The 55978-nt window shown below is 61.7% G+C and carries 59 protein-coding genes (1 of these 59 only partly in view); 18 read left to right on the top strand and 41 right to left on the bottom strand.

The window, feature by feature from the left end; all coding sequences use genetic code 11:
• Positions 1-79: 79 nt before the first annotated feature.
• Together IV89_RS04990 and soxR are read right to left on the bottom strand one after the other, a co-directional pair.
• The gene (locus IV89_RS04990; protein WP_005849615.1) at positions 80-1729 is read right to left on the bottom strand and encodes an electron transfer flavoprotein-ubiquinone oxidoreductase; all 1650 of its coding nucleotides are present in this window, start codon (positions 1727-1729) and stop codon (positions 80-82) included.
• 152 nt (positions 1730-1881) lie between these two features.
• Complete coding sequence (soxR, locus tag IV89_RS04985) at positions 1882-2334, bottom strand: redox-sensitive transcriptional activator SoxR (protein WP_037944785.1); 453 nt, start codon at positions 2332-2334, stop codon at positions 1882-1884.
• 93 nt (positions 2335-2427) lie between these two features.
• On the opposite strand from soxR, the gene IV89_RS04980 reads away from it, so the two are divergent.
• The 3 genes from IV89_RS04980 (at position 2428) to IV89_RS04970 (ending at position 4470) form a co-directional block, all read left to right on the top strand.
• A complete protein-coding gene (locus IV89_RS04980) occupies positions 2428-2811 on the top strand; it encodes a VOC family protein (protein WP_037944787.1) in 384 nt (127 codons plus the stop codon).
• A gap of 138 nt (positions 2812-2949) precedes the next feature.
• Positions 2950-3420 carry a transcription elongation factor GreA gene (greA, locus tag IV89_RS04975; RefSeq protein ID WP_005849618.1) on the top strand — a complete coding sequence of 157 codons (471 nt, stop codon included), beginning with the start codon at positions 2950-2952 and terminating at the stop codon, positions 3418-3420.
• A 15-nt stretch (positions 3421-3435) separates the two neighbouring features.
• Positions 3436-4470, top strand: a complete 1035-nt coding sequence (locus IV89_RS04970) for a hypothetical protein (protein WP_037944790.1) — start codon at positions 3436-3438, stop codon at positions 4468-4470.
• A gap of 3 nt (positions 4471-4473) precedes the next feature.
• Here the strand turns inward: IV89_RS04970 and glp are convergent, their stop codons facing one another.
• From glp to IV89_RS04950, 4 genes are read right to left on the bottom strand one after another with little or no spacing between them, the layout of a single operon-like run.
• Positions 4474-6549: a gephyrin-like molybdotransferase Glp gene (gene glp / locus IV89_RS04965; RefSeq protein WP_037944791.1), complete on the bottom strand. Its 2076-nt coding sequence runs from the start codon at positions 6547-6549 to the stop codon at positions 4474-4476.
• Positions 6546-7037 (bottom strand): molybdopterin-guanine dinucleotide biosynthesis protein B, encoded by a 492-nt coding sequence (gene mobB / locus IV89_RS04960; RefSeq protein WP_037944792.1) that lies wholly within the window; start codon positions 7035-7037, stop codon positions 6546-6548. Before mobB ends, glp begins: the two co-directional genes overlap by 4 nt.
• Positions 7034-7636 carry a molybdenum cofactor guanylyltransferase MobA gene (gene mobA / locus IV89_RS04955; protein WP_005849625.1) on the bottom strand — a complete coding sequence of 201 codons (603 nt, stop codon included), beginning with the start codon at positions 7634-7636 and terminating at the stop codon, positions 7034-7036. Before mobA ends, mobB begins: the two co-directional genes overlap by 4 nt.
• Positions 7633-8520, bottom strand: a complete 888-nt coding sequence (locus tag IV89_RS04950) for a formate dehydrogenase accessory sulfurtransferase FdhD (RefSeq protein ID WP_037944793.1) — start codon at positions 8518-8520, stop codon at positions 7633-7635. The genes mobA and IV89_RS04950 overlap by 4 nt, the downstream gene beginning before the upstream one ends.
• A gap of 48 nt (positions 8521-8568) precedes the next feature.
• Here IV89_RS04950 and IV89_RS04945 point away from each other — a divergent pair, with 48 nt between their 5' ends.
• The gene (locus IV89_RS04945; RefSeq protein ID WP_005849629.1) at positions 8569-9303 is read left to right on the top strand and encodes an AzlC family ABC transporter permease; all 735 of its coding nucleotides are present in this window, start codon (positions 8569-8571) and stop codon (positions 9301-9303) included.
• Positions 9303-9635, top strand: coding sequence for an AzlD domain-containing protein (locus tag IV89_RS04940; RefSeq protein ID WP_009825231.1), 333 nt, complete (start codon positions 9303-9305; stop codon positions 9633-9635). The genes IV89_RS04945 and IV89_RS04940 overlap by 1 nt, the downstream gene beginning before the upstream one ends.
• Here the strand turns inward: IV89_RS04940 and IV89_RS04935 are convergent.
• From IV89_RS04935 to IV89_RS04915, 5 genes are all read right to left on the bottom strand, one after another.
• On the bottom strand, positions 9624-10226 hold the full coding sequence (locus tag IV89_RS04935; RefSeq protein WP_037944794.1) for a hypothetical protein: 603 nt from the start codon (positions 10224-10226) through the stop codon (positions 9624-9626). The two genes, IV89_RS04940 and IV89_RS04935, sit on opposite strands and share 12 nt — an antisense overlap.
• A gap of 31 nt (positions 10227-10257) precedes the next feature.
• Entirely contained in the window at positions 10258-10392 is a 135-nt protein-coding gene (locus tag IV89_RS04930; protein ID WP_005849635.1) for an aa3-type cytochrome c oxidase subunit IV, read from the bottom strand.
• An 89-nt stretch (positions 10393-10481) separates the two neighbouring features.
• Positions 10482-10967, bottom strand: a complete 486-nt coding sequence (locus tag IV89_RS04925; RefSeq protein ID WP_005849637.1) for a DUF6173 family protein — start codon at positions 10965-10967, stop codon at positions 10482-10484.
• Positions 10968-10970: 3 nt separating this feature from the next.
• A complete protein-coding gene (locus IV89_RS04920; protein WP_005849639.1) occupies positions 10971-12020 on the bottom strand; it encodes an MBL fold metallo-hydrolase in 1050 nt (349 codons plus the stop codon).
• A complete protein-coding gene (locus IV89_RS04915) occupies positions 12020-13735 on the bottom strand; it encodes an acyl-CoA dehydrogenase (RefSeq protein WP_037944795.1) in 1716 nt (571 codons plus the stop codon). The genes IV89_RS04920 and IV89_RS04915 overlap by 1 nt, the downstream gene beginning before the upstream one ends.
• A gap of 152 nt (positions 13736-13887) precedes the next feature.
• Between IV89_RS04915 and IV89_RS04910 the strand changes: the two genes are divergently transcribed.
• Positions 13888-14832, top strand: a complete 945-nt coding sequence (locus IV89_RS04910) for an L-threonylcarbamoyladenylate synthase (protein WP_037944797.1) — start codon at positions 13888-13890, stop codon at positions 14830-14832.
• Positions 14833-14859: 27 nt separating this feature from the next.
• Here the strand turns inward: IV89_RS04910 and IV89_RS04905 are convergent, their stop codons facing one another.
• Positions 14860-15420 carry a YqgE/AlgH family protein gene (locus IV89_RS04905; protein ID WP_235183807.1) on the bottom strand — a complete coding sequence of 187 codons (561 nt, stop codon included), beginning with the start codon at positions 15418-15420 and terminating at the stop codon, positions 14860-14862.
• Between the two features lie 129 nt (positions 15421-15549).
• Between IV89_RS04905 and IV89_RS04900 the strand changes: the two genes are divergently transcribed.
• Positions 15550-16347 carry a protein-disulfide reductase DsbD domain-containing protein gene (locus tag IV89_RS04900; RefSeq protein WP_235183808.1) on the top strand — a complete coding sequence of 266 codons (798 nt, stop codon included), beginning with the start codon at positions 15550-15552 and terminating at the stop codon, positions 16345-16347.
• Here IV89_RS04900 and IV89_RS04895 read toward each other — a convergent pair whose 3' ends face one another.
• The 5 genes from IV89_RS04895 to IV89_RS04875 form a co-directional block, all read right to left on the bottom strand.
• Positions 16348-19749 carry an efflux RND transporter permease subunit gene (locus IV89_RS04895; protein ID WP_037944799.1) on the bottom strand — a complete coding sequence of 1134 codons (3402 nt, stop codon included), beginning with the start codon at positions 19747-19749 and terminating at the stop codon, positions 16348-16350. It abuts the gene before it with no gap.
• Between the two features lie 4 nt (positions 19750-19753).
• Positions 19754-21214, bottom strand: coding sequence for an HlyD family efflux transporter periplasmic adaptor subunit (locus IV89_RS04890; RefSeq protein ID WP_037944801.1), 1461 nt, complete (start codon positions 21212-21214; stop codon positions 19754-19756).
• A gap of 142 nt (positions 21215-21356) precedes the next feature.
• Complete coding sequence (gene moaB / locus IV89_RS04885; protein WP_005849653.1) at positions 21357-21899, bottom strand: molybdenum cofactor biosynthesis protein B; 543 nt, start codon at positions 21897-21899, stop codon at positions 21357-21359.
• Entirely contained in the window at positions 21896-22504 is a 609-nt protein-coding gene (locus IV89_RS04880; protein WP_037944802.1) for a LysE family translocator, read from the bottom strand. The genes moaB and IV89_RS04880 overlap by 4 nt, the downstream gene beginning before the upstream one ends.
• Complete coding sequence (locus IV89_RS04875) at positions 22497-23270, bottom strand: uracil-DNA glycosylase (RefSeq protein ID WP_037944803.1); 774 nt, start codon at positions 23268-23270, stop codon at positions 22497-22499. The genes IV89_RS04880 and IV89_RS04875 overlap by 8 nt, the downstream gene beginning before the upstream one ends.
• 156 nt (positions 23271-23426) lie before the next feature.
• Between IV89_RS04875 and IV89_RS04870 the strand changes: the two genes are divergently transcribed.
• From IV89_RS04870 to IV89_RS04840, 7 genes are all read left to right on the top strand, one after another.
• Positions 23427-24374 carry an aspartate carbamoyltransferase catalytic subunit gene (locus tag IV89_RS04870; protein WP_009825243.1) on the top strand — a complete coding sequence of 316 codons (948 nt, stop codon included), beginning with the start codon at positions 23427-23429 and terminating at the stop codon, positions 24372-24374.
• Entirely contained in the window at positions 24371-24811 is a 441-nt protein-coding gene (locus tag IV89_RS04865; RefSeq protein ID WP_037944805.1) for a hypothetical protein, read from the top strand. Before IV89_RS04870 ends, IV89_RS04865 begins: the two co-directional genes overlap by 4 nt.
• A complete protein-coding gene (locus tag IV89_RS04860) occupies positions 24808-25323 on the top strand; it encodes a hypothetical protein (protein ID WP_037944806.1) in 516 nt (171 codons plus the stop codon). Before IV89_RS04865 ends, IV89_RS04860 begins: the two co-directional genes overlap by 4 nt.
• The gene (locus IV89_RS04855) at positions 25320-25856 is read left to right on the top strand and encodes a hypothetical protein (protein WP_037944808.1); all 537 of its coding nucleotides are present in this window, start codon (positions 25320-25322) and stop codon (positions 25854-25856) included. The genes IV89_RS04860 and IV89_RS04855 overlap by 4 nt, the downstream gene beginning before the upstream one ends.
• A 155-nt stretch (positions 25857-26011) precedes the next feature.
• On the top strand, positions 26012-27292 hold the full coding sequence (gene pyrC / locus IV89_RS04850) for a dihydroorotase (RefSeq protein WP_037944809.1): 1281 nt from the start codon (positions 26012-26014) through the stop codon (positions 27290-27292).
• Positions 27293-27294: 2 nt separating this feature from the next.
• Positions 27295-27906, top strand: coding sequence for a glycerol-3-phosphate 1-O-acyltransferase PlsY (gene plsY, locus IV89_RS04845; protein WP_005849669.1), 612 nt, complete (start codon positions 27295-27297; stop codon positions 27904-27906).
• Between the two features lie 4 nt (positions 27907-27910).
• A complete protein-coding gene (locus tag IV89_RS04840) occupies positions 27911-28186 on the top strand; it encodes a hypothetical protein (RefSeq protein WP_037944810.1) in 276 nt (91 codons plus the stop codon).
• On the opposite strand, the gene IV89_RS04835 is transcribed toward IV89_RS04840, so the two are convergent.
• The 3 genes from IV89_RS04835 to IV89_RS04825 form a co-directional block, all read right to left on the bottom strand.
• Entirely contained in the window at positions 28180-29550 is a 1371-nt protein-coding gene (locus IV89_RS04835) for a glutamate--cysteine ligase (protein WP_037944812.1), read from the bottom strand. The two genes, IV89_RS04840 and IV89_RS04835, sit on opposite strands and share 7 nt — an antisense overlap.
• Before the next feature lie 60 nt (positions 29551-29610).
• A complete protein-coding gene (locus tag IV89_RS04830; RefSeq protein WP_037944813.1) occupies positions 29611-30138 on the bottom strand; it encodes a hypothetical protein in 528 nt (175 codons plus the stop codon).
• A gap of 97 nt (positions 30139-30235) precedes the next feature.
• Positions 30236-30958 (bottom strand): 16S rRNA (uracil(1498)-N(3))-methyltransferase, encoded by a 723-nt coding sequence (locus tag IV89_RS04825; RefSeq protein WP_037944814.1) that lies wholly within the window; start codon positions 30956-30958, stop codon positions 30236-30238.
• Between the two features lie 12 nt (positions 30959-30970).
• On the opposite strand from IV89_RS04825, the gene ubiA reads away from it, so the two are divergent.
• The 3 genes from ubiA (at position 30971) to IV89_RS04810 (ending at position 34235) form a co-directional block, all read left to right on the top strand.
• Positions 30971-31945 (top strand): 4-hydroxybenzoate octaprenyltransferase, encoded by a 975-nt coding sequence (ubiA, locus tag IV89_RS04820; protein ID WP_037944815.1) that lies wholly within the window; start codon positions 30971-30973, stop codon positions 31943-31945.
• A gap of 63 nt (positions 31946-32008) precedes the next feature.
• Positions 32009-33907, top strand: coding sequence for an OmpA family protein (locus tag IV89_RS04815; protein WP_037944817.1), 1899 nt, complete (start codon positions 32009-32011; stop codon positions 33905-33907).
• 1 nt (position 33908) lies between these two features.
• Positions 33909-34235 (top strand): hypothetical protein, encoded by a 327-nt coding sequence (locus IV89_RS04810; protein ID WP_005849689.1) that lies wholly within the window; start codon positions 33909-33911, stop codon positions 34233-34235.
• A 16-nt stretch (positions 34236-34251) separates the two neighbouring features.
• On the opposite strand, the gene IV89_RS04805 is transcribed toward IV89_RS04810, so the two are convergent.
• The 16 genes from IV89_RS04805 to IV89_RS04730 all read right to left on the bottom strand — a co-directional run bounded on the left by IV89_RS04805 (position 34252) and on the right by IV89_RS04730 (position 48815).
• Positions 34252-34695, bottom strand: a complete 444-nt coding sequence (locus tag IV89_RS04805) for a molybdenum cofactor biosynthesis protein MoaE (protein ID WP_009825254.1) — start codon at positions 34693-34695, stop codon at positions 34252-34254.
• Between the two features lies 1 nt (position 34696).
• Entirely contained in the window at positions 34697-34942 is a 246-nt protein-coding gene (moaD, locus tag IV89_RS04800) for a molybdopterin converting factor subunit 1 (RefSeq protein ID WP_005849691.1), read from the bottom strand.
• Positions 34942-35607, bottom strand: a complete 666-nt coding sequence (pgsA, locus tag IV89_RS04795) for a CDP-diacylglycerol--glycerol-3-phosphate 3-phosphatidyltransferase (RefSeq protein ID WP_005849692.1) — start codon at positions 35605-35607, stop codon at positions 34942-34944. Before pgsA ends, moaD begins: the two co-directional genes overlap by 1 nt.
• 122 nt (positions 35608-35729) lie before the next feature.
• Positions 35730-37595: an excinuclease ABC subunit UvrC gene (gene uvrC / locus IV89_RS04790; RefSeq protein ID WP_037944819.1), complete on the bottom strand. Its 1866-nt coding sequence runs from the start codon at positions 37593-37595 to the stop codon at positions 35730-35732.
• A 284-nt stretch (positions 37596-37879) separates the two neighbouring features.
• The gene (locus tag IV89_RS04785; protein ID WP_005849695.1) at positions 37880-38659 is read right to left on the bottom strand and encodes an SDR family oxidoreductase; all 780 of its coding nucleotides are present in this window, start codon (positions 38657-38659) and stop codon (positions 37880-37882) included.
• A 12-nt stretch (positions 38660-38671) separates the two neighbouring features.
• Entirely contained in the window at positions 38672-39625 is a 954-nt protein-coding gene (locus tag IV89_RS04780) for a calcium/sodium antiporter (RefSeq protein ID WP_005849697.1), read from the bottom strand.
• A 173-nt stretch (positions 39626-39798) separates the two neighbouring features.
• Positions 39799-40596 (bottom strand): S49 family peptidase, encoded by a 798-nt coding sequence (locus tag IV89_RS04775; protein WP_037944821.1) that lies wholly within the window; start codon positions 40594-40596, stop codon positions 39799-39801.
• A gap of 52 nt (positions 40597-40648) precedes the next feature.
• Entirely contained in the window at positions 40649-41410 is a 762-nt protein-coding gene (locus tag IV89_RS04770) for an ABC transporter permease (RefSeq protein ID WP_005849702.1), read from the bottom strand.
• Positions 41407-42336, bottom strand: coding sequence for an ABC transporter ATP-binding protein (locus IV89_RS04765; protein WP_009825261.1), 930 nt, complete (start codon positions 42334-42336; stop codon positions 41407-41409). The genes IV89_RS04770 and IV89_RS04765 overlap by 4 nt, the downstream gene beginning before the upstream one ends.
• Positions 42337-42401: 65 nt before the next feature.
• Positions 42402-42926, bottom strand: coding sequence for a carbon monoxide dehydrogenase subunit G (locus IV89_RS04760; RefSeq protein ID WP_037944822.1), 525 nt, complete (start codon positions 42924-42926; stop codon positions 42402-42404).
• A gap of 139 nt (positions 42927-43065) precedes the next feature.
• Positions 43066-44028 carry an NADPH:quinone oxidoreductase family protein gene (locus IV89_RS04755; RefSeq protein WP_037944824.1) on the bottom strand — a complete coding sequence of 321 codons (963 nt, stop codon included), beginning with the start codon at positions 44026-44028 and terminating at the stop codon, positions 43066-43068.
• Positions 44029-44148: 120 nt separating this feature from the next.
• On the bottom strand, positions 44149-44259 hold the full coding sequence (locus tag IV89_RS04750; RefSeq protein ID WP_005849709.1) for a DUF2474 family protein: 111 nt from the start codon (positions 44257-44259) through the stop codon (positions 44149-44151).
• Entirely contained in the window at positions 44259-45266 is a 1008-nt protein-coding gene (cydB, locus tag IV89_RS04745) for a cytochrome d ubiquinol oxidase subunit II (RefSeq protein WP_005849712.1), read from the bottom strand. The genes IV89_RS04750 and cydB overlap by 1 nt, the downstream gene beginning before the upstream one ends.
• A 10-nt stretch (positions 45267-45276) precedes the next feature.
• Positions 45277-46692 carry a cytochrome ubiquinol oxidase subunit I gene (locus tag IV89_RS04740; RefSeq protein WP_037944825.1) on the bottom strand — a complete coding sequence of 472 codons (1416 nt, stop codon included), beginning with the start codon at positions 46690-46692 and terminating at the stop codon, positions 45277-45279.
• A 111-nt stretch (positions 46693-46803) separates the two neighbouring features.
• Positions 46804-48147, bottom strand: coding sequence for a HAMP domain-containing sensor histidine kinase (locus IV89_RS04735; protein ID WP_037944826.1), 1344 nt, complete (start codon positions 48145-48147; stop codon positions 46804-46806).
• On the bottom strand, positions 48144-48815 hold the full coding sequence (locus tag IV89_RS04730) for a response regulator transcription factor (protein ID WP_005849717.1): 672 nt from the start codon (positions 48813-48815) through the stop codon (positions 48144-48146). Before IV89_RS04730 ends, IV89_RS04735 begins: the two co-directional genes overlap by 4 nt.
• A gap of 157 nt (positions 48816-48972) precedes the next feature.
• Between IV89_RS04730 and IV89_RS04725 the strand changes: the two genes are divergently transcribed.
• Positions 48973-50091, top strand: coding sequence for a Do family serine endopeptidase (locus tag IV89_RS04725; RefSeq protein WP_037944828.1), 1119 nt, complete (start codon positions 48973-48975; stop codon positions 50089-50091).
• A 152-nt stretch (positions 50092-50243) separates the two neighbouring features.
• On the opposite strand, the gene IV89_RS04720 is transcribed toward IV89_RS04725, so the two are convergent.
• The 5 genes from IV89_RS04720 to IV89_RS04700 all read right to left on the bottom strand — a co-directional run.
• Positions 50244-51389: an iron-containing alcohol dehydrogenase gene (locus IV89_RS04720; RefSeq protein ID WP_037944829.1), complete on the bottom strand. Its 1146-nt coding sequence runs from the start codon at positions 51387-51389 to the stop codon at positions 50244-50246.
• Positions 51390-51394: 5 nt separating this feature from the next.
• On the bottom strand, positions 51395-52771 hold the full coding sequence (locus IV89_RS04715; RefSeq protein WP_037944830.1) for an aldehyde dehydrogenase family protein: 1377 nt from the start codon (positions 52769-52771) through the stop codon (positions 51395-51397).
• Positions 52772-52774: 3 nt separating this feature from the next.
• Positions 52775-54136: a glutamine synthetase family protein gene (locus tag IV89_RS04710; RefSeq protein WP_005849725.1), complete on the bottom strand. Its 1362-nt coding sequence runs from the start codon at positions 54134-54136 to the stop codon at positions 52775-52777.
• 73 nt (positions 54137-54209) lie between these two features.
• Positions 54210-55247 (bottom strand): TRAP transporter substrate-binding protein, encoded by a 1038-nt coding sequence (locus IV89_RS04705; RefSeq protein ID WP_005849726.1) that lies wholly within the window; start codon positions 55245-55247, stop codon positions 54210-54212.
• 67 nt (positions 55248-55314) lie between these two features.
• On the bottom strand, positions 55315-55978 hold the 3' portion of the coding sequence (locus tag IV89_RS04700; protein WP_005849728.1) for a TRAP transporter large permease subunit. 662 nt of this gene lie beyond the right edge of the window; 664 of the gene's 1326 nt are visible here — the last part of the coding sequence; the start codon falls outside the window, past its right edge; it ends in the stop codon at positions 55315-55317.

Here is a 55978-nt window from a genome sequence, read left to right as displayed (position 1 = left end):
AAAAAAGGCGCGCCGCAGCACGCCTTTGATCGATTTCATCCAGTAAGTGATGCTTACACGTCAGGCCCGCAAGCGACGCTTACATGTTAGGATAGTTCGGGCCATCCCCACCCTGCGGCGTGGTCCAGACGATATTCTGCGTCGGATCCTTGATGTCGCAGGTCTTGCAGTGCACGCAGTTCTGGAAGTTGATGACAAAGCGCGGGTCCTTGCCGTCTTCCTCGACGAATTCATACACGCCCGCAGGGCAATACCGCGCCGAGGGGCCAGCGTATTCCGGCAGGTTGATGTTCACCGGCACCGACGGGTCCTTCAGCGTCAAATGCGCGGGCTGGCTTTCGTCGTGGTTGGTGAATGAAAACGCCACGTTGGTCAGACGGTCAAAGCTGAGCTTGCCATCGGGCTTGGGGTAGTCGATCTTCTTGTGCTTGTCGGCCTTTTCGGTCGCTTCAGCATCGGATTTACCATGCCCCAGCGTCCCCAGCAGCGAGAAGCCGAAAGTATTGGTCCACATGTCGAACCCACCCACGGCGAGCGATGTCACAAGGCCGTACTTGCTCCACAACGGTTTGACGTTGCGCACTTTTTTCAGGTCTTTGCCGATCTCGCCGCTGCGGACATCTTCCTCGTAGGCGGTCAGCTCGTCACCGGCGCGGCCCGCCTGGATCGCGTCATAGGCCGCTTCGGCGGCAGCTTTGCCCGATAGCATCGCGTTGTGGTTGCCCTTGATGCGCGGCACGTTGACCATGCCCACCGAACAGCCCAGCAACGCCACACCGGGTGCGACCATCTTGGGCATCGACTGGTAGCCGCCTTCGGTGATGGCGCGTGCGCCGTAGGCCACGCGCTTGCCGCCTTTAAGCAGCTCGGCAACCATCGGGTGGTGCTTGAAGCGCTGGAATTCCATGTAGGGGAACACATGCGGGTTTTTGTAGCCAAGGTGGACAACGAAACCGACGTACACCTGATTGTTTTCGATGTGATAGATGAACGACCCGCCGCCCGCGTTGCTGTTCAAAGGCCAGCCCATCGTGTGGGTCACGGTGCCCTCTTTGTGCTTGGCGGGGTCGATCTCCCAGATTTCTTTCATGCCAAGGCCGTATTTCTGCGGCTCTTTTCCGGCGTCCAGATCGTATTTCGCAATCACCTGCTTGGACAGGCTGCCGCGCACGCCTTCGGACAGGAAGACGTATTTGCCGTGCAGTTCCATGCCGGGCTCATAGCCGTCACCCTTGGTGCCATCGGCGCTGATGCCGAATTCACCGGCCACAACGCCTTTGATCTCGCCATTGTCGCCATAGACAAGCTCTGAGCACGCCATACCGGGGAAAATCTCTACCCCCAACTCTTCGGCCTGTTCTGCCATCCAGCGGCAGACATTGGCCATGGAAACGATGTAGTTCCCGTGGTTGTTCATCAGCGGCGGCATGGGGAAGTTCGGCACCCGGATTTTACCGGCCTCGCCCAGCATGTAAAAGTTGTCTTCCTCGACCTTGGTCTTGATCGGCGCGCCTTTTTCTTTCCAGTCGGGCATCAGGGCGTCCAGACCGATCGGGTCCAGAACCGCACCCGACAGGATATGCGCCCCCACCTCAGAGCCCTTTTCCAGCACGACCACATTGCAGTCGGCGTCGAGTTGTTTCAGACGGATCGCGGCGGACAGACCGGCAGGGCCCGCACCGACGATAACGACGTCATATTCCATTGCTTCGCGTTCAACTTCGGCCATTTGGGGCTCCTCTTCGGGCAGAAAACGGTTTGGATTTCGCTAAACCAGCACGGTCGCTATTGCAATCGCAACACAGCGTAAATTAGCGCACCCACGACAGTTTGCATCTTAAATGTTGCAGGTGCAGCAATATTGTTTCGCATCGCAAAATGCTAGCCGCGCGGATCTCCCATTAGATAGCGCGGCCCCTGCCCTTTCTCTCCCGCACGGTCTTGGGGGTTATAAAGCGCACAGGCCTGCAGGCTCAGGCATCCGCATCCGATACACCCATCTAGGTCGTCGCGCAGGCGCGTCAACGTCGCGATCCGGTCGTCCAACGTTGTACGAAACGCCTGGCTGATACGCGCCCAGTCCTCTTTGGTGGGGGTGCGCCCATCTGGCAGGCGATCCAGCTCTTGCTTGATCTGCGGCAAGGTAAAGCCGAATTGCTGCGCGATCATCACAAAGCTCAGCCGCCTCAGATCGGCACGCTCGAACCGCCGCTGCCCGCCGCTGTTGCGCCACGGTTTGATCAACCCTTGCGCCTCGTAATAGCGGATGGCGGACACCGCCAAGCCTGTGCGCCGCGCCAAAGCGCCAATCGACAACCCATCATTCACCGCCATAGACATTCCCCAAAATAATCCTTGACCTAAAGTTAGGTTTAGAAATTACACACCATAGGGTCAACGTTAGAAACACGAAAGGAAGACCCGACAATGCCAGCACAATTGGAACATGCAAACATCACCGTAACCGACCCGCAAGCCACTGCCGCCTGGATGACGCAGATCTTTGGCTGGCGTATCCGCTGGCAAGGCGATGCGATAGCGGGCGGAAATTCTATCCACATCGGAACCGACAGCTCATACGTGGCGCTTTACACACCGAAAAAGACGCCGGCCACGGGCACCAGCAGCTATGACACCACCGGCGCGCTGAACCATATCGGGGTGACCGTCGATGATCTGGACGCCGCCGAAACCTTGGTCAAAGCGCAGGGGTTCACGCCGGTGAACCACGCCGATTACGAACCCGGGCGGCGCTTCTATTTTCGCGATCACGACGGTGTTGAATACGAGCTGGTCCAATACGATGACTAAGCGCGGATTGCCGCGGACGGGCTGACTCTGCTCTTGCAATCGCGGGGCAGTTTGGGTCAGGTAAGGATCAATTCAAATCGGTTGCACCCTCGGACGACAGTTCGGGGGCTGTGACCCTCATTGCGTGGACGCCCCCTGATGGAAAAAATCCCCATGACCCGCGCCGGTCACACGGCTTTGGAAACCGAACTCAAGCATCTGAAGTCGGTTGAACGCCCTGCCATCATCAAAGCCATCGCCGAAGCCCGCGAACACGGTGACCTGTCCGAGAACGCCGAATACCATTCCGCCAAGGAAAAGCAGTCCTTCATCGAAGGCCGCATCAAAGAGCTCGAAGGCGTGATCTCCCTTGCGGATGTGATCGATCCGGCCAAGATGTCCGGCGCGATCAAGTTCGGCGCGACCGTGACCCTCGTGGACGAGGACACCGACGAAGAGAAGACCTACCAGATTGTTGGTGAATACGAGGCCAACATCGAAAAAGGCCTGCTGAACATCAAATCCCCTATCGCCCGCGCCCTGATCGGCAAGGAAGAAGGCGACAGCGTCGAGGTGCGGACACCCGGGGGGGACAAATCCTATGAGGTTCTCAAAATCGTCTACGCATAAGCCGGGGACAAAGAGATGACCGACAAACCGCAGCTGACACCGAACGCGCCGCGCCAATCCGCGCGGTCGACCCCCTTTGGCGTCTATTCGCGCCCGAACGACGGCGGGATCTCGAACATTGAACTCATCGCCGCAGCGCTAAGCGCTGTTTGGTTGCTGGGGTCCGCGATCTTTTTCTTGATGCTGCCGTCGGATCAGCAACCTGATACGGGCGGCGCCGGCTTGCGGTTCCTGATGACGATGCTGGCGATCTTCATGCCCGTAGGCATGATCTGGGTCGCCGCAACAGCGGCCCGCGCCAGCCGTGTCATGCGCGAGGAAAGCAAACGCTTGCAGGCCGCGATCGACGCGATCCGGCAGGCGTATATCGCGCAACAGCAAGGGCAGAGCCTTGGCGCAGACGCGACCGTCGCGCGCAAGCTGGATGAAATCGCCGCCGCCGCCCGCAAGACCGAAAGCACGCTGGCCACCTTCCAAAGCCGCCGCGACGCCAGCACCCGCCTTGCGCCTCTCAAGCCTGCGGTGGTCGATGACCAGCCCGCGCTGGCGCTTGGCACCTCGGCCGCGGATATGACCCCGCCGCTGTCACATGAAGATTTCATTCGCGCGCTGAATTTCCCCGAAACGGCAGAGGATACCGAAGGCTTTTCGGCGCTGCGCAAGGCGTTGAAAGACCGCAATGCATCGCAGCTGGTGCAGGCGTCGCAGGACGTGCTGACACTGCTCAGTCAGGACGGCATCTATATGGATGACCTGCGCCCCGACCGTGCACGCCCCGAAATCTGGCGTCAATTCGCCCAAGGGGCCCGAGGCCGTCCGATCGCAGCTTTGGGCGGCATCCGTGACCGGTCCTCGCTGGCGCTGACCAGTGCCCGCATGAAGCAAGACCCGATCTTCCGCGATGCCGCGCATCACTTCCTGCGCCGTTTCGACCGCGCCTTTGCCGCCTTTGAAGCCGAGGCCTCTGACGCCGACATCTCGGCACTGACCGACACGCGCACCGTGCGGGCCTTCATGTTGCTGGGCCGCGTTGCGGGGACGTTCGACTAGCGGTCAGGTGATCCCGAAAGACCCATAGGGAATATAGCGCACCAGATCGCCCGGCTGGATGTCGGCCGCGGCGTCCGGGAGTTCCACCAATCCTTCGGCCCAAGCCAGCCCGCTGATCCGCCCCGACCCTTCAGAGGCAAAGACCTGCACCCGCCCGTCGCGCATCCGCGCGCGCAGATACTCGCGCCGCCCAGGTTTCTTGCGCTTGCTGAAATCTGCGGGCACGTCGAACCCCTGCGGTTCAGGCCAGTCCTGCCCCGCCAGCCGCGCCAACGCGGGGCGCGCGAAAATCAGGGTGCAGACCATAGCCGCCACGGGGTTGCCCGGCAGACCAAAAACCGGCGCGCCTTGCCACATGCCAAGCGCTAAGGGCCGCCCCGGTTTGACCGCAATGCGCCACAGGTCAAGCGCCCCCGCCTCGGACAAAAGGGCCGACACGTGGTCTTCATCCCCCGCCGACGCGCCACCGCTGGTCAGGATCGCATCGACACGGCCCTGCGTCTCATCCAGCCGCCTGCGCAAAGCAGCGCGATCGTCACCCACATGCCCCAGATCCACGCCCTGATGGCCGAACTGCGATACCAACCCCAGCAACATCGGGCGGTTCGCATCGAATATCTGCCCGTCGGCCGCGGTTTGACCGGCCTCGACGATCTCGTCCCCTGTCGATAGCACGCCAACGCGCAACGGCCGATGGGTCGACACAGACGCCGTGCCCGTGGCCGCGAGCAAGGCGATATCCGCCGCTGTGATCCGTCGTCCCGCACGCAGGGTTACGGCACCCGCCGTCACATCCTCCCCCGCTTTGCGGGTATTGGCACCCTGTTTCACCGGACCGTTAAACCGCAGGGTGCGCCCGTCGATGGTCACGTCTTCTTGCAGCACCACGGTATCGACGCCTTCGGGCAGCGCGGCCCCTGTCAGCACACGGAGCGCCTGCCCTTCGGCAAGCGCCCCCGGCGCGTCGCCTGCCGCAGCGCGTCCCTCGGCCAGCGGCATCGCATGGGCCCCGGCCTCGCGCCCGCCCGCAAAGCCATAGCCATCAACAGCCGTATTTGGCAGCGGCGGATTGGCGCGGCGTGCCAGCACATCCGCCGCGGCGATGCGCCCCAAGGTGGCAGCCAAAGCCACGTCTTCGACAGGGGTCACCGGATGCAGCCGTGCCCGCAGCTGCGCCAGCGCTTCGTCCACCGGCGTCCAATGCACGCCCGGCGGCAGGGCAAAACAGTCGTTGCGCAGGGGGGGCGGGGCCTTGAGCAGATGTTCGAACCCCAGACCGAAGATCCAACCCTCTTCCGCTGCCTCGACATCCAGCATCTGCGCCAGATCGGCGGCGGTGACGGCGGCCAGCTGCCGTGCAAGCTCCTGCACCTGCCACGCATCCTTGACCCTGTTGTCAGGGGCGGGCCCCACGGTAAGCGACGGCCATATCTCGGCAAAGACCACCTGCGCATCCGGCTTTTCAAACGGCCAGACCGCGACATGATCGGCAAAGCGAGCACGCAGGCGTGACAGCACAGGCAGCCCCATGACCACCTGCGACCCGACAGCCCCTGCCCCCGCCATTTGCCAGCAGGTGAAACTGCCCTTGGCACGCTGTTCCGCCGCGCGCTTGTCGGGAAACGGGTTGGCGTAGCCCGCCTTGGTGCGCGGCAGCCCTGCGATATCGCGGTTGGGCAGCCCGTTGGCCCAGAAAGGGCCGCTGCCATCGCCCAGACCCAGATTGATCTCTGCCACCAGATCGAAACGGTTGTTACGGCCTGGCGCGTCTTCGACCCGCGCCTCGAACCACTCCCACAGGGCGAAGGGATCGTCGCTACCCGTCAGGGCCTCGGCAAAACCGCTGGGGTAGGCAAAGGGGAAATCGAAGCCGATGAACAGGCGGCGATCCTGCGCCAGCTCTGCTTCGATCAACGCGGCGATCCACGCCTCTGCCTCGGACCGGTTGCGCAGATAGACAGGCGGGTCCGAGATGCCCCCGCGCGACACCCCCGCCCAAATCGCATCTTTGCGCGGGGTTGGTCCGGTGTCATTACCGCCGGACCAATCGACCACAACAAACGTGTCGAAATGGCTCACAAGCCCACCTCGGCCAGAATGAAATCGGCGATGGTGCTGGTGTCATTCAGATCGAATACGGGGCGATCCAACGTCATGGGGGTGTCGCTGGCAATCGCTTTGATCGTCGTATCCTCCGGCGCGATCAGCGCGTTGCCGGTTTCGGCCCGATGCGCTTCGACCTTGGCGTGACCGTCGCGTTTGTAGCCTTCGACCAGCACCAGATCGACGGGCGCAAGCTTGGCCAGCAGCGCGTCGAGCGTCGGTTCATCCTCGCCATGCAGCTCATGCATCAAGGCAAAGCGGTTGCGCGAGGCCAACAGCACCTCGCGCGCGCCAGCGACACGGTGGCGGTGGCTGTCCTTGCCCGGGTGATCCACGTCAAAACTGTGGTGCGCATGTTTCACGGTAGACACTGAAAACCCGCGGCCCGTGATTTCGGTCACGAGGCGTTCCATCAGCCCCGTTTTGCCTGCGTTTTTCCAGCCGACAACGCCGTAAACTCTCATAGCATCTCCTGTGCGCGGGCCAGATCTTGGGGGGTGTTGATATTAAAGAACGCGTCCTCATGGGGGAACAGTGCTTCGCGCCCCTCATGCGTTTGGGTCCACATTACGACCTTGCGCAGCCCCCCTTGCAAGGCGGCGCGCAGATCGTCACGCAGCGCCACGGGCCAGAGGCCAAAGGTCGGATGCCGCGCGGTGCCGCGTTTGGCATCCGGCGTCGCGGCAAGCACCAGCGGATGGGTCATCCCCTCGCTTGCCAGCAACAGCTGCGGCACCAGATCACCGGGGAAGAACGGCGTGTCTGCCGCCGCCGTGACGATGGTATCCGCGCCTTGTTCAGCGGCCCAATCCAGCCCGGCCAGCACGCCCGCAAGGGGGCCGGCGAACCCGTCGATACTATCGGGCAACACCGGCAGCTTCAGCCCCGCAAACCGCGCGGCATCACCATTGGCATTCAACGCGACGCGATCCACCTGCGGGGTCAGCCGTTCAATCACATGACCCAGCACGCTTTGACCGCCAAGCTGCAACAGCCCCTTGTCGCCGCCGCCCATCCGCGTCGCCTGCCCACCGGCAAGGATCACCCCAAGTGGCTGTTTCATGCGCTGCCCTTTCGCCCAGATCGTTTCGGTTCATCCGCGATTCCGTCGGGGTCCGCGTCACGGATCAACCGATCCTCGCCCGCCAGACACATAAAGCGTTTGCCCTTCATCCGGCCGATCAGCGTCAGCCCGACCTGCTGCGCGATCTCTACCCCCCAGGCGGTAAAGCCGGAGCGCGACACCAGCGCGGGGATGCCCATCATCGCGGTCTTGATCACCATCTCGGACGTTAGCCGCCCCGTGGTATAGAGGATCTTATCCTCGGCCGAGACTTTTTCAGAAAGCATCCAGCCCGCGATCTTGTCGACCGCGTTGTGGCGACCCACGTCTTCCATATAAACCAGCGGGCGATTGCCCTGACACAGCACCGTGCCGTGAATCGCCCCGGCCTCTAGGTACAGGCTCGGCGTGCGGTTGATCTGCGCGCTAAGGTCATACAGCCACGAGGTCCGCAGCGGGGTCGTGGGCAGAGACACATCCTCTAGCCCCTCCATCATATCGCCGAAAACCGTACCGACCGCACAGCCGGAGGTCCGGGTCTTCTTGCGCATCTTGTCTTCGTAATCGGTTTTGCGGGCGGTGCGGACCACGACGACCTCAAGCTCTTCGTCATAGTCGACGCTCGTGATATCCTCACCGTCGCGCAGCATGCCCTGATTGCGCAAGAACCCAAGCGCGAGGTATTCGGGGTAATCGCCGATCGTCATCGCGGTGACGATTTCCTGCGCGTTCAGATAGATCGTCAGCGGGCGTTCCTCGACCACATTGATCGTTGTTTCTGCCCCTGTTTGGTCGCGCCCGGTCACAGCACGGGTCAGCCGCGCCAACCCCGGTTGCGGTGCGATCAAATAAGCATCGGTGTCTGTCTTGACGGACAATTGCATCCCCCCAAAGCGGCAGTTAAGCATGTCCCGGCAATCTAGGGGGAACGCATGGCCATCACCACCACGAAATCGGCCTTTCGAAAAGGTCTTGCCGACGCCGCACCCTTTGTTCTGGTGATCATTCCCTTTGCGTCGCTGTTTGGCATCCTCGCCACCGAGGCGGGATTGAACGTATTCGAAACGCTCGCCTTTTCGGTTGTGGTCATTGCGGGGGCAGCACAGTTCACGGCGTTGCAACTGATGCAGGAACATGCCCCGACGGCGATCGTGCTGGCCTCTGCGCTGGCGGTGAACCTGCGGATGGCGATGTATTCCGCGTCGCTGACCCCTTACATCGGCTCCGCCCCGCTGTGGCAGCGCGCGCTGGCGGCCTATCTGACGGTCGATCAATCCTATGTCTGCGCAATGGCGCAGTACGAGAAACAGCCCGATATGACGATCCCGCAGCGGATGGCGTATTTCTTTGGCTGCGTGACCCCGATTGTGCCGCTGTGGTATTTGTTCACGCTGGTGGGGGCGATGGTGGGCGCGCAGATCCCCGAAAGCTGGGCGCTGGACTTTGCGCTGCCAATCACTTTTCTGGCCATGATCGCGCCGATGTTCCGCACGCCGGCCCATGTGGTCGCGGCGCTGGTCGCCTCTGTCGCGGGGCTGCTGACGGCGGGAGTGCCCTATTCGCTGGGGCTGATCATCGCGGGGCTTGCGGGGATGATGGCCGGTGCGCAGACAGAGCTTTGGCTGGAACGGCGCCAGCCCCAACACCCTGAACAGGACGCGGTATAATGGATCATATCAACACCGGCACACTTTGGTTCGTGATCATCGCCCTTGGCATCGGCAGTTTCGGGCTGCGCTTTGTCTTTACCGGATTGGTGGGCGACCGCGAGATGCCCGCATGGCTGCTGCGACACCTGCGCTACACGGCGGTGGCGATCCTGCCCGCGCTGGTGGCTCCGCAGGTGATCTGGCCCGCAGCCACGGACGGGCAGCTTGATCTGCCGCGCATGGCGGCAGCGGCTGCGGCCCTGACAATCGGGGTGATCACCAAAAACGTGCTGCTCGCCATCATCAGCGGTGCAGCAACGCTTTACAGTCTGCTTTGGTTACTGGGCTAGAAGCGACGCCTGCACCGCGTCGATCACATCGCCTTCGTCATTCTCGTAGTATTTTGTCGTCGTGACACCGGGCAAGCTGGCGAACTGTTCGCTGAGCTTGGCCGGATAGAAGGTCTTGGAGATGCTTTCGAACCCTTGGACCTGCGACAGAATGCCCGAGGTCGCATTGGCGCAGAACGCCCCTGCTACCGTGCCGTTCGACATCACAAGCTGCAAGATCTGTTCCGCCTGCGCGTCCGTCACCTGAAGTTCCTGGCTGACAACATGGTAGGTGCTGCGTGCGTGCGAGGATTTGTAGCCCTGAATCCACTCGGGCGTCATACCGTAAAGCACGTCGCCGCGTTCGATCACGCGCGGATCGCGGAAGGAACCGGCGGGGTCAAAGATCACCTGCTGCGAGCCATTGACCAACAGCGCCGTATGGCCGCCGCTGCCGGTGCGGTTGTTGATCATTGTCATCAACGTGATGGATCGCGGCCCCGGTGCCACATAGGCGGCCGCCGCGACTTCTGCCGGTGTGTTATCAATCCCGGTATCATTCGCACAGGCCGCAAGCAGCCCGACGCAGGCCAAAGCCATCCAAACACGCATAGAAATATCCCGTCGGTTAGGTTTGCCCGCCTTAGCGCGCGAAGATCGCCATAAAGACCAGAATGGCAATAATCACGATGCACGACCATTTGACGAAGTTCATGAAGCTGTCAAAAGTCTTCTCGTGCGTGCTGGTGTCCATCGAGCCGTGTTCATGTTTGGCCATTTGCGCGATCCTTGTCTTAACGTGCGTATGATTTGAACTGGGGAATACTGTATTCATCTGCCTATGTCACGGCATCAAAATGCGCGGGATCAGGTGTTTTCGCCTGTCTGTGCCGGCTCTTGCGTCTCAAGGTCTTGCGCCAAGCGGAAACCGATACGATTCGCGGGGGCTTCCTGCACCGCTTTGGGCAGCGCACGCAGGGCGACATTCAACTGGGTGACATGCTGCACCAGCTGCATCCGTGCCCCGGCGTTGTCCTTGCCGTAAAAGGTCACGATGTCCGGGTCGAAATAGCCCATACCCTCGATCCGCAGCACACCGGCGTCACCGCCAGCGAACCCCATCGCAACCTCGTGATCGCCATCCAGCTGCTCTTCGAAATTTCTAAGGTAAAGCACGACCCGCTCGTAGGCCCATTGCGCTGGTGATTTCTGCGCGGCGGGCTTTTGGGTCATCCCCTTTGGCACCGGCTGGTCAGAGGCATTGCGTCTGTCGGGGTCCGAATGCACCTCGTAGAGGCGCGGCAGCGCGTCGGCCTCGATCGCCTCGGCCGCTGTCTTGATCTCGTTATCCATCGGTCAGCCCTTTGATTGATACACCCAAGCCCCGTCCAGCGCCCGCAAGCTGCGTGTGGCACGGCCCGTTTGGTAAAGATGGCTGAGATGGGCGACCGCTTCAACCAGCGCCAGACCGTATTCGCCTTCGCCGATGTTGCGCTTGAACAGGGTCGAGAAACATTCAGACGCCGATTTCGGCTCTGCAATCGCCTTTTCCAGACGGCGCAGGGCGCTGTGGTGATTCTCTATCAACTGGCGCATGCGGGTGGGCAGACCAGTGAAGGGCAGCTTGTGCCCGCCAAGCACCAGATGATCCTCCCGCGCGAGCAATGACAGACGGTCACAGGCCTCGATCCATTCGCCAATAGGGTCGGCCATGGGTTCGGTGGCATAGACCCCGACGTTAGGGCTGATGGACGACAGGATCTGATCCCCTGCAATCACCAAATTGTCATCACGGCTCCAGAAGGTGGCGTGTTCGGGGGCGTGCCCATTGCCCATATGCACGTCAAACACGCGCCCCCCGATGGTGATCTCGTCGCCCTGTTTGATCCGCGTAAAGCCAAGCGGCAGAGGCGAGACGATGTCGGCAAAGTTGAATGGCCGCTCGGAGGCGCGTTTCTCGTACAGCGCGGCATCCATCCCCGAAAGTTTGTAGAAAGCCAGCGTCTCGGCTGGCGGTGCTTCTTGCGGGTCCAGGGTCAGCATCCGCGCGGTCAACCACGCGGTGCGCGTCGTCACCAGCTCTGCCCCGTGTTCGGTCTGGAACCAGCCCGCCAACCCGATGTGATCGGGGTGGTGGTGGGTCACGATCACCCGCGACACCGGCTTGCCGCCCAAGGGCCCCGCGATCAGGTCCGTCCACAGCGCCTTGGACTTTTTCGACGCGAACCCCGTGTCGATGATCGTCCAGCTGTCGCCTTCGTCAAAGGCATAGACGTTGACGTGATCCAGCTTCATCGGCAGCGGCAGACGCAGCCATAGCACGCCGGGGGCGACCTCTATCGCCGCATCATGGGCGGGCGGCGTCTCCCAGGGGAAACGCAAACCGGTGGGTGCGGTATCAGGCATCAGGCGGCCAGTTCGTCAGCGGAAAGCGCGAAAAGATCAGCCTCGCCCGCTTGGGCATGGGCCAGCAGGCCAGCGTGTTCCGGCAACAGACGCAGGATGTAGAACCGCGCCAGCTTTTCGCGCGGCCCGCCCTTATCGGCCAGCGCCGCCTTGAGGTGCATATGCGCGCCAAGCACCCGTGCAAAGGCCCGCAGGTATGGCACCGCTCCGGCAAAGCGCGTGTCCATGTTCGATTGCTCGGTCAGCCAGTCGGTCGCCTCGCGCAGGGTTTCCGATGCTTGCCACAGGGCATCGGTCATATTCGGAAAAACGTCGCGGGCGGCTTCGGCGTCTGCCTCGATCTCGTCCAGCAAACGGTTCGCGGCCTCGCCCCCGTCCATCATCTTGCGCGCGACCAGATCCATCGCCTGAATGCCATTAGTGCCTTCGTAAATGGCGGTCACCCGCACGTCGCGGCTGTACTGCGCGGCACCGGTTTCTTCGATAAAGCCCATGCCACCGTGGACCTGAACGCCCATTTCAGCGACGGCCATGCCGGTGTCGGTGCCAAACGCCTTGGCAATCGGGGTCAGGAAGGCCGCGCGGGCTTTCCATTCGGCCTGACCGGTGGCGTTCGTCATGTCGATGGCCTTGGCACAGCACAGCGCGATGGCGCGGGCGGCAAAGGTTTCGGCCTTCATCGTCATCAGCATGCGGCGCACATCGGCGTGGTCCACGATTGTGCCGGTGCCGTCAGGGCGCGATGTCTTGCCCTGTTTACGGTCCAGCGCATAGGCCAGCGCGTGCTGATAGGCCGCTTCGGCGATGCCGATGCCCTGCCCGCCGACGCCAAGCCGCGCGTTGTTCATCATCGTGAACATCGCCGCCATGCCGCCTTGCTCGGGCCCCACCAGCCAGCCGGTCGCCTTGTCGTATTGCATCACGCATGTCGGAGACCCGTGAATTCCCAGCTTGTGCTCAAGGCTCACCACCTTGAGGCTATTGGCATTGCCGAGGCTGCCGTCGCCATTGGGCAGGTATTTCGGCACAAGGAACAGGCTGATGCCTTTGGTGCCCGCAGGCGCACCGGGCAGACGCGCCAGGACAAGGTGGCAGATGTTGCCGCCAAAGTCGTTGTCGCCCCAGGTGATATAGACCTTCTGACCCGAGATCGCATAGGTGCCGTCGCCATTGTCTTCGGCCTTGGTCGCCAGTGCCCCCACGTCCGACCCCGCTTGCGGTTCGGTCAGGTTCATCGTGCCGGTCCATTCGCCGCTGATCAGCTTGGGCAGGTACAGCTCCTTGATCGCGTCGCTGGCGTGATGCTCAAGCGCTTCGATCTGGCCCTGGCTCATCAAGGGGGCAAGTTGCAGGGACAGGCAGGCGCCGCTCATCATTTCGTTAACGGCGGTCGTCAGGGTCATGGGCAGGCCCATGCCGCCGAATTCGGGGTCGGCGGACATGCCGATCCAGCCGCCTTCGGCCACGGCCTTGAACCCGTCGGCGAAACCGGGCGAGGTGCGCACGACGCCGTTTTCAAGCTTGGCGGGGGTCTGGTCGCCGGCGCGTTGCAGCGGGGCCAGAACGTCATTGGTCATCTTGCCCGCCTCTTCGAGGATCGCGCGGGTGACGTCTTCGCTGGCGTCCTCGAAGCGGTCGGTCTGACGCACAGCGTCCAGCCCTACGACATGATCAAACAGAAAGGCAAAATCTTCGACAGGGGCGCGATAGGGCATAGTTTTCCTCCATTAACGCGTTCGTCTGCTTGGCAAACCGAACAGCGACCTGATAAGCCCAAGGCGATACTCCGGGCTGTTGCGGCGAGAATGTCGCTCAAGCCTGCACACCGCAACCCAAAACGCGGCGTCATCCCCCGTGAGAGAAGCCAATGACCGAGATTCTTCCAGCCGACCCTTCCGGCATTTCCCGTGCCGCCACCCTGCTGCAGCAAGGCGCATTGGTCGCGCTACCGACTGAAACGGTCTATGGTCTGGGGGCGGATGCGCGAAACGGGACGGCAGTGGCGGGCATCTACGAGGCCAAGGGCCGGCCCAGCTTCAACCCGCTGATCATCCATGTCGCCGATGTGGACCAAGCACGGCGCTACGGGCGCTGGTCCGACACCGCCGAGATTTTGGCAAGCGCCTTCTGGCCCGGTCCGATGACACTCGTGCTGCCTCTGGCCGACGGGCACGGGCTCTCTTCGCTGGTGACGGCGGGGCTGGACAGCGTCGGCATCCGCGTGCCCGCGCACCCCACGGCCCGCGCCATTCTGCGTGCGCTTGGCGGTCCTGTGGCGGCCCCCTCGGCCAACCCCTCGGGCAAGATCAGCGCCACGACGGCGCAACATGTTCTGTCGGGGCTTGGGGGGCGGATCGCCGCTGTGGTTGATGACGGCCCCTGCACCGTGGGTCTGGAAAGCACCATCATCGGCGTGAACCAGCCCCGCCCCACGTTGCTGCGCGCAGGCGGGCTGCCGTCCGAGGCGATAGAGGCCGCTCTTGGCGGACCGCTGGATGTGGCCGACGGGGCAGAGATTATCGCCCCCGGTCAGCTCGCCTCTCACTACGCGCCCCATGCCAGCGTGCGTCTGAACGCCCAAGCGGCGACGGATGGAGAGGTTTACCTTGGCTTTGGCGCGGCAAGCGGGAGCGGGCCGGATGACCTGACCCTATCGGCCAGTGGCGATCTGGTGGAAGCGGCAGCGCATCTGTTTGACCGACTGCACGCGCTTGACCGGCTGCGCAAACCGATTGCGGTGGCCCCGATCCCTGAAACCGGTCTGGGCCGTGCCATCAATGACCGCTTGCGCCGTGCGGCGGCACCGCGTTAGGGCTTTTGCCCCGCCGATCCTCGCAATTCAGGCCCGCCCTGCTGTCGCGCTTAGCCCCAAAGGGTCCACCCCGATAGAGGTCAGCGCCGCTCCCCATTTGCGCGCATCGGGCAGGTCGAACAGGATTGCGCTATCGCCTTGGCAGGTCAGCCAGCCGTTCTGGGCAATCTCAGCCTCTAGCTGGCCCGCGGCCCAACCGGCATAGCCCAGCATCAACATCGCCCGACGCGGCCCCTTGCCGCGGGCGATGTCTTCGAGGATGTCCAGCGTCGCGGTCATCGCCACCCCATCCGCGATATCCGTCGTCTGCATCACGGACCGGTATTCGGCGCTGTGCAGGACAAAGCCGCGCTCTGTCTCGACGGGGCCACCCACATGCACCCCCAGACCGGAAACATCGTCCATGTCCACATCGCTAAGCCGGTCAAGCACATCGCCAAGCTTCAGATCAGCGGCGGGTTTATTGACGATCAACCCCATCGCGCCTTCGTCATCATGCGAGCAGATAAAGATCACCGAATGATCGAACCGAGGATCCCCCATACCGGGCATCGCTACCAAAAGCTGGCCGGTCAGATCCATTTTCATGCTGTCGTCCTTATGCGTCATTCCAATAGCATGACCTGCGCCCCTGCGGCTTTCAACCCCCGCGACTGCAACACATCATAATGCAAACGTGACTTGGCAAACCGGGGGCAGATGGCCCATGAAAGCGCCATGACCAGAAAAATTCTTGGCCTGATGGCCGCTGCCCTTATCGCCCCGCTGCCCGCTTCTGCGATGGACGTGATCCACGGGGAAATCCTGCAAGGCTGGGTACTGCCCGATGGCAACCGTATGGCCGCGATCCGTATGACGGTGGAACCGGGCTGGAAGACCTACTGGCGCGCGCCCGGTGACATGGGTATCCCGCCCAGCTTCGACTGGTCCGGCTCGCGCAACCTGTCGGCGGTGGCCGTGGAATGGCCTGCGCCCACAGTGTTCCGCGAACCCAATCTGACCACCATCGGATACAAGGATCAGGTCGTGTTGCCGCTGCGGATCAGCGTACCCGACAAAGGGGCCCCCGTCACGGTCCAGACCACCATTGATCTGGGCGTGTGCAGCGACATCTGCGTGCCCGCCTCGCTTGAGCTGAGCGGCGTGATCGACACCACCACAACCCGCGCCGATCCAGCGATTGCCGCCTCGTTGGCGCAGCGCCCGTTTTCGGCGAAAGAGGCCCGCGTGAAAGACGTGACCTGCACCATCGGTATGGCAGGCGCGGACCTGACACTGGACGCCGCGATCACCCTTCCCCCCGCGGGCGGGCAAGAGCTGGTGGTGATCGAAACCGGCAACCCAGATCTCTGGGTCAGCGAGGCAGATACCACCCGCAAGGGCAACGTCCTGCATGCGCGGGTGGACGTGGGTCACGTCAGTGGCGGCCCCGTGGCACTGAACCGGTCGCACATCCGCATGACGGTATTGGGCAGCAAGCAGGCCGTCGATATTGTGGGATGCAATGCGGGCTGATCACATGGCCCGTTTGCGACGCGACAGCAGCAACGCCACCGCGCCGACGATATAGCCCACTAGCGCGATCAAAGCCGCCCCGGCCAGGAACAGCAGCAGCGCCGCGCTGCGCGGGGCCATCGCCCCCAGCTTAGGCAGCAGCTCGACCAGTGCGGGATGCAAGCCGCCTGTCACCGCAACCCACCCCAGCGTGGCCCCACCCCACAGCACCACCAGCACCCAAAGCGCCAGAATGCCAAGGCGCAGCCCCCCTGCCCGTGCCCGCATGGCCCGACGTATCGCCCGGATCTGGCGACCGATATCATGCTGCGCCGCGACCAGCGCAGGCACGACCAGCAACACCAGAAACATGCCAAAACCCAGACCATAGACCAGCGTGATCACCGTGGGCTTCAGGAACTGCGCCTGCTGGCTTTGCTCATAGAGCAGCGGGGCCATGCCAAGGACCGTTGTCAGCGTGGTCAGCATCACCGGCCGTAACCGGTCCGCCGCGCCATCGATGATCGATGGGATCACTCCACGGGTGGCTCCGTATTCGTCAATGGTGCCGACCAGAACGATGGAATCGTTGATGATGATCCCTGTCATCCCCAACAGGCCCACGACTGTGAACATGCTCAGCGGCACCTCCCACAGGGCGTGCCCGTAGATTGTGCCGACCAGACCAAAGGGGATCACCGCCATCACCACCATGGGCCGCGTCCAACTGCCAAAAACCCAAGCGAGAACAAGGTAGATGCCCGTCAGCACAAGGATCAGGCCGGTCAGCGCATCCGACAGAAACGTATCTTCCTGCTCGCTCAACCCGCCGATGCGGAAATCCACCTGCCGTTCAGAGGCGATGCGCGGCAGGATATCCTCGCGCAGGGCCGTCGTGATCTCACTTGCGCGGGCGGGGTCATCCTCTGATATGTCGCCCGTGACCGAAATCAGACGGATGCCATTCTCGCGCCGGACCGTGCTGAAGCCGGTGCGTCGGTCCACGCTGACGATATCGGCCAGCGGCACATATTGCCCGTCCGGCGTGCGCATCTGCGTCCGTTCAAGGAAATCCGCGGTGAGCTCTCCCTCGGGCAGTTCAACCCGGATTGTCGCCGATCGTGGGCCGTCGGGATAGGTCGCCGCCTCGATCCCGCCCAGACGGTGGCGCAGCACCCGCCCCAAGGTATCAATCGTGAACCCAAGCGCCTGGCCCTGCGGCGTCAGATCAAGGATCAACTCTTCCTTGTCATAGGCCAGATTATCCTGCACCGCGCTGACTTCGGGATATTGCCGGAGGGCATCTTGCAGATCCTGCGATGCGGCTTTCAACACCTGCGTGTCAGCGCCGTAGAACTGCACATCCAGCGCGTCCCCCCCGGGACCCGAGCGCCAGCCGCGAAAGCTGACGGTTTCGGCAAGGGGATGATTGACCACCGCGTCTTGCAGTTCGGCGACAAAGGCGAAGCTGGAATAGGGGCGCAGGTCGGCGTCGATCAGCTCGATCGAGATGCCGCCCAGCAGATCGGCGTCCTTGCTGTCGGCCCCGTCCAGACCACGCCCCGCATTGCCCCCGACCTGCGCGATCACATAGTCGATGGGGTTGGTGCCGTATTCCTCGGCGTATTGCGCGCCCAGCGCTTCTGTCGCGCGTTGCATTTCGCGCATCATCGCCAGCGTATCGTCGCGGGTGGCCCCTTCGGCCATGGCAAAATTACCCGTCACCGACCCGCGTTCAGGCGCATTGAAGAACCGCCATTGCACGTCACCCCGGATGAACAGCGCCACCTGCGAGGCCAGCACAGCGACCACACCGGCAAGCACCACATAGCGCGCGCGGATCACCCCCGCCATGAAGGGGCGGAACAGCCGTTCGCGCACCCAGAGAAACCCGCGATTGACCACTCGGCTGGGCAGGTCATACCACCGTTGCTTGGCCCCTGCTGCCATCGCATGGGCCATATGGTTCGGTAGGATCAGAAAACATTCAACCAGTGACGCGGCCAGCACGGCAATCACTGTGAGGGGGATATCCCCGATCAGACTGCCAAAGCGCCCGCCCACGGCAAGCAGACCGAAAAAAGCAATGATCGTTGTCATCGTTGCGGCAAAGACCGGCATCGCCATCCGCCGCGCCGCATTCTCTGCCGCTTGCATGGGAGGCTCGCCCAGCTCTTTGTGGCGATAGTCCGCGTGTTCGCCCACAACGATCGCATCATCAACCACGATGCCAAGCGTGATGATCAACCCGAACAAAGAGATCATATTGATCGTGATCCCCCCCGCATACATCAGCGCAATCGCCGCGGCCATCGACGCAGGTATGCCCGCGGCCACCCAGAAGGCCGTGCGCGCATTAAGAAAGAGGAACAGCAACCCCACCACCAGTGCGAGCCCCATCAGCCCGTTATCAATCAGCAGGTCCAACCGCCCGGTGATCGCCTCCGCCCGCGTGCGGATCAGCTCTATCGTCACGCCCTTGGGCAGCATCACAGCCATATCCGCCGCGACGCTTTCGACGCTATGCTGGATACCGATGGCATCCCCCCCGTCAGAGCGGTCAATACGCACAGAGATCGCGGGATCATCCCCCACGAAATATCCTACCTCTCGGTCGGAGCCCTGCTCGATCACCCGTGCCACGTCCCCGACCAGCAATGACGACCCGTCCGCATTGCTGCGCAACACGACGCGAGATAGGGCATCCGCGCTACGCTTCGCGGTGCCGGTGCGCACGCGCGCATTGGCACCTGTCACATCACCGGCGGGGTTGGCGTCCACCTCGGCCGCGATCACGGCGGCGATTTCGGCCATGGTGATGTCGTGACGGATCAGTCTGGTCGACGGCACCTCGATCAGGGTTTGCGGCGCCGCGACCCCCTGAATGGTGCTGCGCGTTACACCCGCCGCGAACAGCCGCGTGACGAATTCATCCGCGAAACGCCCCAGCTGTTCCGCGCTGATCGGGCCCGTGATCACCACATCGGTCACACGGTCGCGCCAGATACCACGCCGGACCACCGGATCTTCGGCATCTTCTGGCAGTGTAGTAACCGAATCTACCGCCGTTTGCACATCCGTCGCGGCGCGGGCCATGTCCCAATTGGGCTCGAACTCTAGCGAGACGGTCCCGCTGCCCTCGCGCGAGGCAGCGGTGGAGCTTTCGACCCCTTCGACCGCCAGCAAGACCGGTTCAAGCACCTGAACGATGGCACTGTCCACATCGTCGGCCCCCGCCCCCTCCCAAACGGTAGTGACCGACACACTGTCGATGATCACATCAGGAAAGAACTGCGCCCGCATATTCGGCGCAGCGGCCGCCCCGCAGACCAGCAGCACCACAAGCAGCAGGTTGGCTGCCGTCCGGTGACGGGTGAAATACGACAGGATTCCCCCTGCACGACCGGACATGCTGCGCGCCATCTCCCTAGCCTCCCATCCGGCTTTCAAGGCGTTCGATCATGCGCGCCGGCACCTGCGGCTCGGCCAGCTGCGCCAGCACGCGCGCCTTCGCCTCTTGGGGCATGCGGCTGTTCCCCTCGATAAAGGCCACAAGCTTTGCGCGACGCTCCTCTGTCAGGGCGATCATGCTGGGGACATCTCCCTGCGCGGTCTCGTCCGCCCCCGGACGCAACGGCTTTACCGCAATACCGGCCCCCAGCAGGGGCGACCGCGCCTCGACCACGTCGCGACCTTCGACCGGACCACGGACCAACACGTCGTCGCCCACGCGGCGCAGAACAGAGACCTGAATGCTTTCCAATCGGTTCTCCGCATCCAGCACCAAGACCGCTCCCGTGGCATCAAGGGCAGAGCTTGGCAGGCGGATCACATCGTCCAGCGCAGGTTCACGCACATGTACCGTCGCGAAATCCCCCGGTTTGAACCCCGGTGCCTGCGTCAACGAGGCAAAGATCAGACGCCCGCTGGCCCCCTCGCCCGCAGCGGCCCCCGCGCGGGTGATCTGGCCGCGGGCCTCAAGGTCCACGCCCGCGACATCAAGGCGCGCCGTTACCTCTGCCTTGATCAACCGGCCCTGTGCATCCAGCAGGCGCGCGTATTGCGCGGTCGAGATGCGAAAGGAAATCTCCAGATCATCCGGCGCGATCAGCTCTGCCAGCCTCTCGTTCGCGGAGACCAAGCGCCCCTCGACGACCGAGGTTTCGCTCAGCGCCCCATCGAACGGCGCGGTGATCGTGGTTTCCTTTAACGCACGCTGCGCATCCTCCAACGCGATTTGAGCGTTGGACAACAAGCGCACCGCGTTATCCACGCGCGCTTCTGTCTGGGTCACCACCTGTCGACGCGCAAGAACGGCCTGTCGCGCGCTTGAGGCAGCGAGCTCCGCCGTTTCCGTCGCCGTCGCGGTGCCGACACCGCGTTCGCCCAGATCACGCTGGCGGTCAAACGCGCGGTTGCGCAGCGCGGCCTGCTCTTCGGCGGCGGCAAGCTCGTCCAGTCCCAATGCCAAAGCGCGGTCCGCATCGCGCCCCTCAGCCTCTGCATCGCGTACGGCACTTTGCGCCCGTGCTACCTCGGCCAAAGCGTCCGAACGGTCAAGGCGCACCAGAACCTGACCCGCTGTGACCTGCCCGCCCTCTTCGAATTCCGGTGCCAGCTCGACCACGCGCCCGCCCACGGCCGCACGCAACTCTAGCGTGCGGCGGCTTTGCACCGCGCCAAAACTTTGCAGCACCGGCACATCGGTCCCAGACTGCGCACGCACCACATTGACCGAGAACACCCGCTCACGCGGGGCGCGCTCGGGCGGCGTGTCGGTCAAACGCTGCTGAACCGCCCCGCCAATGAGGTCCGCCGCAAGCACCAGAAACCCCAATGTCGCCGCTGCCAGAAACAACCCGATCATGCTTTGCCGTAGAAAACGCATCTTGCCCCGATCCTATTTCGTCCGTGCCAGCTTACCCCGCAGGCCTGCAGAACAAAATCACAGTTGTGACAGCCACGCACGGCTTATCACGCCCATCGCAAAGCAGCGCGGGAAAATTGGGTTAAATTCATCGCCCCAGCTGCTATTTCCGGCGTTGGTGTTCATCCAGACGCGGCATGATCTCAACGAAGTTGCAGGGCTTGTGCCGATAGTCGAGCTGTTTGATCAAAATCTCGTCCCACGCATCCTTGCACGCCCCCGGAGACCCGGGCAGCGCGAAGAGATACGTCCCCTGGGCGACGCCAGCGGTGGCCCGGCTTTGCACCGCCGAGGTGCCGATCTTCTGCATGGATACGATCGTGAACACGGTGCCGAATGCATCGATCTCTTTCTCGTAGACATCGCGATGTGCCTCGACCGTAACATCGCGCCCCGTCAGCCCTGTGCCCCCCGTGCTGATCACCACGTCAATCTCAGGGTCGGCACACCAGTCGCGCAACTGGTCGGCAATCTCGCCGCGCTCATCGCGGATGATGCTGCGTGCCGCGAGGAAATGCCCCGCTTCAGCGATGCGCGCGACCAAGACATCGCCTGACCTGTCTTCGGCCAAACCCCGGGTATCGGATACCGTCAGCACCGCGATACGCACGGGGATAAAGTCAATCGTCTCGTCAATCCGGCTCATGTCCGCTCCAATACTGCAAGGCGTGCGGCGAGGGCCACGAAAATACCGCTGCTGATCCAGCGCAGCGCCTGCCCGCCCCCCACCATCCGGCGGCCGAGGCCACTGGCAAACACACCGACCAAGGCGTTGATGATCAACCCGCCAAGCGACAGTACGGACCCCAGCATCAGAAACTGCAGCAAAACCGGCCCCGCTTCTGGCACAACGAACTGCGGGACAAAGGCCAGCACGAAAAGGATCACCTTGGGGTTCGTCAGGTTCACGATCAAACCGCTGCGAAACGCGGATTTCGGCGCAGGCACGGGATTTGCGGCCGCCCCGCTGCTACGCCAGGTCTGCACGGCCAGCCACAAAAGATAGCCAACCCCGATCCAGCGGATCACATCAAAGGCCCACGGCAGGGCCGCCACCACCGCACCAAGGCCAAGCCCCGCCAAGGTCACATGCACCATACCGCCGAGGGCGACCCCCGCACTGGCCGCAACCGAGGCGCGCGGACCAAAGCGCATGCCCTGCCCCAGACAAAACAACATATCCGCGCCCGGTGTCAGGTTCAGCGCCAGGGCGGCGGGCACAAAGGCCAGCAATGTGAGGGGATCAACCATGCGTCAATTTCGCTTTCAGTGAGAGTAAATCGGCCCAGGCCTCGCGTTTGAACTCGGGGCTGCGCAGCAGATAGGCGGGGTGGAACATGGGCAATGCGGGTAACCCCTCGGCTTGCGTCCACTGACCGCGCAAGCGGGTGATGCCACGTTTGCCCAGCAACGCCTGCGCGGACCAATTGCCAACGATGACCAATACCTCGGGCTTGGCCAAAGCGATATGCCGCGCCAGAAACGGCTTCATCATCGCGATTTCATCCGGCTTCGGATCGCGGTTCTGCGGCGGCCGCCAGGGCAAGACATTGGTGATATAGACAGGCGACGTCTGGTGATGACGCCCCATGTCGATGGCCGCGAGCATCTTGTCCAGCAACACGCCGGCACGCCCGACAAAGGGGCGGCCCTCGCGGTCTTCGTCTCGTCCCGGAGCCTCGCCCACGATCATCACCCGTGCCCCCGGCGTTCCGTCCGAGAAAACCATTTTGCGCGCGCCGCGTTTCAGCTCGCAATGCTCGAAGGCGGCCATGGCGGCACGCAATTCATCCAGCGTCGCAGCCCCTGCCGCGGCCTGTGTCGCCTCTGCCACCACGTCCGGCCCTTGGGCGGCCAAAGGCACCGGTCCGCTCTTGCCCTTTTGCGCCGTCGGCTTCTCGACCGCGGCGGGCACCTCGTAGCGGTTCACCGGCGCATCGCAAATCGCCTCGGTCGCGCCAAGTTCGATCTGCCAATGCAAAAGCGCAAGCGCCTGATGATAATCCACTGATTCCATGCGCCCAACTTACGCGCTGGTGTCGGCAATAAAAATGCCAACTTCCAAATGGTCTTAAATCCAACGCGGCCCCCATGGCCGGATGCCCCCGCCCGACGACTTGCCCCGCCCTGCGCCGCCGCCTATAACGCCAAAAATAACGTGGGGTCCGCCGTCATGAGTTTCGCACACCGCCATCTTCTGGGCATTGAACACCTGTCCCAGGACGACATCACAACCCTGCTTGATCTGGCCGACAGCTATGCCGATCTGAACCGCCAGCCCCATAAACACAGCGACGCGCTGAGCGGGCTGACACAGATCAATATGTTCTTCGAAAACTCCACCCGGACGCAGGCGAGCTTCGAGATCGCGGGCAAGCGGTTGGGGGCGGATGTGATGAATATGGCGATGCAGGCGTCCTCGATCAAAAAAGGCGAAACCCTGATTGATACGGCAATGACGCTGAACGCCATGCACCCCGATCTGCTGGTGGTCCGCCATCCACAATCCGGTGCCGTCGATCTGCTGGCGCAGAAGGTGAACTGCGCGGTGCTCAATGCGGGCGACGGGCGGCATGAACACCCTACGCAAGCACTGCTGGACGCGCTGACGATCCGTCGCGCCAAGGGTCGCTTGCATCGCCTGTCCATCGCCATCTGCGGCGACATTGCCCATAGTCGCGTGGCACGGTCCAACATCATGCTGCTTGGCAAGATGGAGAACCGCATCCGCCTTATCGCGCCGCCGACGCTGATGCCCGCGCAAATCGGTGAATTCGGCGTCGAAGTCTTCGATGATATGGAAGAAGGGCTGAAAGACGTTGATGTTGTGATGATGCTCCGCTTGCAAAAAGAACGCATGGATGGCGGCTTTATCCCCAGCGAACGCGAGTATTATCACAGATATGGGCTGGACGCCGAAAAACTGGCCCATGCCAAGCCCGATGCCATCGTGATGCACCCCGGCCCGATGAACCGCGGGGTAGAGATCGACGGAACGCTTGCCGATGACATCAACCGCAGCGTCATTCAGGATCAGGTAGAGATGGGCGTCGCCGTGCGCATGGCCGCGATGGACCTGCTGGCGCGCAACCTTGTCGACAGCCGCAAGGCCACCGCATGACCGCAGCCCCGCCCGAAGAACAGGACCTGCTGCACTGGCGTATCTCGCCGCGGGCGTTCTTTTGGCGGTGCGTGGCGCTGGCGGTGCTGACCATGTTGTTTACGCTGCCCTTGCTCATCTGGCTGGACCCGATCACCTGGCTGCTGGCCTCGGTCCTGATTGCGGTCTTCTACATGTGGGTGTTTGAGGAATTCCAGATCTGGTACAGCAACCGCAATACCGTCTGGCGGCTGACCAACCGTGCGCTCTACATCAACTCCCCCGATACGGCAGAGCCGCTGGTCCTGCCGTTGACCGACATCCGGTCGATCGGGAAACTGTCCTTGTGGTCGATCAGTCTTGGCCTGCCTGACGGCCAGCGGATCACCTTGCCGCTGGTGCCGAACCGGGCAGAGACCAAGGCCCGCCTTGCCCAAGCGATAGAGGCGGCATCATGAGCGATCGTTTTTGGCAAGACCTGCTTGAACCCGAGGAAGAGCTGCTCTGGACGGGGCGCCCCCGCCCCAAGCTGTCGCTGCGCAATTTTCAGCTCTTCGGCCCCTTTGTCGGGGCCATTGGCACCGTGGTCGCGGGGGCATTTGTGCTGCGGGGCAACACCCTGCCCGTGTCGCAATCGGTCGTGGTGGCGGTGATCGTCGCGCTGGTGGCGCTGTCGTTGCTGCGCGGGATGAAACGTCTGACCGACCTGCGCCGCACCCGCTATGCGCTGACCAACCACCGCGCCCTGTTTTTCAAACTGACCCGCGACGGCACCCGTGCCAAAGCTTTTCCCCGCAGCGCCGAGACGAAACCCGATCTGCGCCCGACCAGCCCGCCGTCGGTTTTCTTTATCCGGCATGAACAGCTGGGCAATCCGGCACGCGCCGCGCATCTAGGATTTGAATATGTCGAAGACAGCGACAGATTAAGTGCATTGATGGTAACCCCGTACAAAGGTGCAACACGATGACACAACTCGAAATCCCCAAGGGCGAGATCGGCCAGATCCGCCTGTTTGCCGTGAACCGCCCGATTGACGAATTGGCCCGCGACCTGCGCAACGACAGTAAAGAGGCGCTGATTGCTGATCTGCTGGGCCGCCCTATGCCCGAAGGCGCGGCCGAGCTGTTCCCCGTGTCTGATCTGACCGGCGTAGGTCTCGCCTCCTATCTGGGTGATGGCTATGCGGTGCCGCGAGAACAGATCAGCCGCGACCGCGCGCGATTAGATGCGCTGGACGGCTATGTATTGCTGCTGTTCTCCTCGGCCTTTGACGGGCAGGAAGCGACGCTGGACCTTGGCCCCGAACTGACGATGATCGGCACCTATGGCGAGGCGCAGCCCGATATGTCCGTCACCCCGCTTGAGGCTGACTCCGCGCAGCCCTACACCGGTGCCGCGGATATGACCCCGAAATCCCCGCCCAAGGGCGGCGCCGGCGGTATGATCGTGCTTTTGGCGGTGATCGTGCTGATCGGTCTTATTCTATGGTGGCTGCTGTGAAAGAACCCAAACCCGATCCCAAGATGTCCGGCCGTATCGCCATGATTGCCCTGCTTGTCGCCTTTGGCGTGGCGGGCATGATGGTGTGGATCGGGTCCTGACCTTTCTGACCGCCCCCGCGGCACCCCTGTTTTCCTAACGACGAAGGCCCCTCCATGACCCTGCATTTTATCAACGCGCAGCTGATCGACCCCGAAGCAGGCACCGTCACCCGCGGCACGATTCGGGTCGAGGATGGCAAGATCGCGGCGGTACTCGACGATACCGCACCGATCCCCGGGGATGCGCAGGTCGTGGATTGCCGTGGGAAATACCTGGCCCCCGGTATCGTCGATCTGGGCGTCAAGGTCTGTGAACCCGGGGAGCGGCACAAGGAAAGCTTCCGCTCTGCGGGGCTGGCAGCGGCTGCGGGTGGGGTCACGACAATGGTCACCCGCCCCGACACCGACCCCACCATCGACAGCCCCGAAGTGCTTGAATTCGTCACCCGCCGTGCGAACGAGGCCGCGCCGGTCAACGTCGTGCCCATGGCTGCGCTGACCAAGGGCCGCGAAGGCCGCGAGATGACAGAGATCGGGTTTCTCATGGATGCCGGTGCCGTGGGCTTTACCGATTGTGATCGCGTGGTGACGGATACCAAAGTATTCTCCCGCGCGCTGACCTATGCCCGTAGCCTTGGCGCGCTTGTCATCGCTCACCCACAGGAACCCATCTTGAGCACGGGGGCGGCGGTGACCTCTGGTAAATTCGCGTCGCTGCGCGGGCTGCCTGCCGTCTCGCCCATGGCGGAACGCATGGGGCTGGACCGCGACATCGCCCTGATCGAAATGACGGGCGCCCGCTATCACGCCGACCAGATCACCACCGCCCGCGCCCTGCCCGCGCTGGAGCGTGCAAAGAAGAACGGTCTGGATATCACCGCCGGGGTCGGCATCCACCACCTGACGCTGAACGCGCTGGATGTGGCCGACTATCGCACCTTCTTCAAGCTCAAGCCCCCCCTGCGCGACGAAGAGGATCGCATCGCCGTGGTAGAGGCCGTGGCCTCTGGCCTGATCGATATCATCTGTTCCATGCACACCCCGCAGGACGAGGAATCCAAACGGCTCCCGTTCGAGGAAGCCGCATCTGGGGCCGTCGCATTGGAAACCCTGCTGCCCGCAGCCTTGCGACTGGTCCATTCCGAGATGATCGATATCGCCACATTGTGGCGTGCGCTGTCGTTCAACCCTGCGAAACGTCTGGGGCTGCCCGGGGGGCGGATGTCCGTCGGTGCCCCCGCCGATCTGGTACTGTTTGATGATGGCGCGCCTTTCGTGATGAACCGCGAGGTTTTGCGGTCGAAATCGCGCAACACCCCCTTTGACGGGATGCGCATGCAAGGTAAGGTCTTGGAAACTTACGTTTCCGGCACCTGCATCTATAAGGCCTCCTGAATATGCCCCTGATCGACTCTTCCCTATTCGTGCTCCTGTTCTGGGCCGTTGCGGCCTATCTGATCGGGTCGGTCCCCTTTGGCATGGTGCTGACCCGCGCGATGAATCTGGGCGATCTGCGCAGCATCGGGTCGGGCAATATCGGTGCAACCAATGTGCTGCGCACAGGTTCCAAAAAAGCGGCGGCGCTGACGCTGATCCTGGATGGGGGCAAAGGGGCCGTTGCAGTGCTGCTGGCACGGCTCTTCGCGGGCGAGGACGCGGCCCAAATTGCCGCATTGGCCGCGATGCTGGGCCATTGCTATCCGGTCTGGCTGGGGTTCAAGGGCGGCAAGGGTGTCGCGACATTCCTTGGTGTGTTGCTGGCCCTTGCATGGCCCGTCGGCCTCGCCTGCTGTCTGGCGTGGCTGATCGCCATGGCCGTCACCCGCACCTCGTCCATCGGGGGGCTGGCATCCGCCGCGGCATCGACCTTTTTTATGATCTTCCTGGGCTACGGCAGCGCCCTGTTTCTGGGCATCCTGCTGACCCTGCTGGTGTTCTGGCGCCACCGCGAGAACATCAAACGCATCCGCGCGGGCACCGAACCCAAGATCGGTGCCAAGAAAGACTGACCCTGTGACGGCTACCGTAGACGCGCGCTTTTTGGACGCGTTCCACGCGCTGCCCGACGGCACGCACACCGGCAGATATCAAACCCGCCGCTATGTTTGGTCAAAAAGCACCTTTAATTCAGGTAAAAGCTGGAAACTGGTTGCCGAGGAATTAGGCGGTCCGGACTATATCAGCCTGAACCTCTATGCGCTGGCCAGCGGCGCACGTCTTTATCCCTGCGAAATGCCCGCGGCCAAGGTCATCGCCTTTGTCCGCGGGCTGATCATCGAGGATCAGTAAGAATAATCGGCGTAGATCCGGCTGAGGTCGCCCTTCCACTTGCCGTCATAATCCTCCAGCAGTTCGTCCGCGGGGACCTTGCCGGTCTCGATGCTCTCCTTCAGCGCGTTCAGGAAATGCGTCTCGTCCGGGACCATACCGCCCGCACCGCTGCGCGCCCGTGCTTTCAGACCTTGTTCGGACAGGGCCACGGCCTCGCGCGCGATGTCGTGCATGCGCACGCCGCCCACCTTGGCCTGCAACCCGTCGACAGAGGCCGCGACCCGCAGCGCCTCGCGCGTTTCGGCATCCCAGCCTTTAACCAGATCCCAAGCGCCATCCAGCGCCTGTTGGTCATAAGTCAGCCCGACCCAAAACGCGGGCAAGGCACATAGACGACGCCACGGCCCGCCATCAGCACCGCGCATTTCGATGAATTTCTTGATCCGCGCCTCGGGGAAGGCGGTGGTCAGGTGGTCCGCCCAATCGCTCAGCGTCGGCATTTCGCCGGGCAGCGCAGGCAGCTTGCCTTTCAGAAAGTCGCGGAAAGATTGCCCCAGGGCATCGATATATTTTCCATCGCGGTAGACAAAATACATCGGCACATCGAGCGCATATTCCACCCAACGTTCAAAACCCATGCCGTCTTCAAACACCCAGGGCAACATGCCCGTACGCGCCGCATCCAGATCACGCCACACGCGGCTGCGCCATGATTTATGGCCGTTGGGCTTACCTTCGAAAAACGGCGAATTCGCAAACAGCGCCGTCGCGACAGGTTGCAAGGCCAGTGCCACGCGCAGCTTTTGCACCATGTCCGCTTCGGACCCGAAATCAAGGTTCACCTGCACCGTGCAGGTCCGGCGCATCATGACCCGGCCCATCGTGCCGACCTTGGTCATATATTCGTTCATCAGCTTGTACCGGCCCTTGGGCATCAGATCCATCTGGTCGTGGGACCATTCCGGTGCCGCGCCCAAGCCAATGAACCCCGCGCCGATCCGGTCCGCCACATCGCGCACTTCGCGCAGATGGGTATTCACCTCGTCGCAGGTCTCGTGGATGGTTTCGACAGGCGCGCCCGACAGCTCCAACTGACCGCCCGGCTCGAGCGAGATATTGGCCCCGTCCTTGACCAACCCGATCAGCTTGCCGCCCTCTTCCACAGGATCCCAGCCGTGGCCGTCGCGCAACCCTTCCAACATGGCGCGGATCGAACAATCGCCCTCATAGGGCAAAGGCAGCAGCGTCTCTTTGTTGTAGCCGAATTTCTCGTGCTCGGTGCCAATGCGCCAATCTTCCTTGGGCTTGCACCCGTCCGCGAGGTAGTTGACCAGCTGGTCGTAACTTTCGATCGGGCCGCCGCCGGATTGAGGGATAGACATGTGGGGTGGCTCCGAGTTCAATTTCTGTGGTCTAAGGGATGGTGCGATTTGGACGGGGTGTCAATGCAACAGGGTCGAGGCCGGCCGCATCGAACGCCGCTCCCAAATCACGACGGACAGGGTCTTATCATCGGCCAATTCGGCCAACATTCTTTCGGTACGCAGCCCCGGAAGTGCGGCAAAAGCGTCAAAAAGCGCGTCCGCCCCCGCGGCATCCACGGGGATCATCACGGGATTTTGTCCAGGCTGTTCCAGTTTCCAATGCGCCGGATAGGCCCCGCGCTCAAGGCTCAGACGCTCCATCTCGCGTAGGGCGATGACGCCGCCGGTCAGGGGACCGAAATAGGCGATCTGCCCCTCATCCACCTGCACCGCTCCGGCCCCGAGGCCGGTCTTGCGAAACCGAACACGCTGCCCGCCGATCCAGACAAAGATCACCCCCGCAAGGATCAGCGCATAGCCCGGTATCGCCAACAGCAACCCCGGCCCCGCCACCAGCCAAAGCCCGATCAAAGCGGCCGCGATTCCGCCCAGAACCTCGCGCCAACGCCACAGTTCAGCCTTCGCCTCAGGTCGCAGAAAACTCATCGTGCTCTCCTAGTGCAGGCTTCATTTTGCCAGATAAACTCCACGGGGGCGTGGGGGTGTGAAACCCCCACTTCGACGCGCGTGCCGGAAACCGCACTCACGCCCAATCTCCCAATGTTTTTTGCCACAGGGTCATGGCCGCCACCGCTGCCGTATCCGCCCGCAAGATGCGCGGCCCCAAGGCGACGGGGCGCGACCAGTCCAACCCGCGCAAACGCACGCGTTCACTGTCGGAAAATCCGCCCTCTGGTCCAATCAGGATAGCCCAAGGACCAGGCCGCGCGGATGCGAGCCCCTCTTCCTCGCCCGCCAGCGCCTCGTCGCAGAACATCAAGGACCGCTCGGGCTCCCAACGATCGATCAGACGGTCCAGCCGGACCATATCGGCCACCTCTGGAACGAAAGTCCCGCCGCATTGCTCCGCTGCCTCGACCGCGTGGGCTTGCAGACGATCGCGCTGCACGCGGCCGGCGTTGGTAAATTCACTTTGCACCGGCACAATGCGCCGCGCCCCCATTTCGGCAGCTTTCTCGACAATGAAATCCGTGCGCGCCTTTTTGATCGGCGCAAAGATCAGCCACAGGTCGGGCGGCATTTGCAGCGCTTTCGTCTGCTCGGCACAGACCAGCACACCGCCGCGTTTACCCGCCTCGGCGACCTCGGCGCGCCATTCGCCATCGATGCCATTAAACAAAAGAACCGACGCGCCCACCGATTGGCGCATCACGCCAAAGAGATAATGCGCCTGCGCCTTATCCAAAGGAACGGATTGCCCCTGCCCCAACGGATGATCTACATAAAGTCTGATTTTCGCGTTCATGGGCACAGATATATGTACGACACCTCGCCGACACCAGATGGCAATGATGCGACACGCGTGGTCGATGCCCCTGCGGACAATTGGGTCGACCGTTTTGCGCCGCGTTTCACCCGCCCCTACCTGCGGCTCAGCCGCGCCGACCGCCCTATTGGCACGTGGCTGTTGCTGCTGCCCTGCTGGTGGGGGCTGACGCTGGCGATGCTGTTTGACCAGCAACCGCGCTGGTTTGACCTGTGGATCTTCATCGGCTGCGGTGCCGGTGCCTGGCTGATGCGCGGCGCGGGGTGCACGTGGAACGACATCACCGACCGGCATATCGATGGCAAGGTTGCCCGCACGCGGTCACGACCCATCCCCTCGGGTCAGGTCAGCGTCAAAGGCGCGCTGGCATGGATGATCGCACAGATGCTGATCGCGCTTGGCATTTTGCTGACCTTCAACGGGGCTGCCATCGCCCTTGGTGTGCTGGCCCTGCTGCCCGTCGCCGTTTACCCTTTTGCCAAACGTTTCACGTGGTGGCCGCAGGTTTTCCTTGGCATCGCATTTAACTGGGGCGCACTGCTGGCCTGGGCCGCCCATACCGGCAGCCTCGGCGCGCCTGCGGTGGTGCTCTATGCCGCGGGCATCGCGTGGACGCTTTTTTATGACACGATCTATGCCCATCAGGACAAGGAAGATGACGCCCTGATCGGGGTCAAATCCACAGCCCGCCTGTTCGGAGACAATACCGGCCATTGGCTGCGGCGCTTCCTGATCGCCACCGTGGGCCTGATGGGGCTGGCGGTGATCTTTGCCCTGCGCGATTCCGCATCCTTTCTGGCGATGGTCATCGCCCTTGGCGGTCCTTGGGCAATGGGGTGGCATATGGCGTGGCAGTTGCGTGGCATTGACATCAACGACAACGACAAGCTTCTGCGCCTGTTTCGTGTGAACCGCGATACCGGCATGATCCCGCTGGTGTTTTTTGCCGCAGCCCTGCTGGCGTGATTGCACCCCTGTCCCCTCGGGCGTATCAAAGGCTCCAACGTTAACGGTTTCAGAAACGAGCTTATGCGCCTATCTGCACTCCTGATCATCGCGATGACCTTTACCGCCGCTGCGACCGTGTCATTGGTGGCCGCGAATTTTTCGGTAACCCTGATCGAGGAAAACTCCGAGATCGGCGTGCGTGATGCGCTTGATGCAAAAGAGATGACATGGGCCGAAGTTCAGGCAGACGGGTTGCAGGTCACCCTGTCGGGCACCGCGCCGGACGAAGTCGCGCGGTTCAATGCGCTAAGCACCGCAGGCACCATCGTCGATGCTGCCCGCGTGATAGACCAGATGGATGTGACCGCGCAGGCCGCAATCGCCGCGCCGAAATTCTCGGTCGAGATTTTGCGCAATGATTCCGGCGTTTCGATCATCGGGCTGATTCCCACGACCACGGACCGCGATGCGGCGATCGACCGTTTCCAATCCATCGCCGGTCAAGATCATGTCGCCGACCTACTGGAATCAGCGAATTACCCTGCCCCCGACGGATGGGAGGACGCCTTTGGTTTCGCCATTTCCGCGATGGAGAAACTGCCCCGCGCCAAAGTCTCTGCCGAAGCGGGGCGTGTGGCGATCACGGCCATTTCCGACAGCGCAGAAGCCAAGGCACGGCTGGAAAACCAGCTGAAACGTGCGGCCCCTCCCGGGCTGGTGGTGACACTGGAGATCGCCGCGCCGCGCCCGGTGATCACGCCCTTCACCCTGCGCTTCCAGATCGAGGAAGACAGCACCGGCTTTGACGCCTGCAGCGCGGATACCGAACAGGCCAGCGCCCGGATCCTCAAGGCGGCCGTTGCGGCTGGCGCACCGGGGTCGGCACGCTGCACGGTGGGTCTTGGCGTGCCAAGCCCGCGGTGGTCGGAAGCAGTGGAAAAAGCCATCGGCGCGCTGTCCAAGATCGGTGGCGGCTCCGTCAGCTTTGCCGATGCCGATATCAGCCTGATCGCCGCCGAAGGCACCGAACGCGCCGTCTTTGACCGCGTCGTCGGAGAGCTGGAAAACGCCCTGCCTGACGTCTTTGCGTTGAATGCCCGCCTGCCCCAAACTGTCGACCCTGACGCCGGCCCGCCCGAATTTGTCGCCACGCTCTCGCCCGAAGGTCAGGTGCAACTGCGTGGCCGTCTGACAGACGACGCGCTGCGCGAATTGGCCGACAGCTACGCCAAGGCGAGCTTTGGCTCGGACAAGGTCTATACCGCCGCGCGGATTGTCGATGATCTGCCCGCCGATTGGCCCACGCGCGTGTTGTCGGCGCTCGACGCGCTGTCCAAGCTCGCCAATGGCACGGTCATCGTAACCCCCGATAGCGTCAGCGTCGCGGGCAACACCGGTAACCCCGATGCCAGCACGCAGATCGCAACCTTGTTGGCGGGCAAACTGGGCGAAGGCAAAGACTATGAGGTCAAAGTCGCCTATCAAGAAAAGCTCGACCCCGTTCTGGGCCTGCCCACCCCGCAGGAATGCGAAGCCGAGATCGGCAAAGTTGTGGCCAAGGGCAAGATCAACTTCGAACCCGGCAGCGCCACCATTGACGCCTCGGCGCTTGGTACGATGGATCAAATTGCCGAAATCCTGCAAGACTGCCGCGACATAGCACTTGAGGTACAGGGATATACCGACAGCCAGGGCCGCGAGGAAATGAACCTCGCGCTCAGCCAGTCGCGGGCCCAATCGGTGCTGAACGAACTGCGCGCCCGCCGCGTAATCACCGGCTCCTTCGTGGCCAAGGGCTATGGCGAAGAATCGCCCGTTGCCTCCAACGACACCGAAGAAGGCCGCGAGGCGAACCGCCGGATCGAATTTAAGCTGATCAATGAAGGCCCGTCGGAAGATTCTGACGAAACAGCGCTGGAAAATGGCGCGGATACAGGCGATACAGACACACCATCCGACCAGACCCAAGAAGGCAACTAACATGAGCAGAACCGAATTTGTCATCGCGACAGCGATTATCCTATTCGTCGCCTTCTGCCTTGGATGGTTTGCCAATTGGCTGCTGCACCGCTTTACCCGCGTGGCGGCCGACGATGTCGCCCAGCTTGACCGGATGAGCCAGGAATTGCACGAAGCCGAAGAAACCCGCGATCAGGCGATCACCTATCTGCAACAGCGCGAGGCAGAGCTGACGAACCAGCTCAACCAGACCGAGGCAGAGCTGCGCGCGGCGATGGACGGGTTGCGCGATGCGCGCCACGAAGCGGAAGAAATGCGCGCCTATATCGATCGTCAACAGGCCAGCTGAAAGACCGCGGTGCCGCTTACCACCGGGCCAGCGCGTCTTCGTCTTCTGCCTTTGATGCAACCCAATCCGCCCCTTTGGCAGTGATCTCACGCTTCCAGAAGGGTGCGCGCGACTTTAGGTAATCCATCAGGAATTCAGCCGCTTCAAACGCATCCTTGCGGTGGCGCGCAGCGGTGGCGACCATCATGATCATCTCGCCCGGCAGCAGTCGGCCAAAGCGGTGAATGACCAGCGCATCCCCCAGCGAAAACCGCGCCATCGCGGTTTCAGCCATCTCGGTCAGGGCAGATTCGGTCATGCCGGGGTAGTGTTCAATCTCCATCGCCTGCAACGGATCATCGGGCAGATCGCGCACGATGCCGGTAAAGGTCACAATGGCACCCATATCCCGATGGCCGGCAGCAAAATCCTGGCTTTCCTGCCCCAGATCAAAACCCGCTTCCTGAACCGAGATCTTCATCTCAACCCCCTGTCATCGGCGGGAAAAACGCCACTTCGCGCACGCCTTCCAACGAGGCATCGAAATCGGCAAGTTCCTGATCCACGGCGACACGCAGGCCGGACAGATCGGAAAAGGCGACCGCATAGCGCTCTTCGCGCGCGCGCAGTTCCTCTACAAGGTCCAGAACAGTGCGCGCCGACGTCTCGACCTTCTCACGAGGAAGCCCGATGCGTTCGCGAACCCATGCAAAATACAAGATATTCATCAGCGTGGCTCCACCAGATGGGGCATGGATTTGCGCAGATAATCATAGCCGGTGATCGCGGTCAGCGCCGCCGCAATCCAAAGCAGCACCAACCCGATCCGGCCGGCCCAGATCATCCCGTGGAACTTCCAGGTGAGCCCTAGAACGTCCTCTTCCTCACCCGAGAGTATGGCACCGACCAGGGCGTTATCCATGCCGAAAATCGACATGCCAAAGTAGTGTTCAAACAGCCCCTGCCCGAACAGCACAGCAATCGCGACCATCTGCGCGGTTGTCTTCCACTTGGCCAGCGCCGTGACCTTCAAAGTGCCAGACACATCCCCCAGAAACTCCCGCAGGCCCGAAACAAAGACTTCGCGAAACAGGATCACGGTGGCAGGGAGCACCAGCCACGGCGACCAGCTTGAAAACGCGACGATCACCATCAGCGCAATCACCACCATGGCCTTGTCAGCAATCGGGTCCAGCATGGTCCCCAGCTTGGTTTCCTGCCCCCATGCGCGCGCAAGATAGCCGTCAAACCAATCGGTGACCGCAGCGGCGATGAACAGGAACATCGCCAAAGCGTCCGCATAGGGACGCGTAAAATACAAGAACATCACAGCCACACCCGGGGCCGCGACAAGACGCAAGAGCGTCAGGATATTGGGGATATTCCACTTCATAGCGTCACCCTACAGTGGCAAGACGACAGGGGAAAGTGCCAAGACATCGCCTTCATTTTGCAAAATAAACTCCCCGCGGAGCGTCCTGCCCCCACCACGTGCCCGAAGGCTGAAATTTTGGGCTATCCGCGTTCATGGAAAAACGCATAAATCCGTTCGGCCAAAGCAACCGACACCCCGTCGACCGCCTTCAAGTCGCTCAAGTTCGCGCGACCAACGGCCTTGGCTGACCCGAAATGGGCCAGCAGCGCGCGTTTGCGGGCGGCACCGACGCCGGGCACATCATCAAGGGGCGTCGCCCCCACGGCCTTGGCACGTTTGGCACGGTGGGTGCCGATGGCGAAACGGTGGGCTTCGTCGCGCAAACGCTGGATGAAATACAAAACCGGATCATTATGCCGCAAGGCCATCGGGCGCTTGCCAACGCGGTAAAATTCCTCTTTGCCCGCATCACGATCCACACCTTTGGCCACGCCGACCATCGGAATATCCTCGACCCCGTATTCGCGCATGATGGATGCCACAGCACTCACCTGCCCTGCACCACCGTCGATCAACAGCAGGTCGGGCCACATGCCAAGCTTGCGGTCCGGGTCTTCCTTGAGCAATCGTTTGAAACGACGGGTCAGCACCTCTTTCATCATGCCAAAGTCATCCCCCGGCGTCAGGTCATCGCCGCGAATGTTGAACTTGCGGTACTGGTTTTTCATCATCCCGTCGGGGCCGGCGACAATCATACCTCCAACCGCGTTCGTCCCCTGGATGTGGGAGTTATCGTAGACCTCGATCCGTTGCGGCGGTGCAGGCAGATCAAAGGCGTCAGCGATACCTTTAAGAAGGTTCGTCTGGGTTGCTGTCTCTGCCAGTTTCCGCGCCAGAGATTCGCGCGCATTGCGCAGCGCCCCATCGACCAGCTCTGCTTTTTCGCCACGTTTGGGGACCACGATATCAACTTTACGCCCCAGCTTCCCCGACAGCGCCTCGACCATCAGATCGGGGCTTTCGATGTCGTTCGACAGGATCAGCTGACGCGGTGGTTCGCGGGTGTCATAGAACTGACCGATAAAGGCCTCCAGCACCTCGGCGGCATCCACATCCGGGCCCACACGGGGGTAGTAGTCGCGGTTCCCCCAGTTCTGGTTAGCGCGGATAAAGAAGACCTGCACGCAAGCCTGCCCCTGATCCAGGTGCAGCGCGATAATATCCGCTTCCGCAACGCCTTGCGGGTTGATCCCCTGTGCCGTTTGCACCTGCGTCAGCGCCTTGATCCGGTCGCGCAGGGCGGCGGCGCGTTCAAACTCCATCGCCTCTGACGCCTCGGCCATCTCGGTCGCCAGCCTGCCCTGAATATCGGTGGACTTACCGTTGAGGAATTTCTCCGCGTCCTGCACCGTCTTGCGATATTCCTCCGGCGAGATCTTACCCACACAGGGGGCAGAGCAGCGCTTGATCTGATGCTGCAAACAGGGGCGCGAGCGGCTTTCGAACATCGCGTCAGAGCAATCGCGCAGCAGGAACACCCGTTGCAGCTGGTTCAGCGTACGGTTCACCGCACCGGCGCTGGCGAAGGGCCCATAGTAATTGCCCTTTTCTTTTTTGGCCCCACGGTGCTTTTTGATCTGCGGATAATCATGCGTGGCCGTGACCAGAATATTGGGAAAGCTCTTGTCATCGCGCAGCAGCACGTTGAATTTCGGCTTGAGCTGTTTGATCAGGTTCTGTTCAAGCAGCAACGCCTCGGTCTCTGTCTTCGTGGTCAGAAACATCATCGACGCGGTGTTTGATATCATCCGCGCGATCCGGCCCGAATGACCCGACGGCCGCGCGTAGTTGCTCACCCGCGCGCGCAGATTTCGCGCCTTGCCCACGTAAAGGACACGGCTTTCCGAATCGAGCATCCGGTACACACCAGGAGAGCCATCAATCGTTTTCAGGTACGATTGAATCACCTCATGGCCGGTTTTCGGTTTTTCGTTAGCGTCTGACATTGATTCGAGCGTTCGGACCTTTTGGCTGCAACAGTGTTAGCGGTAGGACAAGATTAAACATACCCACGACTCTTGTGGATAACCTTGCAGATAACTTTCAAACAGCGCGGATTTTCCCATGTATTAATGGGGCTTCCGGTGTTTGCCTAATTTTTAGGCATATGTGCAAGCCATTGATTTTAGACGTTATTTTTATTAACACTTTCCAACCCACTGAAAACACGCCCCTTTTTGTAACGGTTTTGTTACCGATGTGACCGCGGTGCACAACTTGCGTGGAAAGCCTATTCTAGGCCTTGCGCGTCGGGGGTTTTCCAGCCTAGGTGCTGCCCCCCGTCAGTGCAGATCAACTGCCCCGTAACCGACGGCGCATCAAGGAAATAGCCCAATGCAGCGGTAATATCGCGGGGATTCGCCCCCCGTTCGAGAATCACCTTGGACCGCTGTCGCGCAAAGTGTTCGTCGGTCTGCTTGGCCCCCTTCAGGGTCGGCCCAGGACCGATTGCATTGACCCTTATCGCCGGCGCCAGTGCTTGGGAAGATGTCTGGGTCAGCGCCCACAACCCCATTTTTCCGATGGTATATGTCATGAACTCCGGCGTGAGCTTGCGCACACGCTGGTCCAGCATATTGATGATCAGCCCCACGGCGACGGGCTCGTCCTGTGCGTCAGTCTCCGGAGCCAAGCCTTGCGCGGCCATCGCCTGCGTCAGAATGAAAGGTGCCCGCAGGTTGCTACCGATATGGCGGTTCCAGCTTTCCTCTGTCGCGGTAGAAATGTTGTCGTATTCAAAAATCGACGCGTTGTTTACAAGGCAGGTGATCGGCCCGCCAAGCGCCACTGCCGCGCGTGGCAGCAGATCATGCGTCGCGGTCTCGTCCAGCAGATCGGCTTGTAGGGCGACAGCCTGCCGCCCCTTTGCCTTCAACTCGGACACAACCTCGTCGGCACCGTCGGACGAGCTGTTGTAATGCACCGCAACGTCATACCCGCGATCCCCGAGATATAGCGCCATCGCACGCCCCAAGCGGGCTCCGGCTCCGGTTACCAACGCGTGTTTCATACCGCACCTCTTTTAGATCAGAACAGCCGCCATATAGCCCGCATAGACGGCACATAGAACGATGCCCCAGATGCGGTTGATGTCACGCCCCAGATACACAAAGGGGATCAGCAGCAGCGACGCCCCCAGCATGACCCACAGATCGAACCGCAGGAATTCCGGATCAACATGGATCGGCCCTACAAGGCTCGCGATACCGATAATGCCCAGCAGGTTGAACAGGTTGGACCCGATCACGTTACCCAAGGCGACATCAGCCTGACGGCGCAGCGCTGCCATAACGGTTGTGGCGAGTTCGGGCATCGAGGTTCCGATCGCCACCAGCGTCAGCCCGATGACCGTGTCGCTTACCCCGTAGGCGCGCGCGATCATGGACGCATTATCCACCAGCAGCCCCGCCCCGAGGGGCAAACCCACCAACCCGAGCACAAGGAATACCGCAATGCGCCAGCCCGGCATATCGGGATCGGCCCCTTCGGGCTCTTCCAGGTCCGCGGCGGCAGCGTTTTTACATTCGCGGCGATGCTCTTTGCCGTCGCGGTACATGTCGTACAGCACATAGGCCAAGGCCCCCAGCAACACGAAACCCGCCCAGAAATCGAAAACGCCACGATATGCCAGCCCGATGAACAACACCGAAGCGGCAATCATCATGTTGAACGTCTTGCGCGTGCTACACTCTGACGTGTGCATCGTCGCCAGCAAGGCGGGCACCCCGAGGACCAGCAGGATGTTCGCGGTGTTCGACCCCACGACATTGCCCAATGCGATCCCAGGTGAATCGTCCAACACCGCCTTGATCGACACCAGCAATTCCGGCGCAGACGTCCCGAACGCCACAATCGTCAGGCTGACGATCAAAGCGGGCACGCCGAGGCGCAGGGACAGGTTAACCGCCCCCTTAACCAACGCATCCCCGGCCAGCAACAAAATCACCAGCCCCAAAACACTTAGAACCCAAGGCATAATCATCCGCGTTTACCCCCGCATCCGCAGGGAGATTTCCCAATGCGATAGCGTCCACAATTATTACATTTCTTCTGGCTCAGGCGCTTACCGCCCAACCAGTGCATCTTTCCAAACCATGCGAGCGTGCCCATGGCGACCAGAAACAATAAGACAATCTTAAAGACCATGCGTCATAGCCCGAACCGCGCATAGGCCGCGCGCTCTTCAATACTGTCGACCGCGTCGCCGATGATCTGCGCACCAAATCGGGACAGCAGCCCCTTTTTGGTGCCGTAGCGGTTGAACTTCACCTTGTCGCCAAAACGTTGCTTGATCATCGGGCGCAGGTGGCCGATGCCGTCGATCAGCCCCAGCTCGGTGGCGCGTTTCGCCAGCCAGACCTCTCCGGTGAACAGGTCAGTGTCAGAGGAAAGCTTGCTCCCGCGGCGTGATGTGACGTGATCGATGAAGTTCCCGTGGATATCCTCCAGCAGTTGCTTCAACCGCGCGACATCTTCGGGCTTTTCAGGGCGGAACGGGTCGAGCATGGATTTGGACTGGCCTGCGGTATAAACCCGCCGCTCTACCCCGTGGCGTTGGATAAATTCATCCGCACCAAAAGACGCCGAAATCACACCGATGGACCCCAGAACGGAACTGGGATCGGCATAGATTTCATCCGCAGCCGCGGCCAGCCAATAGCCGCCAGAGGCCGCGACATCTTCGACAAAGGCGATGACGGGGATGTTCTTTTCCTCAGCCAGACGCCGGATGCGCGCGCCGATCAACGACGATTGCACCGGGCTACCGCCGGGACTGCTGATTTCCAAAACCACAGCCGCGGGTTTGCCGCGGTTGAATGCCTTGTCGATGGCGGGGCCAATGCCGCTGTCGTTCAGGCCACCACGGGTGCGGCCCCCGATCACGCCGGACAGTCGCACCACGGAAACCGTCGGACGGGAGGCCAAAAAGGGAAGGTATTTTCTCATACCTTCCCATGTAGAGTGCACCATACCTGCAAACAAGGAGGGCACCCGATACTTACTGCCTAATCCGCCAGCCGGTACGGAAAATCCAACCGATCACCGCAAGACACAGCGCCGTAAAGCCCGCGATGGCCAAAAGGCTCGTCACAATCGGCACATCCGCCGATCCGAAGAAGGCCCAGCGGAAGCCCGAGATCAGATACACCACCGGGTTAAAGTGAGAGATCACCTGCCATACCGGCGGCAGCATAGAGATCGAATAGAACGATCCCCCAAGGAAGACCAAGGGCGTCACAATCAACAGCGGCACAAGCTGCAACTGTTCAAAGTTGCCCGCCCAGATCCCGATGATGAAGCCCATCAGCGAAAAGCTGATGCAGGTCAGCACCAGAAAAGCCACCATCCAGATCGGATGCTGAATGGTGATGTCCACAAAGAAGAACGCCGTGAGCAGGATGATCACCCCGATAAACAGTGCCTTGGTCGCCGCAGCCCCGACATAGCCACAGACAATTTCGATAAAGTTAACTGGCGCGGATAAAAGTTCGAACACGGTGCCGATGAACTTGGGGAAATAGATGCCAAAGGACGCGTTCGAGATCGATTGCGTGATCACGCTCAGCATGATCAGCCCCGGTACGATGAACGCGCCATAGCTGATGCCTTCTACCTCTTGGATGCGGCTGCCGATCGCCGCGCCGAACACTACGAAATACAGCGATGTCGACAACACCGGAGAGATCAGACTCTGCGTGATGGTGCGAAAGAAGCGCGCCATTTCAAACGTGTAGATGGATTTGACAGCGATCCAGTTCATGCCGCGTCCTCCTTGACCAGATCGACAAAAATATCCTCAAGACTGCTTTGCGACGTCTCAAGATCAGACAGCACAAGCCCCGCGGCCGCGACATCGGACAAGAGCTTGGTGATGCCCGTCCGCTCTGCCCGCGTGTCATAGGAATAGATCAACGCGTGCCCGTCGTCGGACAGGGTCAGCGCATCAGAGACAAGACTGTCAGGAATCGCGTCAATCGGTTGGGTCAGCTGCACCACCAACTGCTTTTTCCCCATGCGTGACATCAACGTGTCTTTATCCTCGACCAGCAGCAGCTCGCCGTGGGCGATCACACCGATCCGGTCGGCAATCGCCTCGGCTTCCTCGATATAGTGGGTGGTGAGGATGATGGTCACGCCGCTGGCTTTCAGGTCCGCGACGATGTTCCACATATCGCGGCGCAGTTCTACATCGACGCCGGCGGTGGGTTCGTCCAAGAACAGGACGCGGGGCTCATGCGCCAATGCCTTGGCAATCAAGACACGACGTTTCATCCCGCCCGACAAGGCGCGGATCTGGCTGTCTTTCTTGTCCCAAAGCGATAGCTGCCGCAGGATCTTTTCAACTGCCGCATCATCCTTGGGTTTCCCAAACAACCCGCGCGAGAAACGCACAGTGCTGATGACTTTTTCAAAGGGTTCTAGGTTGATCTCTTGCGGTACCAGCCCGATCATCGACCGCGCACCACGGTAGTCGTTTACCGTGTCGAAACCGCCCACAGTGACGCTACCGCCTGTGCCGGTCGTGATCCCGCAAATGGTTGAAATAAGTGTTGTTTTCCCTGCGCCATTAGGGCCAAGCAGGGCAAGGATTTCGCCCTCTCGGATGTTCAGCGACACGCCTTTCAGCGCCTCGAACCCATCCGCATAGGCCTTGCGCAGGTCGGTGATCTTTACGATGTCAGGCATGGGCGTCTCCGGTGTTGTTGGCCGGAAACTAGACTGATTATTCCAAAGTGAACAGGCCCTACCCGTCAGCTTTTGCTGCGGCCGAACCAGCCCTTTTTCTCGGCTGGTGCATCCGCTGCCTCTGCCGCTTCCGCCGGCGCATCCTCGGCTGGGCCCTCAAGCGTTTCTTGCAGGTTGTTAAAGAACTGGTCCGCCATCTTTTTGGCAAACCCGTCGATGATCCGGCTGCCAAGCTGCGCAAGCTTGCCGCCGACCTTGGCCTCGACGTCATAGGAAAGCTCGGTCCCGCCATCGACAGCAGCCAGCGTCACGTCCGCCTCGCCCTTGGCAAAGCCCGCAGCACCGCCTTTGCCTTCGCCGCTGATCTTGATCGACTGGTCAGGCACCATATCGGTCATGGTGACCTGCCCCTTGAACGTGGCTTTGACGGGGCCGACCTTCTGTACCACGATCGCCTCGAACCCTTCTTCCGGCGAACCGGTCACCTCGGTCGCGCCGGGGACGCATTTGATCAGCATGTCAGGGTCCAGCAGCGCGGCATATACCTCTGCCGGGCTGGCTGCGATCTGGCGGGTCTCTGACATTTTCATGGGGGCTCTCCGTTGATGGCTTTGCGACAACCTAGCGCACATCAATTGGCAACGCCAAGGTCAAACGCGCGGGTCCGACTATTGCGATAGGGCCGCAAAAGATATCAACAGTCGCCACATCGCCAATAAAACGCAGACCCTAGCTGACCCGTACGATGACCTTGCCCGTCGCCTTGCGCGTGCGCAGCAGATCCAGCGCTTCGTTCGCTTGATCCAGCGGCAACACGTGGCTCACATGGGGTTTCAGCTTGCCCGCGCTATACCAGTCAATCAGCACCTTGAAGCTGTCTGTCAGCACCTGCGGTTTGAAATTCTTGTACCCGCCCCAGAAAAAACCCAGCACGTCGATGTTTTTGACCAGCAGGATATTGGCAGGGATCTGCGGCACCTCGCCCGAGGCAAACCCAAGCGGCAGGATGCGGGCCTCGGGGTTGCAGGCCCGCAGCGCCGCCTTGAACTGGTCGCCGCCGATCGGGTCATAGACCACATCTGCCCCGCCCAAGGATTTCACCACCTCGCGGATGTCATCGGTTTCTGAATCGATCAGATGGTCGGCCCCGGCAGCGCGGCAAATCTCCAGCTTGGCCGCACCACGGGCGCAGGCGATGACCTCTGCCCCCATGAGCTTGCCCAGCTCCACCGCGGTCAGCCCGACCCCGCCCGAGGCCCCCAGCACCAGCAGACGTTCCCCCGGTTGCAGCCGCGCCTTGTAGTCCAGCGCCACATGACTGGTGCCATAGGCCACAAGAAAGGCCGCGGCATCCTCGGCCGGCATATCGTCGGGGATCGGCACGCAGACATTGGCGGGAATGGCGGCATATTCGGCCAGCCCCAGCAGGCCGCTATAGGCTGCGATCCTTTGACCAACGGCCAGATCGGTCACGCCCTCCCCCACGGCGACGACGCTGCCCGAAAGCTCCATCCCCAGCGTGAAGGGCAGATCCGGCTTTTGCTGATAGGTGCCCTTGATCATCAGCAGGTCACCAAAGTTCAACCCGCAGGCATCGACCTTGATCAACACTTCGCCAGCGGCGGGGACGGGCATTTCCAGCTCTTGCTCGGACAGGGGCTGGTCATAGGCGGTGACTTGCATGGCGCGCATCGGGGGATCCTTTTGCTATTTCACGCAAAAGGGCCAGAGCATTGGCGGCTTTGCAACCCCCTTGCCCCGGCCCTTGTGAAATTACCCAACGGCAGATGCCTGGCCCCGCCATGCTCCCCCTCAGGGCATGATCATCAGCCGGATCCCATAGGCCACCAACCCAAGCGCTGCGACGCTCAGCACCCAGATCAGGACAAACCACCCGGTGCGTGTCATCCAGTTGCGTCGCATCAGTGGTAACCCTCTTCGGGGTCGATCTTCCCGCGGAACACCCAGTAGGTATAGATCGTGTAAGACAGGATCATCGGCAGCAGGACCAAGGTGCCGACCAAGGCAAACTTGAGGCTGCTGTCAGGTGCCGCGGCCTCGACGATGGTCAGCGAGGAAGGCACGATATAGGGGTAGAAGCTGATCCCGATCCCGATAAAGCCCAGCACGAACAGCGCCAGCGCGCAGAGGAACGGCGTCACATCCCAATGACGTTGCAGCCCGTGGAACAGCCCATAGACGGCCGCGGCCACCAAAGCAGGCACCAGAAAGCTGAAGATCGCGGTCGGAAAGGCGAACCAGCGGCCAAAGAAAGCGTCGTTCAGGAAGGGCGTCCAAAGGCTGACGAGCCCCATGAACACCAGTGTCGCAATGGCAAAGGGCCAGGCCAGCCGCCGCATATGCGCCTGAATACGCCCCTCAAGCTTCATGTTCAGCCAGGTCGCGCCCAACATCGCATAGCCGACGGTCACCGCGAAACCGGTCAGGACAGAGAAGGGCGTCAGCCAGTCCCACCAGCCGCCGGCATAGGCGCGGTTCTCGATCTCGATCCCCTGCACCAGCGCGCCAAGCGCGATCCCCTGACACATGGAGGCCACCAGCGAGCCCCCGAAAAACGAGATATCCCACAGATGTTTGCCCCGCACCGTGCGCCAGCGGTATTCGAAAGCGACGCCGCGAAAGACCAGCCCCAGCAGCATCAGGATGATCGGCATATAAAGCGCGGGCATCACCGTGGCATAGGCCAGCGGGAAAACGGCGAACAAACCCCCGCCGCCCAGAACCAGCCATGTCTCGTTGCCGTCCCAGATCGGCGCGACGGAGTTCATCATCACGTCACGTTCGCCCTCGTCCTTGGACAGCGGGAACAGCAGCCCGACCCCAAGGTCGAACCCGTCGAGGATGACATAGATCAGCACCGCAAGCGCGATGATGCCGGCCCAGATAAACGAAAGCTCTAATCCAAACATCTGCTGTCTCCTACTCTGACGCTGCTATGTCTTGGGTCTTGTCCTGCGCCACCGGAGTCGTCCCCGCCGCCCGCACCGGCCCGTCGGTGAGCTCTTCCTGCGCGCCCACATGGGGGCGTTTGCGCATCAGCCCGAGGATATAGAACACCCCCGCCCCGAAGACGAAGAAATAGACCACGATGAAAGAGATCAACGATGCACCAACCGCAGGCGCGCTGACTGGCGCAAGGCTGTCACTGGTGCGCAGCAGCCCGTAGACGGTAAAGGGCTGGCGCCCGACTTCGGTCGTGATCCAACCGGCCAGCACCGCGACAAAGCCCATCGGCCCCATGACGATCGCCGCCCGATGCAACCAGCGCGAGCTGTGCAGCGTCCCGCGCCAGCGCGCGATCCCGCCCCAAAGGCCAAAGCCCAGCATGGCAAAACCAAGCCCCACCATCACACGGAACGAGAAAAAGACGATGGCAACCGGCGGCTCGTCCTCGTCAGGGATCGTGTCCAGCCCGTCCAGCGGCGCGTTCAGGTCATGTTTGAGGATCAGCGACGACAGTTTCGGCACCTCGATAGCGTAATCGACCCGTTTTTCTGCCTGATTGGGGATGCCGAACAGGATCAGCGGCGCGCCGTCGGGGTGGCTGTCGAAATGCCCTTCCATCGCCATGACCTTGGCGGGCTGATGCTCTAGCGTATTGATGCCGTGGAAATCCCCTGCCGCGATCTGCAAGGGGGTGACCAGCAGCAGCATCCACATCGCCATAGAGAACATGCGGCGCGATGCAGGCCCCTGATTGTCCTTCAGCAAATGCCACGCACCCACAGCGCCCACAACCAGCGCCGTCGTCAGATAAGCCGCCAGCACCATATGAAGCAAACGGTAGGGGAACGACGGGTTGAAGACGATCTTCCACCAATCCAGCGGAATGAACTGCCCCACATCGTTAAAGCCATAGCCCGCAGGGGTCTGCATCCAGCTGTTCACCGACAGGATCCAAGTGGCCGAAAGCAACGTGCCAAAGGCCACCATCGCCGTTGCGAACATATGCAGCCCCGGCCCGACCCGTTTCAGACCAAACAGCATGATGCCCAGAAAGCCGGCCTCTAGGAAGAAGGCCGACAGCACCTCATAGGCCATCAGCGGCCCGACCACCGGCCCCGCCTTGTCAGAGAAGACCGACCAGTTGGTGCCGAATTGATAGGACATCACAATGCCCGACACGACGCCCATGCCAAAGGCCACGGCAAAGATCTTTTTCCAGTAGTCGAAAAGCACCCTGTAGGTTTCGTCCTTGGTCCATAGCCAAAGCGCATTCACCACCGCCAGAAAGCTGGCCAACCCGATCGAGAACGCCGGAAAAATAATGTGAAACGAAACGGTAAAGGCGAATTGGACCCGTGCCAGAACCTCGGCGGAAAACCCATCAAGCATGTCGTACCTCGTAGTGAATGGCCAAAAACAACGGGTTTCGGCCCTTACACCCTAGATAGCGCTGCACCCCCCATAAGTCACATGCTCAAATCGCCGCAGAAGACGGGCGTGCTATAGGGTGATGCGCACAAGAAGCCCCGGCGCGTTGTCCAGCAGCGCGATCTGCCCGCCGTGCAGCTTTACCACCCCCTCCACAAGGCTGAGCCCCAGCCCGTTGCCCGGCGTGTGGCGGCTGGCATCCAATCGATACAAGCGGCGCAGCACTTTGTCGCGCGCGTCTTCGGGGATGCCGGGGCCATTGTCGGCCACCTCGATCACAGGCCGCCCCTGCGTGCGGGAAAGCGTCAGGGTGATCTCGCTGCCCTCGGGCGTGTGGCGCATGGCGTTTTCCAGCAGGTTCGACATCATCTGCCCCAACAGGTTCTTGTCGCCCGAGACGGTGATTTGCGCGTCGGGCACGACACTGTGCAACCGCTGCTGCTTGGCCGCGGCGGCGGGCTCGTACACTTCGGTGAGGGTCTCGCAAAGCTGGTTCAGATCAACAGATGTGAAATGCGTCTTGGGTGATCCTGCCTCGACCGAAGCGATCTGTAGCAGCGATTGAAAGACCGAAGCGATGCCCGCGACCTCCTCCTGCGCCTTGGCCAGCAAGGTGCCTTCGTCCGTGTCTTCGGGCAGGCTGCGCGCCAGATCGTCCAGATGCACCGCGACGCGCTGGATCGGTGTCTTGAGGTCATGCGCAATGTCCGACGATACCTGCCGCAGCATCTGGGTCTGCGCCTCTTGTGCGCCTGCCATCTGGTTCACCTTACTGCCGATACGTTGCAGATCATCCGCCCACCCCGGCGACACGGTCACCCGCGCGGCAAGATCGCCGGTTGTCAGGTCATCCAGCGTGCGCCCGATAACATCCACATGCCGCTTGCTGCGCCGCGCCAGATAAAGCCCGCCCGACAAGGCGACCAGCACCGTGGGCAGCAGGCTGATCAGCAGGATATTGAGAAACACCGTGCGCAGCCCTTCGATCTGCGCGCGGCTGCGGGCGACGGTCAACTGCCCGCCATACAGCGGCGTTGTCAGCGACAGGTAGACCCCGTCATATTCGGCCCGTCCTTCGGCCAGCGACACGATATGATAGCCTTCGTCATCCCGCGCGATGGCCCCGTTGCCATAGATACGCCCCGACGGGGTGATATAGCTAAGCACAACGCGGCTGGGATCGGCGTCGCGCGATTCAGCGTCCACCAGCAGGGCCACGGCGCGGGCATTGGGGGCCGCGCGAAAGCCCGCGATATCCTGTTCCAAATCCGCACGGATCGCGGTTTCAAATGAATTCTGCGTCACCGCATAGCTGGCCGCCAACCCCATCAGACTGACGGTCGAGAACAGCAAGACCAGCAGCAGCGCCAACCGCACCGGCATGGACCGCCAAAGCTGCGCCAGCCGCGCGGTCATCCGTCGATCCGGTAGCCGGCACCGCGCACGGTCTGGATCAGCTCGCGGTCAAAGGGTTTGTCCACCTTGGCCCGCAAACGGCTGATGTGGGTTTCGACAACGTTGGTCATCGGGTCAAAGCTGATGTCCCAGACCGCCTCGAGCAACATGGTCCGGGTCTGCACCCTGCCCTTTCGGCGCAGGAGATGCTCAAGCAGTGCAAATTCACGGGGCAGCAGGTCGATCTCCTGTCCGGCGCGGGTCACCTTGCGGGTGATCAGTTGCATTTCAAGATCGCCTGCACGCAGCACGGTTTCCTGCTCCATCGCTTGGGGGCGCCGTGCGAGGGCGGTGACACGCGCCGAAAGCTCGCCAAAGGCGAAAGGTTTGACAAGATAGTCGTCGCCGCCTGCGTTCAACCCGCTGATACGGTCATCGACGCTGCCCATGGCGGTCAGAAACAGCACCGGCGTCAGGTTGCCCGCGCCGCGCAAGGTCTTGACCAGGGTCAGCCCGTCGATCTCTGGCAGCATCCGGTCGACGATCAGCACGTCGTAAGCCCCCGAGGTCGCCTGTATCAGCCCCTCGCGCCCTTCAGCGACAAGATCAACGGTATGCCCTTCTTCGCGCAACCCCCGCGCAATATAGGTTCCGGTGGTGGCATCATCTTCGACGACAAGCAGTTTCATATACAATGGTCCATTGAGGCTTTGATCCTTCGATACCTGATATAGGGCGTGCTGCCACCTGCGAGAGACAAGTTTACACATTTGTATAGCCCGCAAAAACCCGCTGTTAGAATGGGCTGCCATTTGGGTGTCATCCCTGAAGACGAAGGAACCACGCATGACATCTCTTTTCTCCTCCCCCCGCCGCGCCGCACCTTTTGTGCTCGCAGCGGCCCTTGCCTCTACCTCGGCCATGACGCTTGCCCCGTCGGCGGCTCTGGCGGTGCCCGCCGGCGGCTATGCCGATCTGGTAGAACAAATCTCACCCGCTGTTGTCTTCATCGAGGTGACCGGCACGGCAGAGCAGGCCAGCGCGCAGGTGCAACTCCCCGAAGGCATGCCAGAGGAACTGCGCAAACGTTTTGAACAACTGATGCCGCAAGGACCGGCTGGCGCACAGCCGATGCACGGGCTTGGATCGGGCTTTATCGTGTCCAAGGACGGAATGATCGTCACGAACAACCACGTTGTAGCCGGTGCCGACACGGTCAAGGTCAAGCTGGCCGATGGCCGCAGCTTTGACGCCAAGGTGGTCGGCAGCGATGTGCTGACAGATATTGCCGTGCTCAAGGTCGAAGCGGATGTAGACCTTCCAGCGGTGAAATTCGGGTCTTCCGATGACATGCGCGTCGGCGACGAGGTGGTCGCCATGGGCAACCCCTTTGGTCTGGGTGGCACGGTCACCACCGGCATCATCTCGGCCAAGTCGCGCAATATCAACGCAGGCCCCTATGATGACTTTATCCAGACCGATGCAGCGATCAACCGTGGCAACTCCGGCGGGCCGCTGTTCAATAACGCGGGCGAAGTGATTGGCGTGAACACCGCGATCCTGTCGCCTGATGGCGGCTCTGTCGGGATCGGCTTTTCCGTGCCATCCGACCTGGTGCAGGACATCGTGGCCGACCTGTCCGACGACGGGGAAATCACCCGCGGCTGGCTTGGCGTTCAAATCCGCCCGATGACGGCAGAGGTCGCGCAAGTGCTGGGGCTGGACGCGCCGAAAGGGGCGGTGATCGAAGCCATCGGCGATGACAGCCCGGCCAAGAAAGCGGGTCTTGAGAAAGGTGATATCATCCTGTCGTTCAACGACACAGAGATCAAGGAACTGCGCGACCTGACCCGCGCTGTGGCCGAAACCGATCCGGAAGCCGAAGCCGAGGTCATGGTCCTGCACAAGGGCAAAGAGGTCACGCGGACGGTCACCATCGGCACATTGGCCGACCAAAAAGCGTAAGCGTCTTCCAGCGGGCTTACCTCGTTCCCTGCTGGATTTGCCCGACCGCGTTCCCCAACGCGGCGGGCCCCACCGCCCGTCCCCCCGGTGCGGCAGACCACCTCCGACGCAGACCGTCGGGGGTGGTTTTCTTTTGGGCCCTCTACGGGTGCCTAGATCGTCGCCTCGAACAGCTTGCGCAGGTTTTCCGTGGTCAATGTCACAGGGTTGCCACCGCAAGACGGATCTTCAAGCGCCATCGCGACCAGATCGTCGATCCGGTCTGCGCTCACGCCCATTTCCGACAGTTTGCGCGGGATACCGAAGCTGTCGTTGAACTCCTGCACGAAGGCGCGGAAGCCGTCATAGCCGCCGTCGATCCCAAGATACCCTGCCGCGCGGTCAAAGCGTTCGCGGATTTCAGGCTCGTTCAGGTCCAGCACCGCGGGCATGCAGACCGCATTGGTGGTGCCGTGGTGCGTGTTAAACACCGCGCCGATCGGGTGGCTCATGGCGTGGATCGCGCCCAGACCCTTCTGGAACGCCGTCGCCCCCATCGCCGCCGCCGACATAAGCTGCGCGCGCGCTTCGATGTCGTTGCCGTCTGCATAGGCGCGCGGCAGATAGTCGATGACCAGCCGCATGCCCTCCAGCGCGATACCCTGCGACATGGGGTGGTAATGCGGGCTGCTAAACGCCTCGACGCAGTGGGCAAAGGCATCAAGGCCGGTGCCTGCGGTGATATGTTTGGGCATCCCCACCGTCAGCTCGGGGTCGCAGATCACGATGCTGGGCAGCACCTTGGGGTGGAAAATGATCTTTTTTACATGGGTTTCAGAGTTGGTCAGCACCGACGCGCGCCCCACTTCGGACCCGGTACCCGCCGTGGTCGGCACGGCGATGATCGGCGCGATGGCATCGGCATCGGCGCGGGTCCACCAATCGCCCACATCCTCGTAATCCCACACAGGCCGCGACTGCCCCGCCATGAAGGCGACCATCTTGCCCAGATCAAGACCAGAGCCACCGCCAAAGGCGATCACACCGTCATGCCCGCCCTCGCGGTAGACCTTCAGCCCCGCCTCGAGGTTCAGCTCGGTCGGGTTCGCGTCCACTTCCGAGAACATCGCGCGGCCAAAGCCTGCGCCGTCCAGCAGGTCCAGCGTGCGGGTCGTGATCTCCATCGAGGCAAGGCCCTTGTCCGTCACCAGCAAGGGGTTTTTCATCCCCGTGGCCACGCAGGCCTCTCCGATTTCAGAAATACGGCCCGCGCCAAAGCGGATGGCGGTGGGGTAGGACCAGTTGTTTTGCAGTGCCATAAGGATCAAGCCTTTTTCAGGTGGTAAGATTTGGGGCGCGTCAGCGCCTGATAGCCAAGCTCGGACAGGCCTGCGCCCTGCCCTGTGTCCTTGCAGCCGGTCCAGCACAGGGCCGGATCAAGGTAATCGCAGCGGTTCATGAACACGGTGCCGGTTTCCAACTGCGCGCCGATGGCATCGGCGGCATCCGCATCCTTGGTAAAGATCGCGGCGGTCAGGCCGAACTGGCAGTCGTTCATCAGCGCAATCGCTTCGGCGTCGTCTTTGACAGGCATGATGCCCACGACAGGGCCAAAGCTTTCGTCGCGCATCACGCGCATGTCGTGGGTGACGTTGGTCAGGATCTGTGGTGTGAGATACGCGCCGCCGTCATCCGCCTCAAAGGTATCGATCAGCGCGGTCGCACCGGCGGCGACGGCCTCGGATATCTGGGCGCGGACCTCGGCGGCGAAACGGACGTTTGCCATGGGGCCGATATCGGTATCCGCCTCAAGCGGGTTGCCAAGCTTGAGCGCATTGACCCAAGCCACGGCCTTTTCGACAAAGGCATCATACAGGCTTTCGTGCACATAAATCCGTTCGATCCCGCAGCAGCACTGCCCCGCGTTGAACATCGCCCCATCCATCAGCCCGTCAACAGCGGCGTCGACATCCGCGTCGGCGCGCACATAGCCGGGGTCTTTGCCCCCCAGTTCCGTCGCAACCGGGGTGAAGGTGCCTGCGGCTGCAATCTCCATCGCCTTGCCGCCCCCGACCGAGCCGGTGAAGTTCACGAAACCGAACTGCCGTTCGGCGATCAGCGCCGAGGTGGTGTCGTGATCAAGAAAGACGTTCTGGAAGACATCGTCGGGGATGCCGGCGGCGTGGAAAGCTTCGGCCAGACGTTCACCCACTTGCAGGGTTTGGGTGGCGTGTTTCAGCACAACGGTATTGCCCGCGATCAGCGCTGGCGCGACCGTGTTGATCGCCGTCATATAGGGGTAGTTCCACGGGGCCACGACCAGCACAACGCCGCGCGCCTCGCGGGTGATCTTGCGGGTAGCCTTGTCGCTGTCTTCGACAATCGTCGGGGCCAGCGCCTTTTCGGCGATATCTGCCATATAGTTGCCGCGCTCGGCAAAGCCGCCGAACTCGCCGCCATAGCGCACGGGACGGCCCATCTGATGCGCCAGTTCCTGCGCCATACGATCGGTGGTTTTGCCCACCTCGGCAATGGCATCGCGCACCAGTTGGACACGTTCGGACAAGGGGCGCGCGGCCCATGCGCCTTGTGCTGCCTTGGCGCGGGCGCAGACATCGCGTGCCGCATCCAGCGACAGGACAGGGCGTTCAAGGTAAACCGATCCGTCAATCGGTGAGATACATTTCAAAGTGTTTGTCATGGCTTATGCTCGCTCAAATCCGCGGTTGATTTCCCAGTCGGTCACGACCTTGTCGTATTCCTCCTGCTCCCATTCGGCTGCGCGGGTGTAGTGGTCAACCACGTCGTCGCCAAGGGCCTCGCGCAGCATGGCAGAGTTGCGCAGCGTTTGGGTCGCGGCACGCAGGGTGCGGGGGATTTCGGTGACGTTGGCGTCTTCGTAGACATCGCCCATCGTCGGCTCTTGCAGGGGCAGCTTTTCCTCGATCCCCTTGAGACCCGCCGCCAGCAACACAGCCTGCGCCAGATAGGGGTTCAGGTCAGACCCGCCGATGCGACATTCAACGCGAATCCCCTTGGTGCCATCGCCACACAGCCGGAAGCCCGCGGTGCGGTTATCGACAGACCAGACGGTTTTCGTAGGCGCAAAGGTGCCTTTGGCAAAGCGTTTGTAGCTGTTGATATAGGGCGCGAAGAAATACGTGATATCAGGGGCATAGGCGATCAGGCCGGCCATGAAATGCTGCATCATCTGCGACATCCCCAGCTTGGCGTCCTTGTCATAGAATGCAGGCGTGCCGTCTTTCCACAGCGACATATGCACGTGGCTGGACGACCCCACCTTATCCGCCGACCACTTGGGCAGGAAGGAGGCCGAGAACCCCTGCTGATAGGCGATCTCTTTCACCGCTTGTTTCGAAATCGTGTGATGATCGGCACAGGCCAGCGCATCGGCATAGCGGATGTTAAGCTCTTGCTGGCCGACCTCGGCCTCGCCCTTGGTGCATTCGACCGGAATCCCCGCACCCACCAGATGGTTGCGCAGCGGTTGCAGGAAGCTTTCCTCTTTCGTGGTCTGGAACAGGCAGTAGTCTTCGTTGTGGCCGTTCAGGGGCACGAGGTTGGCGTATTTCTCTTTCTGCAAGGTGCGGTAGTCGCCCTCGAACAGAAAGAACTCAAGCTCGGTCGCCATCATCGCGTCAAAGCCAAGCGCGTCCAGTCGGGCGATCTGCTTTTTCAGCATGGCGCGCGGCGAATGGGAGACAGGTTCGTGGGTGTGGTGATCGAGCACGTCGCCAAGCACGAGCACGGTTTTGTCCAGCCACGGCACATGGCGCATGGTCGACAGATCGGGGCGCAGCACATAGTCGCCATAGCCGGTTTCCCAGCTGGTCGAGGCAAAGCCCTCGGGCGTGGACATCACCAGATCGGTTGCCAGCAGATAGTTGCAGCAATGCGTCTCCGCATGGGAATGGTCGATGAAATTCGTGACGTGAAAACGCTTGCCCATCAGGCGGCCCTGCATGTCCACCAGTGCCACCAGCACCGTGTCCACCTCGCCTTTGGCGGCCAGGTCCTTGAGCGTGTCGAAAGTAAGGTTGCCCATCTGCAAACGTCCCTTTTGATGTGAGGGGGCGGCACAGATGCGCCGCCCCGATGGTCATGATGTCAAAGACGGATCAGCCGAAAGTATAGGGCGGGCCCGCTTTCGAGATGACGTTGTTATAGTCGCGGAAAATCTGCACGATCTTGGCGGCCGTTTCGCCTTCTTCCGCCATCTCGTCCCAGAATTTCACTGCCGCTTCCTCGACCACTTTCCATTCATCCTGCGGTACGGATGTCAGCTCCAGCTTCTCGCCCGATGCACGCAGACGCGCCTCGCCGCCCCAGTACCATTGGTTGCGGTAGGTGTGGCTTGCCTCGATCGCGGAGTTCACGATCTGCTTGAGGTGGTCCGGCAGCTCTGCCCATTTCTCTGCGTTGACGAAGAACGACCCGATCCACGCCCCCGAGATGTTGTTGGTGCAGAAGTAGTTGGTCACATCGGCCCAGCCGACGGTGTAGTCTTCGGTGATGCCCGACCACGCCATACCGTCCAGCTCGCCGGTCTGCACCGCGACTTCGGCGTCCTCGTAGGGGATGTTGACCGGCACGACGCCGAATTGCGACAGGAAGCGACCCGCCGTCGGGAAGGTATACAGCTTCAGCCCGTCCATGTCGGCCAGCGATTTGATCGGCTTGACGGTGTTGAAGTTACACGGGTCTTGCCCCGCCGCAGACAGCCAATGCACGCCAACCTTGGCGTATTCCTCGCGCCAGATGTCGGCCAGACCATATTGGTTGAACAGCACCGGCACGTCGAGCGCGTGTTTCGTCGCCAGCGGGAAATATCCGCCGAAGGACCGGACAGGCGTAGGCGACGCCATGGAGTCATCATCCGAGTGCACGCCGTCGATGGTGCCACGTTGAAGTGCTTGGAAAAGCTCGCCCGTGGGGACGATCTGGTCGGCATAGAAAAGCTCGATTTCCAGCTCACCTTGGGCAGCGGCGTTGATTGCGTCGATGGCCGGTTTCGTCACCTCTTCGCCTAGTGCAGACCCCGCATAGGTCTGGAAACGCCAGCGGATCGGCTCTTGGGCGTGCAGGATCGATGGTGCGGCAAGGGTTGCCGGACCGGCAACGGCGGCACCTTTCAGGAACTTACGTCTTGTTGTCATGTCTCATACTCCTTGTTGGGGTTGGGATGAAAAGGGCCAGTTGCTCTGACCGCTTGGTTGTTAATGCTTATTTTCCATAGACATAGTCCGGCAGCCAAAGCGCGATCTGCGGGAAGATCATGACCACCGCGAGCGCCAGCACCATGACCCCGACAAAGGGGATGATCGACCGGTAGATATCGCGGATCGTGATCTCTGGCGGGGCCATGGCGCGCATCAGGAACAGGTTATAACCAAAGGGCGGCGTCATATAGGCGATCTGGCAGGTGATCGTATAAAGCACACCATACCACACCAGATCGAACCCGAGCGCACCTACCAGCGGCACGTAAAGCGGGGCCACGATGACCAGCATCGCCGTGTCGTCCAGAAACGTCCCCATGACCAGAAACGACAGCTGCATGAGGATCAGGATCACCCAAGGGTTCAGGCCCCATTGTTCGGTAAACAGGTTTTCAATCGCCTTGACCGCCCCAAGCCCGTCGAACACCGCACCAAAGGCCAGCGCGGCGAGGATGATCCACATGAACATGCAAGTGATCGCAAGGGTCTGGCGCACCGACGTCTCGAACACCGCCCGCGTCATCCGCCCCTTGAGCACCGCAGCCAGAAAGGCCGCAATCGCACCAATGGCAGAGCTTTCGACAAGCGATGTCCAGCCGTTCACAAAGGGCACCATCATCACGGCAAAGATCACCACAGGCAGCAGGCCCGCGCGCAGCAAGCGCAGC

Origin of the sequence: Sulfitobacter sp. CB2047 (genome assembly GCF_000735125.2) — a bacterium.
Classification (GTDB): domain Bacteria; phylum Pseudomonadota; class Alphaproteobacteria; order Rhodobacterales; family Rhodobacteraceae; genus Sulfitobacter; species Sulfitobacter pontiacus.
Note: the sequence above shows the minus strand (reverse complement) of the source record. Positions and strands in the feature narration are given on the sequence as shown.

Coding starts and splice junctions, on each gene's coding strand:
- IV89_RS04990 (WP_005849615.1), bottom strand. CDS start 1,729: ATGGCCGAAGTTGAACGCGAAGCAATGGAATATGACGTCGTTATCGTC.
- soxR (WP_037944785.1), bottom strand. CDS start 2,334: ATGGCGGTGAATGATGGGTTGTCGATTGGCGCTTTGGCGCGGCGCACA.
- IV89_RS04980 (WP_037944787.1), top strand. CDS start 2,428: ATGCCAGCACAATTGGAACATGCAAACATCACCGTAACCGACCCGCAA.
- greA (WP_005849618.1), top strand. CDS start 2,950: ATGGAAAAAATCCCCATGACCCGCGCCGGTCACACGGCTTTGGAAACC.
- IV89_RS04970 (WP_037944790.1), top strand. CDS start 3,436: ATGACCGACAAACCGCAGCTGACACCGAACGCGCCGCGCCAATCCGCG.
- mobB (WP_037944792.1), bottom strand. CDS start 7,037: ATGAGAGTTTACGGCGTTGTCGGCTGGAAAAACGCAGGCAAAACGGGG.
- mobA (WP_005849625.1), bottom strand. CDS start 7,636: ATGAAACAGCCACTTGGGGTGATCCTTGCCGGTGGGCAGGCGACGCGG.
- IV89_RS04950 (WP_037944793.1), bottom strand. CDS start 8,520: ATGCAATTGTCCGTCAAGACAGACACCGATGCTTATTTGATCGCACCG.
- IV89_RS04945 (WP_005849629.1), top strand. CDS start 8,569: ATGGCCATCACCACCACGAAATCGGCCTTTCGAAAAGGTCTTGCCGAC.
- IV89_RS04940 (WP_009825231.1), top strand. CDS start 9,303: ATGGATCATATCAACACCGGCACACTTTGGTTCGTGATCATCGCCCTT.
- IV89_RS04935 (WP_037944794.1), bottom strand. CDS start 10,226: ATGCGTGTTTGGATGGCTTTGGCCTGCGTCGGGCTGCTTGCGGCCTGT.
- IV89_RS04930 (WP_005849635.1), bottom strand. CDS start 10,392: ATGGCCAAACATGAACACGGCTCGATGGACACCAGCACGCACGAGAAG.
- IV89_RS04925 (WP_005849637.1), bottom strand. CDS start 10,967: ATGGATAACGAGATCAAGACAGCGGCCGAGGCGATCGAGGCCGACGCG.
- IV89_RS04920 (WP_005849639.1), bottom strand. CDS start 12,020: ATGCCTGATACCGCACCCACCGGTTTGCGTTTCCCCTGGGAGACGCCG.
- IV89_RS04915 (WP_037944795.1), bottom strand. CDS start 13,735: ATGCCCTATCGCGCCCCTGTCGAAGATTTTGCCTTTCTGTTTGATCAT.
- IV89_RS04910 (WP_037944797.1), top strand. CDS start 13,888: ATGACCGAGATTCTTCCAGCCGACCCTTCCGGCATTTCCCGTGCCGCC.
- IV89_RS04905 (WP_235183807.1), bottom strand. CDS start 15,420: ATGAAAATGGATCTGACCGGCCAGCTTTTGGTAGCGATGCCCGGTATG.
- IV89_RS04900 (WP_235183808.1), top strand. CDS start 15,550: ATGACCAGAAAAATTCTTGGCCTGATGGCCGCTGCCCTTATCGCCCCG.
- IV89_RS04895 (WP_037944799.1), bottom strand. CDS start 19,749: ATGGCGCGCAGCATGTCCGGTCGTGCAGGGGGAATCCTGTCGTATTTC.
- IV89_RS04890 (WP_037944801.1), bottom strand. CDS start 21,214: ATGCGTTTTCTACGGCAAAGCATGATCGGGTTGTTTCTGGCAGCGGCG.
- moaB (WP_005849653.1), bottom strand. CDS start 21,899: ATGAGCCGGATTGACGAGACGATTGACTTTATCCCCGTGCGTATCGCG.
- IV89_RS04880 (WP_037944802.1), bottom strand. CDS start 22,504: ATGGTTGATCCCCTCACATTGCTGGCCTTTGTGCCCGCCGCCCTGGCG.
- IV89_RS04875 (WP_037944803.1), bottom strand. CDS start 23,270: ATGGAATCAGTGGATTATCATCAGGCGCTTGCGCTTTTGCATTGGCAG.
- IV89_RS04870 (WP_009825243.1), top strand. CDS start 23,427: ATGAGTTTCGCACACCGCCATCTTCTGGGCATTGAACACCTGTCCCAG.
- IV89_RS04865 (WP_037944805.1), top strand. CDS start 24,371: ATGACCGCAGCCCCGCCCGAAGAACAGGACCTGCTGCACTGGCGTATC.
- IV89_RS04860 (WP_037944806.1), top strand. CDS start 24,808: ATGAGCGATCGTTTTTGGCAAGACCTGCTTGAACCCGAGGAAGAGCTG.
- IV89_RS04855 (WP_037944808.1), top strand. CDS start 25,320: ATGACACAACTCGAAATCCCCAAGGGCGAGATCGGCCAGATCCGCCTG.
- pyrC (WP_037944809.1), top strand. CDS start 26,012: ATGACCCTGCATTTTATCAACGCGCAGCTGATCGACCCCGAAGCAGGC.
- plsY (WP_005849669.1), top strand. CDS start 27,295: ATGCCCCTGATCGACTCTTCCCTATTCGTGCTCCTGTTCTGGGCCGTT.
- IV89_RS04835 (WP_037944812.1), bottom strand. CDS start 29,550: ATGTCTATCCCTCAATCCGGCGGCGGCCCGATCGAAAGTTACGACCAG.
- IV89_RS04830 (WP_037944813.1), bottom strand. CDS start 30,138: ATGAGTTTTCTGCGACCTGAGGCGAAGGCTGAACTGTGGCGTTGGCGC.
- IV89_RS04825 (WP_037944814.1), bottom strand. CDS start 30,958: ATGAACGCGAAAATCAGACTTTATGTAGATCATCCGTTGGGGCAGGGG.
- ubiA (WP_037944815.1), top strand. CDS start 30,971: ATGTACGACACCTCGCCGACACCAGATGGCAATGATGCGACACGCGTG.
- IV89_RS04815 (WP_037944817.1), top strand. CDS start 32,009: ATGCGCCTATCTGCACTCCTGATCATCGCGATGACCTTTACCGCCGCT.
- IV89_RS04810 (WP_005849689.1), top strand. CDS start 33,909: ATGAGCAGAACCGAATTTGTCATCGCGACAGCGATTATCCTATTCGTC.
- IV89_RS04805 (WP_009825254.1), bottom strand. CDS start 34,695: ATGAAGATCTCGGTTCAGGAAGCGGGTTTTGATCTGGGGCAGGAAAGC.
- moaD (WP_005849691.1), bottom strand. CDS start 34,942: ATGAATATCTTGTATTTTGCATGGGTTCGCGAACGCATCGGGCTTCCT.
- pgsA (WP_005849692.1), bottom strand. CDS start 35,607: ATGAAGTGGAATATCCCCAATATCCTGACGCTCTTGCGTCTTGTCGCG.
- uvrC (WP_037944819.1), bottom strand. CDS start 37,595: ATGTCAGACGCTAACGAAAAACCGAAAACCGGCCATGAGGTGATTCAA.
- IV89_RS04785 (WP_005849695.1), bottom strand. CDS start 38,659: ATGAAACACGCGTTGGTAACCGGAGCCGGAGCCCGCTTGGGGCGTGCG.
- IV89_RS04780 (WP_005849697.1), bottom strand. CDS start 39,625: ATGCCTTGGGTTCTAAGTGTTTTGGGGCTGGTGATTTTGTTGCTGGCC.
- IV89_RS04775 (WP_037944821.1), bottom strand. CDS start 40,596: ATGAGAAAATACCTTCCCTTTTTGGCCTCCCGTCCGACGGTTTCCGTG.
- IV89_RS04770 (WP_005849702.1), bottom strand. CDS start 41,410: ATGAACTGGATCGCTGTCAAATCCATCTACACGTTTGAAATGGCGCGC.
- IV89_RS04765 (WP_009825261.1), bottom strand. CDS start 42,336: ATGCCTGACATCGTAAAGATCACCGACCTGCGCAAGGCCTATGCGGAT.
- IV89_RS04760 (WP_037944822.1), bottom strand. CDS start 42,926: ATGAAAATGTCAGAGACCCGCCAGATCGCAGCCAGCCCGGCAGAGGTA.
- IV89_RS04755 (WP_037944824.1), bottom strand. CDS start 44,028: ATGCGCGCCATGCAAGTCACCGCCTATGACCAGCCCCTGTCCGAGCAA.
- IV89_RS04750 (WP_005849709.1), bottom strand. CDS start 44,259: ATGCGACGCAACTGGATGACACGCACCGGGTGGTTTGTCCTGATCTGG.
- cydB (WP_005849712.1), bottom strand. CDS start 45,266: ATGTTTGGATTAGAGCTTTCGTTTATCTGGGCCGGCATCATCGCGCTT.
- IV89_RS04740 (WP_037944825.1), bottom strand. CDS start 46,692: ATGCTTGATGGGTTTTCCGCCGAGGTTCTGGCACGGGTCCAATTCGCC.
- IV89_RS04735 (WP_037944826.1), bottom strand. CDS start 48,147: ATGACCGCGCGGCTGGCGCAGCTTTGGCGGTCCATGCCGGTGCGGTTG.
- IV89_RS04730 (WP_005849717.1), bottom strand. CDS start 48,815: ATGAAACTGCTTGTCGTCGAAGATGATGCCACCACCGGAACCTATATT.
- IV89_RS04725 (WP_037944828.1), top strand. CDS start 48,973: ATGACATCTCTTTTCTCCTCCCCCCGCCGCGCCGCACCTTTTGTGCTC.
- IV89_RS04720 (WP_037944829.1), bottom strand. CDS start 51,389: ATGGCACTGCAAAACAACTGGTCCTACCCCACCGCCATCCGCTTTGGC.
- IV89_RS04715 (WP_037944830.1), bottom strand. CDS start 52,771: ATGACAAACACTTTGAAATGTATCTCACCGATTGACGGATCGGTTTAC.
- IV89_RS04710 (WP_005849725.1), bottom strand. CDS start 54,136: ATGGGCAACCTTACTTTCGACACGCTCAAGGACCTGGCCGCCAAAGGC.
- IV89_RS04705 (WP_005849726.1), bottom strand. CDS start 55,247: ATGACAACAAGACGTAAGTTCCTGAAAGGTGCCGCCGTTGCCGGTCCG.